The 57,671-nt window shown below is 43.1% G+C and carries 52 protein-coding genes, 2 tRNA genes and 2 rRNA genes (1 of these 56 running past the window's edge); 39 read left to right on the plus strand and 17 right to left on the minus strand.

Annotated elements, in window-relative coordinates; translation table 11 throughout:
- The first annotated feature begins 5 nt into the window (after positions 1 to 5).
- From rrf (DUK53_RS13505) to DUK53_RS13525, 5 genes are all read left to right on the plus strand, one after another.
- Positions 6 to 121: ribosomal RNA gene (rrf, locus tag DUK53_RS13505) — 5S ribosomal RNA — on the plus strand.
- Positions 122 to 131: 10 nt separating this feature from the next.
- A tRNA-Asn gene (locus DUK53_RS13510) sits at positions 132 to 204 on the plus strand.
- A 56-nt stretch (positions 205 to 260) separates the two neighbouring features.
- A tRNA-Thr gene (locus DUK53_RS13515) sits at positions 261 to 333 on the plus strand.
- 21 nt (positions 334 to 354) lie between these two features.
- Positions 355 to 470, plus strand: a 5S ribosomal RNA gene (gene rrf, locus DUK53_RS13520).
- A gap of 84 nt (positions 471 to 554) precedes the next feature.
- The gene (locus DUK53_RS13525; RefSeq protein WP_052164770.1) at positions 555 to 1,634 is read left to right on the plus strand and encodes a winged helix DNA-binding domain-containing protein; all 1,080 of its coding nucleotides are present in this window, start codon (positions 555 to 557) and stop codon (positions 1,632 to 1,634) included.
- Positions 1,635 to 1,674: 40 nt separating this feature from the next.
- Here DUK53_RS13525 and DUK53_RS13530 read toward each other — a convergent pair whose 3' ends face one another.
- Positions 1,675 to 2,568 carry an acetamidase/formamidase family protein gene (locus DUK53_RS13530; RefSeq protein ID WP_036129748.1) on the minus strand — a complete coding sequence of 298 codons (894 nt, stop codon included), beginning with the start codon at positions 2,566 to 2,568 and terminating at the stop codon, positions 1,675 to 1,677.
- Between the two features lie 372 nt (positions 2,569 to 2,940).
- Here DUK53_RS13530 and DUK53_RS13535 point away from each other — a divergent pair, with 372 nt between their 5' ends.
- The 8 genes from DUK53_RS13535 (at position 2,941) to DUK53_RS13570 (ending at position 9,125) form a co-directional block, all read left to right on the plus strand.
- The gene (locus DUK53_RS13535) at positions 2,941 to 3,780 is read left to right on the plus strand and encodes an energy-coupling factor ABC transporter ATP-binding protein (protein WP_036095000.1); all 840 of its coding nucleotides are present in this window, start codon (positions 2,941 to 2,943) and stop codon (positions 3,778 to 3,780) included.
- Entirely contained in the window at positions 3,756 to 4,628 is an 873-nt protein-coding gene (locus DUK53_RS13540) for an energy-coupling factor ABC transporter ATP-binding protein (RefSeq protein WP_036129751.1), read from the plus strand. Before DUK53_RS13535 ends, DUK53_RS13540 begins: the two co-directional genes overlap by 25 nt.
- Entirely contained in the window at positions 4,625 to 5,422 is a 798-nt protein-coding gene (locus DUK53_RS13545) for an energy-coupling factor transporter transmembrane component T family protein (RefSeq protein WP_036129755.1), read from the plus strand. The genes DUK53_RS13540 and DUK53_RS13545 overlap by 4 nt, the downstream gene beginning before the upstream one ends.
- A 15-nt stretch (positions 5,423 to 5,437) precedes the next feature.
- The gene (gene truA, locus DUK53_RS13550; protein ID WP_036129757.1) at positions 5,438 to 6,178 is read left to right on the plus strand and encodes a tRNA pseudouridine(38-40) synthase TruA; all 741 of its coding nucleotides are present in this window, start codon (positions 5,438 to 5,440) and stop codon (positions 6,176 to 6,178) included.
- Positions 6,179 to 6,545: 367 nt separating this feature from the next.
- Complete coding sequence (gene rplM, locus DUK53_RS13555) at positions 6,546 to 6,983, plus strand: 50S ribosomal protein L13 (protein WP_036059868.1); 438 nt, start codon at positions 6,546 to 6,548, stop codon at positions 6,981 to 6,983.
- Positions 6,984 to 7,004: 21 nt separating this feature from the next.
- Entirely contained in the window at positions 7,005 to 7,397 is a 393-nt protein-coding gene (gene rpsI / locus DUK53_RS13560; RefSeq protein ID WP_036065752.1) for a 30S ribosomal protein S9, read from the plus strand.
- Positions 7,398 to 7,475: 78 nt separating this feature from the next.
- Positions 7,476 to 8,045 carry a DUF6630 family protein gene (locus DUK53_RS13565; RefSeq protein ID WP_052164771.1) on the plus strand — a complete coding sequence of 190 codons (570 nt, stop codon included), beginning with the start codon at positions 7,476 to 7,478 and terminating at the stop codon, positions 8,043 to 8,045.
- A gap of 114 nt (positions 8,046 to 8,159) precedes the next feature.
- On the plus strand, positions 8,160 to 9,125 hold the full coding sequence (locus DUK53_RS13570) for a tRNA dihydrouridine synthase (RefSeq protein WP_036129759.1): 966 nt from the start codon (positions 8,160 to 8,162) through the stop codon (positions 9,123 to 9,125).
- An 83-nt stretch (positions 9,126 to 9,208) separates the two neighbouring features.
- On the opposite strand, the gene DUK53_RS13575 is transcribed toward DUK53_RS13570, so the two are convergent.
- Entirely contained in the window at positions 9,209 to 10,225 is a 1,017-nt protein-coding gene (locus tag DUK53_RS13575) for a tagatose-bisphosphate aldolase (RefSeq protein ID WP_036095009.1), read from the minus strand.
- A 282-nt stretch (positions 10,226 to 10,507) separates the two neighbouring features.
- Here DUK53_RS13575 and DUK53_RS13580 point away from each other — a divergent pair, with 282 nt between their 5' ends.
- Complete coding sequence (locus DUK53_RS13580) at positions 10,508 to 11,680, plus strand: serine hydrolase domain-containing protein (RefSeq protein WP_124892815.1); 1,173 nt, start codon at positions 10,508 to 10,510, stop codon at positions 11,678 to 11,680.
- 42 nt (positions 11,681 to 11,722) lie between these two features.
- Here DUK53_RS13580 and DUK53_RS13585 read toward each other — a convergent pair whose 3' ends face one another.
- On the minus strand, positions 11,723 to 12,640 hold the full coding sequence (locus DUK53_RS13585) for an ABC transporter substrate-binding protein (RefSeq protein ID WP_036129760.1): 918 nt from the start codon (positions 12,638 to 12,640) through the stop codon (positions 11,723 to 11,725).
- Between the two features lie 145 nt (positions 12,641 to 12,785).
- Positions 12,786 to 13,427 (minus strand): cyclic di-AMP binding protein CbpA, encoded by a 642-nt coding sequence (gene cbpA, locus DUK53_RS13590; RefSeq protein ID WP_036095013.1) that lies wholly within the window; start codon positions 13,425 to 13,427, stop codon positions 12,786 to 12,788.
- Positions 13,428 to 13,601: 174 nt separating this feature from the next.
- On the opposite strand from cbpA, the gene DUK53_RS13595 reads away from it, so the two are divergent.
- The 6 genes from DUK53_RS13595 to DUK53_RS13620 all read left to right on the plus strand — a co-directional run bounded on the left by DUK53_RS13595 (position 13,602) and on the right by DUK53_RS13620 (position 18,383).
- Positions 13,602 to 13,910, plus strand: coding sequence for an antibiotic biosynthesis monooxygenase family protein (locus DUK53_RS13595; RefSeq protein WP_036129762.1), 309 nt, complete (start codon positions 13,602 to 13,604; stop codon positions 13,908 to 13,910).
- 154 nt (positions 13,911 to 14,064) lie between these two features.
- Entirely contained in the window at positions 14,065 to 15,246 is a 1,182-nt protein-coding gene (locus tag DUK53_RS13600) for an iron-containing alcohol dehydrogenase (protein ID WP_036095018.1), read from the plus strand.
- Positions 15,247 to 15,343: 97 nt separating this feature from the next.
- A complete protein-coding gene (locus DUK53_RS13605) occupies positions 15,344 to 16,828 on the plus strand; it encodes a peptide MFS transporter (RefSeq protein WP_036095019.1) in 1,485 nt (494 codons plus the stop codon).
- Between the two features lie 109 nt (positions 16,829 to 16,937).
- A complete protein-coding gene (locus tag DUK53_RS13610; RefSeq protein WP_036129765.1) occupies positions 16,938 to 17,624 on the plus strand; it encodes a histidine phosphatase family protein in 687 nt (228 codons plus the stop codon).
- Positions 17,625 to 17,643: 19 nt separating this feature from the next.
- Complete coding sequence (locus DUK53_RS13615) at positions 17,644 to 17,949, plus strand: hypothetical protein (protein WP_036095022.1); 306 nt, start codon at positions 17,644 to 17,646, stop codon at positions 17,947 to 17,949.
- Positions 17,950 to 17,978: 29 nt separating this feature from the next.
- A complete protein-coding gene (locus tag DUK53_RS13620) occupies positions 17,979 to 18,383 on the plus strand; it encodes a VOC family protein (RefSeq protein ID WP_036095024.1) in 405 nt (134 codons plus the stop codon).
- A 49-nt stretch (positions 18,384 to 18,432) separates the two neighbouring features.
- Here DUK53_RS13620 and DUK53_RS13625 read toward each other — a convergent pair whose 3' ends face one another.
- Together DUK53_RS13625 and DUK53_RS13630 are read right to left on the minus strand one after the other, a co-directional pair.
- Positions 18,433 to 19,470 (minus strand): oxidoreductase, encoded by a 1,038-nt coding sequence (locus DUK53_RS13625; RefSeq protein ID WP_036129767.1) that lies wholly within the window; start codon positions 19,468 to 19,470, stop codon positions 18,433 to 18,435.
- Positions 19,471 to 19,529: 59 nt separating this feature from the next.
- The gene (locus tag DUK53_RS13630; protein ID WP_036095028.1) at positions 19,530 to 20,579 is read right to left on the minus strand and encodes a lactonase family protein; all 1,050 of its coding nucleotides are present in this window, start codon (positions 20,577 to 20,579) and stop codon (positions 19,530 to 19,532) included.
- A gap of 346 nt (positions 20,580 to 20,925) precedes the next feature.
- On the opposite strand from DUK53_RS13630, the gene DUK53_RS13635 reads away from it, so the two are divergent.
- From DUK53_RS13635 to DUK53_RS13710, 16 genes are all read left to right on the plus strand, one after another.
- A complete protein-coding gene (locus DUK53_RS13635; RefSeq protein ID WP_077917968.1) occupies positions 20,926 to 21,552 on the plus strand; it encodes an SH3 domain-containing protein in 627 nt (208 codons plus the stop codon).
- Positions 21,553 to 21,806: 254 nt separating this feature from the next.
- Positions 21,807 to 23,279 (plus strand): AcpB/EbpR/MafR family transcriptional regulator, encoded by a 1,473-nt coding sequence (locus DUK53_RS13640; RefSeq protein ID WP_036095032.1) that lies wholly within the window; start codon positions 21,807 to 21,809, stop codon positions 23,277 to 23,279.
- Positions 23,280 to 23,705: 426 nt separating this feature from the next.
- Positions 23,706 to 24,362 carry a Crp/Fnr family transcriptional regulator gene (locus tag DUK53_RS13645; protein WP_036095035.1) on the plus strand — a complete coding sequence of 219 codons (657 nt, stop codon included), beginning with the start codon at positions 23,706 to 23,708 and terminating at the stop codon, positions 24,360 to 24,362.
- Positions 24,363 to 24,477: 115 nt separating this feature from the next.
- Positions 24,478 to 30,045: a toxin Cry1Ac domain D-VI-related protein gene (locus tag DUK53_RS13650; protein WP_036129769.1), complete on the plus strand. Its 5,568-nt coding sequence runs from the start codon at positions 24,478 to 24,480 to the stop codon at positions 30,043 to 30,045.
- A 247-nt stretch (positions 30,046 to 30,292) separates the two neighbouring features.
- Entirely contained in the window at positions 30,293 to 30,790 is a 498-nt protein-coding gene (locus DUK53_RS13655; protein WP_036129771.1) for a DUF4352 domain-containing protein, read from the plus strand.
- A 2-nt stretch (positions 30,791 to 30,792) separates the two neighbouring features.
- Positions 30,793 to 31,461 carry a YveK family protein gene (locus tag DUK53_RS13660; RefSeq protein WP_036095043.1) on the plus strand — a complete coding sequence of 223 codons (669 nt, stop codon included), beginning with the start codon at positions 30,793 to 30,795 and terminating at the stop codon, positions 31,459 to 31,461.
- Positions 31,462 to 31,474: 13 nt separating this feature from the next.
- On the plus strand, positions 31,475 to 32,161 hold the full coding sequence (locus DUK53_RS13665) for a CpsD/CapB family tyrosine-protein kinase (RefSeq protein ID WP_036095046.1): 687 nt from the start codon (positions 31,475 to 31,477) through the stop codon (positions 32,159 to 32,161).
- Between the two features lie 21 nt (positions 32,162 to 32,182).
- Positions 32,183 to 33,625 (plus strand): polysaccharide biosynthesis protein, encoded by a 1,443-nt coding sequence (locus DUK53_RS13670; protein WP_052164772.1) that lies wholly within the window; start codon positions 32,183 to 32,185, stop codon positions 33,623 to 33,625.
- Between the two features lie 12 nt (positions 33,626 to 33,637).
- The gene (locus DUK53_RS13675; RefSeq protein ID WP_052164773.1) at positions 33,638 to 34,825 is read left to right on the plus strand and encodes a glycosyltransferase; all 1,188 of its coding nucleotides are present in this window, start codon (positions 33,638 to 33,640) and stop codon (positions 34,823 to 34,825) included.
- A 2-nt stretch (positions 34,826 to 34,827) separates the two neighbouring features.
- The gene (locus tag DUK53_RS13680; RefSeq protein WP_036095048.1) at positions 34,828 to 36,099 is read left to right on the plus strand and encodes a nucleotide sugar dehydrogenase; all 1,272 of its coding nucleotides are present in this window, start codon (positions 34,828 to 34,830) and stop codon (positions 36,097 to 36,099) included.
- Between the two features lies 1 nt (position 36,100).
- A complete protein-coding gene (locus DUK53_RS13685; protein WP_052164774.1) occupies positions 36,101 to 37,264 on the plus strand; it encodes a glycosyltransferase family 4 protein in 1,164 nt (387 codons plus the stop codon).
- Entirely contained in the window at positions 37,242 to 37,850 is a 609-nt protein-coding gene (locus DUK53_RS13690) for a sugar transferase (protein ID WP_036095049.1), read from the plus strand. Before DUK53_RS13685 ends, DUK53_RS13690 begins: the two co-directional genes overlap by 23 nt.
- A complete protein-coding gene (locus DUK53_RS13695) occupies positions 37,843 to 38,985 on the plus strand; it encodes a DegT/DnrJ/EryC1/StrS family aminotransferase (protein WP_036095050.1) in 1,143 nt (380 codons plus the stop codon). The genes DUK53_RS13690 and DUK53_RS13695 overlap by 8 nt, the downstream gene beginning before the upstream one ends.
- Positions 38,986 to 39,007: 22 nt before the next feature.
- A complete protein-coding gene (locus DUK53_RS13700; RefSeq protein ID WP_036095051.1) occupies positions 39,008 to 40,438 on the plus strand; it encodes a hypothetical protein in 1,431 nt (476 codons plus the stop codon).
- Positions 40,431 to 40,958: an acyltransferase gene (locus tag DUK53_RS13705; protein WP_052164775.1), complete on the plus strand. Its 528-nt coding sequence runs from the start codon at positions 40,431 to 40,433 to the stop codon at positions 40,956 to 40,958. The genes DUK53_RS13700 and DUK53_RS13705 overlap by 8 nt, the downstream gene beginning before the upstream one ends.
- Positions 40,955 to 42,832, plus strand: coding sequence for a NeuD/PglB/VioB family sugar acetyltransferase (locus tag DUK53_RS13710; protein ID WP_052164776.1), 1,878 nt, complete (start codon positions 40,955 to 40,957; stop codon positions 42,830 to 42,832). The genes DUK53_RS13705 and DUK53_RS13710 overlap by 4 nt, the downstream gene beginning before the upstream one ends.
- Before the next feature lie 41 nt (positions 42,833 to 42,873).
- Here DUK53_RS13710 and gdhA read toward each other — a convergent pair whose 3' ends face one another.
- The gene (gene gdhA / locus DUK53_RS13715) at positions 42,874 to 44,247 is read right to left on the minus strand and encodes an NADP-specific glutamate dehydrogenase (RefSeq protein ID WP_036129773.1); all 1,374 of its coding nucleotides are present in this window, start codon (positions 44,245 to 44,247) and stop codon (positions 42,874 to 42,876) included.
- 258 nt (positions 44,248 to 44,505) lie between these two features.
- Here gdhA and DUK53_RS13720 point away from each other — a divergent pair, with 258 nt between their 5' ends.
- Together DUK53_RS13720 and DUK53_RS13725 are read left to right on the plus strand one after the other, a co-directional pair.
- Complete coding sequence (locus DUK53_RS13720; protein ID WP_036129774.1) at positions 44,506 to 45,306, plus strand: 2OG-Fe dioxygenase family protein; 801 nt, start codon at positions 44,506 to 44,508, stop codon at positions 45,304 to 45,306.
- An 85-nt stretch (positions 45,307 to 45,391) separates the two neighbouring features.
- The gene (locus DUK53_RS13725) at positions 45,392 to 48,553 is read left to right on the plus strand and encodes an ATP-binding protein (RefSeq protein WP_036129776.1); all 3,162 of its coding nucleotides are present in this window, start codon (positions 45,392 to 45,394) and stop codon (positions 48,551 to 48,553) included.
- Positions 48,554 to 48,961: 408 nt separating this feature from the next.
- Here DUK53_RS13725 and hisC read toward each other — a convergent pair whose 3' ends face one another.
- The 10 genes from hisC to hisZ are packed head-to-tail and all read right to left on the minus strand — an operon-like array spanning position 48,962 to position 56,441.
- Positions 48,962 to 50,044 carry a histidinol-phosphate transaminase gene (gene hisC, locus DUK53_RS13730; protein ID WP_036129779.1) on the minus strand — a complete coding sequence of 361 codons (1,083 nt, stop codon included), beginning with the start codon at positions 50,042 to 50,044 and terminating at the stop codon, positions 48,962 to 48,964.
- A 12-nt stretch (positions 50,045 to 50,056) separates the two neighbouring features.
- Entirely contained in the window at positions 50,057 to 50,371 is a 315-nt protein-coding gene (gene hisE, locus DUK53_RS13735) for a phosphoribosyl-ATP diphosphatase (RefSeq protein WP_236637310.1), read from the minus strand.
- 2 nt (positions 50,372 to 50,373) lie between these two features.
- Positions 50,374 to 50,694, minus strand: coding sequence for a phosphoribosyl-AMP cyclohydrolase (gene hisI / locus DUK53_RS13740; protein ID WP_036129783.1), 321 nt, complete (start codon positions 50,692 to 50,694; stop codon positions 50,374 to 50,376).
- Entirely contained in the window at positions 50,691 to 51,452 is a 762-nt protein-coding gene (hisF, locus tag DUK53_RS13745; protein ID WP_036095063.1) for an imidazole glycerol phosphate synthase subunit HisF, read from the minus strand. Before hisF ends, hisI begins: the two co-directional genes overlap by 4 nt.
- Positions 51,442 to 52,167, minus strand: coding sequence for a 1-(5-phosphoribosyl)-5-[(5-phosphoribosylamino)methylideneamino]imidazole-4-carboxamide isomerase (gene hisA, locus DUK53_RS13750; RefSeq protein ID WP_036129784.1), 726 nt, complete (start codon positions 52,165 to 52,167; stop codon positions 51,442 to 51,444). Before hisA ends, hisF begins: the two co-directional genes overlap by 11 nt.
- On the minus strand, positions 52,146 to 52,766 hold the full coding sequence (gene hisH / locus DUK53_RS13755) for an imidazole glycerol phosphate synthase subunit HisH (protein ID WP_036095066.1): 621 nt from the start codon (positions 52,764 to 52,766) through the stop codon (positions 52,146 to 52,148). Before hisH ends, hisA begins: the two co-directional genes overlap by 22 nt.
- Entirely contained in the window at positions 52,767 to 53,351 is a 585-nt protein-coding gene (hisB, locus tag DUK53_RS13760) for an imidazoleglycerol-phosphate dehydratase HisB (RefSeq protein WP_036129786.1), read from the minus strand.
- Positions 53,348 to 54,637, minus strand: coding sequence for a histidinol dehydrogenase (gene hisD, locus DUK53_RS13765; protein ID WP_036129789.1), 1,290 nt, complete (start codon positions 54,635 to 54,637; stop codon positions 53,348 to 53,350). The genes hisB and hisD overlap by 4 nt, the downstream gene beginning before the upstream one ends.
- Positions 54,634 to 55,272, minus strand: coding sequence for an ATP phosphoribosyltransferase (gene hisG / locus DUK53_RS13770; RefSeq protein WP_036095073.1), 639 nt, complete (start codon positions 55,270 to 55,272; stop codon positions 54,634 to 54,636). The genes hisD and hisG overlap by 4 nt, the downstream gene beginning before the upstream one ends.
- Complete coding sequence (hisZ, locus tag DUK53_RS13775; RefSeq protein ID WP_036129790.1) at positions 55,269 to 56,441, minus strand: ATP phosphoribosyltransferase regulatory subunit; 1,173 nt, start codon at positions 56,439 to 56,441, stop codon at positions 55,269 to 55,271. The genes hisG and hisZ overlap by 4 nt, the downstream gene beginning before the upstream one ends.
- Positions 56,442 to 56,704: 263 nt before the next feature.
- Here hisZ and DUK53_RS13780 point away from each other — a divergent pair, with 263 nt between their 5' ends.
- Positions 56,705 to 57,671: the beginning of an immunoglobulin-like domain-containing protein gene (locus tag DUK53_RS13780; protein WP_036129792.1), read on the plus strand. The gene runs 1,595 nt beyond the window's last position; 967 of the gene's 2,562 nt are visible here — the first part of the coding sequence; the start codon lies at positions 56,705 to 56,707; its stop codon lies off the right edge, out of view.

Here is a 57,671-nt window from a genome sequence, read left to right on the forward strand (position 1 = left end):
CATTGTCTGGTGGTTACGGCGAAGAGGTCACACCCGTTCCCATCCCGAACACGGAAGTTAAGCTTTTCAGCGCCGATGGTAGTAGGGGGCTTCCCCCTGTGAGAGTAGGTCGTCGCCGGGCAATGTATTATTCCACAGTAGCTCAGTTGGTAGAGCAATCGGCTGTTAACCGATCGGTCGCAAGTTCGAGTCTTGCCTGTGGAGCCTTATTTTTGTTTACTAAGAATTTTGAGGTGTGTTAGAAGTCTGATGATATTAGTGCTTCCATAGCTCAGTAGGTAGAGCACTTCCATGGTAAGGAAGAGGTCACCAGTTCGAATCTGGTTGGAAGCTTTTTATATGATATAAATAATGTCTGGTGGTTATTGCGAGAAGGTCACACCCGTTCCCATCCCGAACACGGAAGTTAAGTTTCTCAGCGTCGATGGTAGTAGGGGGCTTCCCCCTGTGAGAGTAGATCATTGCCAGGCAAATGATGTATGATAGTCTATGAAATCGTAATTGATTTGTAGGCTATTTTTTTATGGTTAAGATAGGACTGGAGGGTGATTGGTTTGGATTTAGATGGGGTGAAGAATATACGGATTGTTAATTCTGGTCTGGGGAATGTTTTTGAAACAGTGGGGGATTGTGTTGCTAATTTGATTGGGATTCAGGCGCAGTATCAGCAGTTTGGTGAGATTAGTTTGTTTCATCGGGTGGATGGATTGACAAGGAATGACTTGGATCGGATGTATAATCGGAATGAAATTATTAAGCTTTGGGGACAGCGGACTACGGTGCATTTATACGTGCCGGAGGATTGGAGAAATTTACACGCGATTTATTCGCCAAGAAGAACGTGGGTTAGGAAGCATTGTGCAGAGTTAGGTGTGGATTTAGATGCGATATTGGAGCGGATTGACGGGCTCGGAAAATCGAAGCGGTTTATAGCAAAAGAGGAACTGGCGATGTTGATGGGGGATCAGGCTAAAAAGTTGATGACGTGGGGCGGTGTCTTGATTGAGGCTTCGTTGCTTGGTCAGATTTATGCTGTGCCAGAAAGACCTAGTACGCGATTTTATGCACATCGGAAGTGGATAGATGGGATGTCGCTAGATTCGTGGCGGGATAGTGTGGATGAGCATGCGATGGACCGATTTTTATTTCGTTATTTAGCGTGTTATGGACCGGCTACTTTGGCTGATTTTAAGCATTGGAGTGGGTTGCCGAATTATGCATTTTTGGAGGCTTTTCGGAGGATTGAGGATGGATTGGAGCGTTTTGATATTGATGGAAAGGCTTATTATTATCCAGAGGGGGAGTTGGATGTAGGTAAGCGGGAAGTGATTTCACAGGTGAAATTGCTTGGAAAATTTGATCCGCTCTTTGTGAGTTTTGCTGATAAGGGATGGCTTGCTGATGCGAAATATGAAAAAGAGATTTGGCGAACTGCGGGGCATATTGAGGCTGTTGTGCTGATTGACGGGGAAATTAGGGGGACGTGGAGGTATGTGATGAAGGGGGAGACGATTCGCTTTACTTGTTATGCTTTTGGGCGGGTTTCGTTGAGTGATAGGAAGCGGATTAGCGTTGAGGCGGAGCGGTTGGCGGTGTTTCTTGGGAAGCAGTTTCAGGGAATGGTGTATGAATAAAAACACAACCGGATAGTGTGCACCGATTGTGTCTTGTTCTTTATAAAAATGGGTTTTCAGACCAGTATTGGAGTGGTAGTTCCATACGTACGGTCTTGTTTGGATCAACGACTTGGCAGATTCGAAGGTCGCCTGCAAGTGAAAGCAACATGATGGCTTCGGCTTGCGTTGTCTTTGTTGCGTCTGTCAAAAGTTGAACCATGTTCTTTGTTGCGATTAGGCTGGCTTCGTCGAGTGTTGGTGCGGATGCGATGGTGATGATTTTTTCGTCGCTGATTAGACTCGGTGTTGGCCAGTTTTTATTTTTAACGATTTGGAGGCGCATCGTGATTTGGCTAGCGATTTCGGCGCCAGAAACGGATACTTCTCCGTCTGCCATTGCTGCATGTACGTCACCAAGAGCGAGCAGGGCGCCAGAGACGTTAACGGGAAGGAATAGTGTTACGCCTTCTGTGATCTCTTTGCAGTCCATATTGCCACCGTGTGCGTCTGGTGTGCCGCATGAGATGGGTTCGCCAGCTGGTGCTGTTCCGATAACGCCAATCATTTTGTTGATGGGAACGGTGATTTCTTTTGAAAAAATAAGTTTGTTATTTATAATTGGAAACTGACGGATCGTGTTTTCTGTTAGGTCGTCGCCAAGGACTCCTAAATCTGGGCCCGTTAACATCGTTGCGTCGCCAATTAATTGAATTTTCTCTATAGTTACAGCCAATATGTCGCCAGGTTCTGCGTCTTTAATGAAGATGGGACCAGTTGCTGGGTTCACTCTATTCCAATCAAGGCGATGGAATGGCTGATGTTCTGATTTAATTTGGTTTTCAAAGCAGTCGTACGTTTCTATCGTTACTACTGCGCCATTATCAACTGTCATACTCGGTTCTGCGTTTTTATCCATTGCATAAATAACGTGTTGTTTCGTCATGGGGTGCATCAAAAATTCTCCTTTCTTTTGTAGTAGTGGTGCTTCAAGTAACAATGAATAATGAAATTTATTTGATTACTTTGATAAAGTATAGCATCTCTCTAAAACGAAGTACATGGACATATTGTGAACAGTTTGAGTCGGATTGTTTGCTTTTAAGGGCTTTTATTGCTTGGAATGTCAGAAATATTTTTGAGATGGTGATTTACTGCGGTTTTGATAGTTCTATTTTGTGGATTTTATGGTGTTTAAAAAGGGAAAAATGTATTTATTTTGTTTGTATGATTGCGTGGCCGGGAAAATCTTTCTTTGCGTGGGGTGTTTTTTTGTACTATAATAGGCAGGGTATAGATAGGATCGTGTGAGAGTGAGGTGTGCGTGATGTCGGATGATTTTGTAAAATTGGATCACGTTAGTTATAAATATGAGGATGAAGAAATTTTTGCAGTTAAGGATGTTTCTTTTACGGTGAAAAGGGGCGAGTGGTTGGCGCTGGTTGGGCATAATGGGTCTGGTAAGTCGACGATTGCGAAGTTGTTGAATGGACTGTTGTTCCCGACGGAGGGCATGGTCAAAATTGGGCACTTCAAACTGGGTGAAAAGACGATTTGGGATATCAGGAAGCAGGTCGGGATGGTATTTCAGAATCCGGATAATCAGTTTGTTGGTGCGACGGTGCAGGATGATGTGGCGTTTGGCTTAGAGAATCATGGAGTGCCGCATGAATTGATGGTGAAACGCGTGGAGAGTGCGCTGGATGAGGTCGGAATGCAGGGTTACGCATTACATGAGCCTTCGCGTCTTTCGGGCGGTCAGAAGCAACGTGTGGCGATTGCTGGGGTTCTTGCTTTGCAGCCGGACGTGATTATTTTGGATGAGGCGACGTCGATGCTTGATCCGCGTGGCCGTGCTGAGGTGATGGAAACGATTCGGGTGATGCGGGAGCGCGAGGCGATTACGGTGATTTCGATTACGCATGATTTGGATGAGGTCGTGATGGCGGACCGGGTCATTGTGATGAATAAGGGCGAGCGACACTTGGAAGGAACGCCAAAAGAGGTTTTTGCGCAGGCTGATGAAATGCGCCGAATTGGACTTGGTGTACCTTTTATAACGTCGTTGCAGGAAAAATTAGAGCAGTCTGGCGTGGCGCTATCGGATCGGAGCTTGATGGAAGGGGCGTTGATGGATCAATTATGGACATTACATTCGAACAAGTAGGTTTTTGTTATCAGAAAAATTCTCCTTTTGAGACGCGGGCGCTCCAGGATGTTAGCGTGACGATTGATTCGGGGAGTTATACGGCGATTATTGGACATACGGGCTCTGGAAAATCGACGTTGTTGCAGCATTTGAACGCATTGTTGTTGCCGACAGAGGGCACGGTGACGCTCGGGGATCGGGTTATTAAGGCTGGTGAGAAGCAGAAGGGTTTGCGTGATTTGCGCGAGCGTGTGGGGATTGTTTTTCAGTTTCCAGAGGCGCAGTTATTTGAGGAGACGGTGGAAAAGGATATTTGCTTTGGGCCGCTGAATTTTGGTGTGTCGGAAGAGGATGCGAAGGCGCGGGCTCGGAAGGTGATTGTGGAGGTTGGCTTGACGGAGGAAATTTTGACGCGTTCGCCGTTTGAACTTTCTGGTGGTCAGATGCGACGTGTGGCGATTGCTGGGGTTCTGGCGATGGATCCGCAGGTTTTGGTGCTCGATGAACCGACCGCGGGGCTTGATCCGAACGGGCGTAAGGAGATCATGGAGATGTTCGCGACGCTGCATCGGACGAAGGGGCTGACGACGATTCTTGTGACGCATAGCATGGAAGATGCGGCGACTTATGCCCAAAAAGTGATTTTGATGAAAGGCGGGACGGTGGAGCGGGTGGCGACGCCTCGGGAAATTTTTAGTCAGCCGGATGCGTTGACGGATTTAGGACTCTCGGTTCCAGATGTGGTGCACTTTCAACGGCGTTTTGAAGAACGGTTTGCGGTGAAGCTTGGGAAAACGTGTTTGACAATTGATGAATTGGTGGGAGAAATGGTGCCGCATCTAGGGAAGGGCGTGGCGAGCCAATGATGGAGAAGATGATTCTCGGTCGTTTTATCCCCGGCGAATCATGGTTACATCGTCTTGATCCTCGTGCCAAAATTACAGCCGTGATGTATTTTATTATCATCGTGTTTCTCGCGAATAATTGGCTTACATATGCGTTATTATTTGTGTTTGTATTGAGTTTGTTATTTGCATCACGCGTGCCGTTTATGTTCTTTATAAAAGGGTTGCAACCGGTGTTTTGGCTGATTATTTTGACGTTGTTGTTGCAGGTGTTTTTTACGCAGGGTGGGACGACATATTTTGAGTGGGGACCGATTCATGTGACGAGTCTCGGGTTGATGAACGGGGCGATGATTTTTGCGCGGTTTGTGTTGATTATCTTTATGACGACGCTTTTGACGCTCACAACGAGCCCGATTGAGTTGACGGATGGGATTGAGAGTATGTTGGCATTGCTGCGATTTGTACGATTTCCTGTGCATGAGTTGGCGTTGATGTTAAGCATTGCGCTGCGGTTTATTCCGACGCTGATGGACGAGACGGAGAAAATTATGAAGGCGCAAAAGGCCCGCGGGGTGGAGTTTTCAAGTGGTCCGATAAAAGACCGGATGAAGGCGATTGTGCCGCTACTCGTGCCGCTTTTTATCAGTGCGTTTAAGCGAGCAGAGGATTTGGCGGTAGCGATGGAAGCGCGCGGTTATCGTGGCGGTAAGGGCAGGACGAAATTTAGACTGCTTGCATGGCGATTTTCGGATACATTTTTGCTAGTGATGATGTTGGTTGTAACGGCATTGTTGGTTTGGCTGCGATCTTAAGAAGAGGTGTGACAAATGAAGCGATTTAAGGCAGTAATTCAATATGATGGGACTAATTTTGTCGGCTATCAGATTCAGCCGAATGGGCGGACGGTGCAGGAGGAAATTGAAAAAGCGCTACTGCGGATGCATAAAGGTGACGTGGTGAAGATTGTTGGTTCTGGGAGAACTGATACCGGGGTTCATGCGAAAGGTCAGGTGATTCATTTCGATTCACCGCTTGCGATTCCACCGGCAAAATATCGAAAAGCGTTGCAGACTTTCACGCCGTATGATATTAGTATTGTTTCTGTGGAGGAAGTGGCGTCGGATTTTCATGCGCGTTTCGGGACGACTGGAAAGGAATATCGCTATTTTGTGCAACGTTCGGAGTTTTTTGACCCGTTTGCGCGGCATTTTACGCTACATTTTCCTTATAAATTAGATGTTTCGCGGATGCGTGAGGCGGCGGATATTCTGACTGGTGAGCATGATTTTACGAGTTTTTGTGCGGCTGGATCGAGTCGTGAGAACAAGGTTCGGACAATTTATGCGATTGAGATTTTGGAAGAGGATGATACGCTGATTTTTTCGTTTAAAGGAAATGGCTTTTTGTATAATATGGTCCGGATTCTGGTTGGGACGTTGCTGGATGTTGGGAATGATCGGCTGACAGTGGCGCAGGTTAAGGCGAATTTAGAAGCGCGCGATCGGACGCAAGGGGCAAAAACGGCACCGCCACAGGGCTTATACTTATGGGAAGTCCACTACAAGTAATATCAGCGCACCGACAAACGCTCATCTACGTCGTTAAAGGCTCCGTTCCAGTGCTCATGTACAAATCGTACACTCCGCGCTGGTACTCGCCTTTGCCTAGTAGCTGAGCATTTGTCGGCGCGCTGATAGGTTTTGCGAAAAAACAGACGGCTTTAAATTAGTTTGAAATTTTTTCTTCAATCGCATTGACTTTTTACGATAAAGACTGTATTATTGACTATGGTATTGTTTGCCCCACAATAAGCCCCGGAAGGTTGTTGTGTTGAACAAAACAATGGAAATTTTAACAAATTAAATCGAAAAGCAGATCGTGGGCTATGGAACAGTTTACAGATCGCATTTTTCTTAAAATCTAGGAGGGAAAATTATGCGTACGACTTATATGGCGAAAACAGGCGAAGTAGAACGTAAATGGTATGTTGTTGATGCTACTGGTATTCCGCTTGGCCGTTTATCTAGTGAAGTAGCTTCAATCTTACGTGGTAAAATTAAACCACAATTTACTCCTCATGTTGATACAGGGGACTTCGTAATTATTATTAATGCAGGTAAAATTGCTCTAACAGGTAAGAAAGCAACTGACAAAATTTACTACCGTCACTCTCAATATCCAGGCGGTTTGAAATCACGTACAGCGGGTGACCTACGTACGAACAATCCTGAGAGATTACTTGAACTTTCTATCAAAGGAATGCTTCCAAAGAACTCTCTAGGACGTCAAATTTTCAAGAAATTACACGTTTATGGTGGCGCTGAGCACGAACATGCAGCACAAAAACCAGAAGTGTATCAATTACGCGGATAATTAGAAGAGGAGGGAAATATAGTGGCTCAAGTACAATATTATGGAACAGGTCGTCGTAAAAGCTCAGTAGCTCGTGTACGTTTAGTACCAGGCGATGGCAAAGTAGTTATCAACGGTAGAGATTGGGAAGATTACATTCCATTCGCGGCTCTTCGCGAAGTTATTAAACAACCATTAGTTGCAACTGAAACTCTAGGAAACTATGATGTTTTAGTAAATGTAAACGGTGGTGGTTATACTGGTCAAGCTGGCGCAATCCGTCACGGTATTTCACGTGCATTGCTACAAGTTGCACCAGATTACCGTTCTCCATTGAAACGTGCAGGTCTGTTAACTCGTGACCCACGTATGAAAGAACGTAAAAAACCAGGTCTTAAAGGCGCACGTCGTGCACCTCAGTTCTCAAAACGTTAAGACGGATTTTTCAAGGCTCTCATCTTTTGGATGGGGGCTTTTTTCTAGTATATTTTAAATTTGGATGGGAGCATAATAATGGGTCTTTTTGATTTCTTTAAGAAGAAAACATTGGCTGCTGTGGATGAAGTTGACTATAGCGAGCTGATAGAAATTTCAAGGATTTTAAGTAATGACAATAAAGGATTAGTTGATGATGTTACTTTAATGGCGAATGATTATGAAAAATTTCAGCAAGCGCATGAAAAATGGTGTTCGGAAATGTGGGAAGACTCATTAAATAGACATAGTGCGCTATTGTTAATTGCTGCTTACTGGTTTGTTGGTTATGAAACATCTCATCAATTTGGGGCTTATATTGATTGGAAAGAGGAGACTGAAGATATCTTGTGGCAACTTAAAGGCGCGATTGATAGCTTGGGCTATTCGCTAAATCTCAATAAAATTGTTTTTACGGGAGAAGAATTTACTGATGAGGCGTTGGATAAGATAAATGCGTATTTGGGGGTGGAAGGCTATACATTAGTAACGCTGGATACGGATAGTGATTGTTATCATCTTTTTATCGTACCTAATGAGAAACTGGATAGGTTGATTTATTTGGGGCAGTCAATTGGTTATACATTTTTCTATAATTATAAGGATTAAGTTTTGTGGGAAATGAAAATTGGTGATTGATGCTATTGATTTTTTCTAGTATTATTAGTAGAATAACCATGTTTTTACGAAAGTAACAGAGTTTAGTGAAATGGAGATTGAATCATGACGACTAATTTTTGGGCAGAGTTGCCGAAGCCTTTTTTTGTTTTAGCGCCGATGGAGGATGTGACGGATGTTGTTTTTCGCCATGTTGTGAAAGAGGCTGGTGCGCCGGATGTCTTTTTTACGGAGTTCACGAATTCGGATAGTTATTGTCATCCGGATGGTATCGAGAGTGTGCGGGGGCGGTTGGTTTTTAGGGAGGATGAGCAGCCAATCGTGGCGCATATTTGGGGGGATAAGCCTGAATTTTTCCGTGAGATGAGTATTGGTATGGCGGAGATGGGATTTAAGGGGATTGATATTAATATGGGCTGCCCGGTTCCGAATGTGGCGAGACGCGGAAAAGGTAGTGGCTTGATTTTGCGGCCGGAAGTGGCGGCGGAATTGATTGATGCGGCGAAGGCTGGGGGAATACCGGTTAGTGTGAAAACACGGATTGGTTATGCGGAATTGGAAGAGCTGGAAGGCTGGATTACGCATTTACTGAAGCAGGATATCGCGAATTTATCTGTTCATTTGCGGACGCGGGAAGAGATGAGTAAGGCTGACGCTCATTGGGAGCTGATTCCCCAGATTATGGCGATTCGTGATCGTGTCGCGCCTAACACGCTGATTACGATAAATGGTGATATTCCAGATCGTGAAAAGGGCTTGGAACTGGCTGAAAAATATGGTGTGGATGGTATCATGATCGGTCGAGGAATTTTTAAAAATCCGTTTGCGTTTGAAAAAGAGAAGAAAGAGCATACGGCGGAGGAATTGTTGGCTTTACTGGAGTTGCAGTTGGATTTGCAGGACGAGTTTGCTGAACTGGTTCCGCGCTCGATTGTCGGATTGCATCGCTTCTTTAAAATTTATGTAAAAGGATTTCCGGGTGCGAATGATCTGCGAATTAGGTTAATGGAGACGAAATCGACGGAAGAGGTACGACGAGTTTTAGCTGATTTTCAGGATAGAAAGATCTAAGATGGGGCACCTTCGAATTTTGGAGGTGTTTTTTCGTAAGCAAAAACACGATCTCATGACAAGACCGTGTTTTAACGGGTTAACTATTGTTTTTCAACTACGTGTACATCTTCAAAGGAACCGTATTTCGCCCACCATGGGGATGCTCCGGCGTTTAGCAAGCCGTCAAGGGAGGTGATGTTTTCTTTTCCTTGTGTACGCAACCATTCGCGTAATGCATCGTCGCCTTGTTTTCCGTAGACCTCGATACCGTCTTTCCATGTTGCGCGACCGCAAAGCACGCCGCTATATTGTACTTTATGCTCATTCGCAAAGGCAATCGTTTTGTGGAAAAGTTCTGCCGTCACGCCAGCGCTCAAATAAATGAACGGTAGTGGGCTTAGATCGGAACATTCTTCAAAATGGCGTCCTGCTTCTTCTTTCGTATAAACGGTTTCGCCGTCCGTGAAGCCTTCTACATATTTGAAGTTCACTGGGACCTCGAGTTTCAATACGTCCACGCCATAACGCGGTTTGGAGAATTCTTTGATCGATGCTTTGACTTTCGCAGGTTTCAGTTTCGCGTATTCGGCGCTGGCTGAATCTGTTACTTTGGCATCGTACGTAATCGGTTCTAGGAAGAATGGGATATCGACTTCGCGACATTCGGCGCCAATTCTTTCTAGGAACGCGTATTTGATTTCGTTGATTTCAGCAGGTTCATCTGGATCGTAATAGACTAAAATTTTCACTGCATCGCCGCCGCTTTCTTTGATACGGAGCGCGGATAAGTCAGCAATTAAATCGGGAAGTTTCCCGGGAGTTGTGGCATCGTAGCCAGTTTTTTCGTAAGAGGTTAGTAGGCCGCAGTTCTCGTTACGCGCTTTAATGGCAGGGGTACCGTATTGAAGATCAAGCAGAATGGCAGACGCGTAAGGTGTCAATTCTTCGGAGACCATTTGTTTGAAATCCTCTACATCTTTGTCGCTTTCGGAACCTTTTGCCTCTTGGATCATTTTCTTGAGGGAGCCACGTTGGTCAATCGCCAGTGCGGCAATAATTCCTTTATCATTAGAAAGTCTTTGTAAGCCATCGAATTTACCTTTTGTAATTTGTACCATAACTCTAATCTCCTTCTTTCTTTTTCTAGTTAGAACGCATACTTCATTACAATACCCTGAGAAAATGGGGCGCAAACCTAGATTTGACTTTTGAAAACATGTCCTTGCATAACCTATTTTAACACCAAAATTGTTATACACAAAATAATTCGGGAATCTGGTTGCAATTTTGGCGTGAATGGGCTAGTATTTTGGGTAGGAGTTGTGCAAATCGGGGAATTGTATTGTGTCAAAATTCGTGGGGACGAAGCGAGCAATTTTACTAGGAAATGAGGACAAAGCATGGCAAATCAGCAAATGAGCCGCTCCTCGAAACGGCGCAACAAAAAGAAACGTGATTTTTATATTGGTATTGGGCTGATTTTCGTGTTGTTGGTCGTGGTTTTTGTGGCTGTGAAATGGATAACGCCGGCGGAATTGGAAAATGCGGGTGAGAAGAAGAGCGCGGAGAAGGCGCCTGTGAAGCCGAAACAGGAGGCACCGAAGAAGCCAGTGGAGAAGGAAACGGCGACGGTTGCGGATAATAAGGCGATTGATGAGTATTTGGAGAGCATCGGTTTTAGTGGGACGGCGCTTGTGTATCGCGAGGGCAAGATTGTGCTGAATAAGGGGTATAAAGCGGCGAATCGGGATACGGATGTTACTAATACGCCGGATACGGTTTATTATATTGGATCGTCTCAGAAAGCGGTCATTGCAACGGCGATACTGCAATTGGAAGAGCATGGCAAGCTGAACGTCAATGATTCGGTCGCAACGTATTTGCCGGATTTTCCGAATGGGAATCGCATAACGCTCCGGAATTTGCTGAACCACACGTCGGGCATTGTTGGACACACCGAGGAAAGCGTGAAAATTACACCGGAGGACTTGATCAAGGATATTGAGGCGCAGGGCATTAAGCGTCAGCCTGGAAAATGGGATTATAATGATTCGAACTATAGCGTGCTAGCTTATATTGTGGAGCAGTTGAGCGGGGAAAAATTGATGACCTACGTGCAAAAGAACATTTTCGAGCCAGCGGGTATGAAACATTCGGGGATGTATACGACGTTTGATAAAGAGAAGAAACCGTCAGTTGGATACAGTATTCAGAAGGACGGGACTTACAAAACGCCTTATTTACCGGATTTATCGCAGCTTTATGGGTGTGGTGACATGTATATGACCGCGACGGATATGTATTTATTTGACCAGGCGTTGTCGGAACGGAAATTGATTAACGATGCGAGTTTTGAGAAGATGTTCACAGCGGGAAGTGCTTCGGGATATGGAATGGGATTCTATGCCGATCCTGGGAGCTATAATAGTCACGGGATTTTGAGTGGTTGGAACGTGTCGAATAGCTTTAGCCATAGCGGGAAAACGGTCGTGGTACTGCTTTCGAACATTCAAAATAATATCAAATCATTCGGTAAGGTAAATAATCGGATTTATCAGTTGTTGAATAATTAAAGGATCAGGTGCGTTTTGGGGGCGCATCTGATCCTTTTGTTTTTATTTATTTGTTACTTTGTCGATCGCGTCTTGCATTTGGTATTCTCTGGATGGGGCTGTGTAGTTACTCCATTCATCGCTGTTCACAGGATAGGCGTGTTTTGCTTTAACTGCTGGGATGTCTTTCCAAATTCCTGTTAGAAGCGTGTTGAGCTCATCCGTTGATTTGCCTTCTGGTGTGAGGATGAATAGTTGATCGGCATCACTAACGTAGTCTGGAATGGCTTCTGCGGAAATGGCTTTCGTTTCTTTGTTCTTTTTAGCGGCTTCTGTTGGTGTGAAACCTGCTCCTGTGTAGATACCGTCGAACACAATTGGGTCATGGATATAGATTTCTTTACCCCAGAATTGGATAACAGCCGCTTTTTGATTTTCAATGCCAGCGTCTTTTAGTGTTGCTTTTGCTTCTTTGGATTCTTTTGCGTATTTTTCTTGGTAGGTTTTTTCGGCGTCTTTGGCATTGACTAAATTAGCGATATCAGTAAGTTGCTCGTCTGGTGTCACGCCGAATTTCGTTGCATAAACGGGCGCGATTTTTTCCAGGTTCGTCAACATGTCTTTTTGGTAATCGGAAATGATGATTAAATCGGGTTTTAGTGAAGCGATTTTCTCCACGTTTGGCTTGTCGCCACCGATATTTTCAACGCCTTTTAGGAAGTCTGGGTAGATTCCCATGTAGTATTCTGTTGTGGCAAGCGGTTTAATGTCTAGTGCGTAAAGTTCCCCCGCGTTTTGAATGGCCACGATTTTCTTCGGTGTTGCTGGTAGTACTACGTTACGATCTAGCGCATCGGTTAGTGTACGCGCCTTGTCTTCTGTCTTCGCCTCATCACTCGAGCCTGAACCGCCACATGCTGCAAGTACCAGCCCTAACGTTAAAACAACAAGTAGAAGTGCTGTTAATCTTCTCTTTTTCATCCTTAAACCTCCTGTAATTGAAAACTATTCTCAATAAGATAATTATAGATGTAGTCTGGAGATTATTCAAGGGGTTTGGGAAAATAATTTTTTTGCGCACACAAAAAGCCGAATCTGATGACCCGACTTCTTGTATGTATTGTTCTTATTTCTTGAGTTTCAAATGTTCGACTTCGATGACGCGTAGGCCTTTTCGTTCGAGGTTGGCGACAATCGTGTCTTTTTCTGCTTCTGTGATGCCTGCTGGTAACGTTACGAGAACGCGGCGGATGTAGTCTTCTACTTGAGAATCCATCGTGATCAGGCTGGCAATCGTTGTGTGTTTGTCAATGATTTTTGTGATTTTTGTTAGTGAGCCGGGAACTTCGCCGGTTGCGATGGTGAGAACGTAGCTTCCTGAATCGATGTTCCAGGCGTCTTGCAAAACACCGAGCAGTTTACCGTGTGTTAAAATACCGTAAAAATCGCCTTGTTCATTTAGGACCGCGATGTATGGCAGTTCTTTGATTGTGAAGAAAACTTCGAAAAAAGAAGAATTAATGCCAATATGTTTCGTTTGGTTTTTGATCAGACTTGTTACTGGATCTGATAAGTCTCCTCCGTTTGCGGCATGACGATAAATATGCATTTTGTAAATGTTCCCGATGAATTTCTCGCCTTTATTATCTAGAACGGGAACACAGCGATAGCCGGCTTCTTCCAAAATGTCCAGCGTTTCTTTCAGTGTTGCGGTTTCGGTAATGGTCGTTAAGTTGATTTTAGGGATGCAAAGATTTTTAATCAACATATTTCGGTCACTCCAATCTTTTTAGTATGGGATGCGTCTCTTTTATTCTACCCCAGTTTGTTGCATTTGTATAGAAATGACTGCATGAATTAGTTGACAATGCGATGGGGTGTCCTTTAGAATAGAGAAAACATTATTGATAATGATTATCAGTGAGAAAGAGTAGGTGGCGTTATGCATATTGAAACGGTGAGTATTGAGTTTGAGACGGGTAATAAGGAAAAAATGTTGCAATCTGTGGCGCATCATCGCGAAGAAATGGCCGAATTTGAAGGCTTTTTAGGATATGAGGTTTGGTTGAAGGAAGGCGCGCGGAAGTCGACGGTGATGAATGTGTCGCGCTGGGCGTCGAAGGAGCAGTTTACGGTGTGGATGAAGCAGCATCGTGATTTTCACCGTGAGATGAAGCGGACTGGTGGGGGCGGTGGCTCGGAATTGGTTGTGACGCGGCAGACGGGGTCGTATGATATGATTGAAGTTTAAGCAGGAATCTTTCGGGGTTTCTGTTTTTTTGTTTGAATTGTCGCAAAAAGGTGTATTTATAGTGTAGTGGTCCATTCGTTACAGATGGTGGGAATTGTGATAATATGGATACGTGACAAAATCTAAGGCAAAAAGAAAGCGGGGACTTTATACAATGAATAAAGGAATTGCAAATTTTGATTATTATAACCCAACGCACATCGTGTTTGGCAAGGACCGGATCGGCGAACTGGCGACACTGATTCCGACGGACAAGAAGGTGTTAGTGCTTTATGGTGGCGGAAGTGTGGAGCGTTTTGGTACGCTTGCGAAGGTTCGCGAGGCGCTTACTGGACACACGTTTGGTGAGTTTGGTGGGATTGAAGCGAATCCTACATACGCGACGCTTTTACGGGCGATTGAACTTGTGAAGAAGGATGGCTATAATTATTTGCTAGCTGTCGGCGGTGGTTCTGTTATTGATGGAACAAAATTCGTTGCGGCGGGCGCGCTTTTTGATAGTGAGCCGATTAATATTTTTGGTAGTGGGATTGGTGAGGGACTTCCGATTAAGGAGGCATTGCCGTTTGGTACGGTGTTGACGCTTCCTGCGACGGGTTCTGAGATGAACAGTGGCGGTGTCGTGAGCATTGTGGAGAAAAAAGCGAAACTTGGTTTTGGTAGCGCTGTGACGTTTCCGCAGTTTTCGATTCTTGATCCGCAGTTGACGTATACGTTGCCAAAGCGCCAATTGGCGAATGGTGTGATTGATTCGTTTGTGCACATTATGGAGCAGTATATGACGTATCCGGTCGGCGGAATGGTGCAGGATCGGTTTGCGGAAGGCTTGCTTGAGACGCTGATTGAGATTGGGCCGGACGTGGTGGATGAGTCGAATCATGACTATAATCTGCGTGCTAACTTTATGTGGGCGGCGACTTATGCGCTGAACGGGACGCTGAATAAAGGGGTTCCGGGTGACTGGTCGAGCCATGGTTTGGGTCATGAGATTACAGCGTTGTACCATATTGACCATGCGCGGACGCTGGCGATTGTGTTGCCTTCGCTGCTTGAGATTCGTAAAGAGCAGAAGGGCGCGAAGTTGTTGCAATATGCGGAACGTGTTTGGCATATTACGGACGGGACGGATGATGAAAAAATTCAAGCGGCCATCGATAAAACGCGTGCTTTCTTTGAATCACTAGGTGCTCCGACGCACTTCAGTGATTATGAGCTTGGCGAGGAAGTCGTGGATGCGCTCGTTTCGCAGCTTGAAAAACATGGTTTGACGGCTGTTTCTGAACGTGGGGATCAAACGCTTGATGTTAGTCGTGAAATTTATAAAAATGCCTTGTAATATCGGCTAATTTTTCTTGTACTCTTGGGACGCTGGGCGGTTTTTAGGCTCGGCGTCTGACTGAGAGTATATTTTAATAGGGAAGAGGGGAGTCAGGATGAGGACTATTCAAGATAGCAGTGGTAAGACGTTTTTTGGACATCCTAGAGGGCTCGCGACGCTGTTCTTTACGGAATTCTGGGAGCGTTTTTCTTATTATGGGATGCGCGCTATTCTTATTTTCTATATGTATACGGCGGTTGTCGATGGCGGACTTGGCTTTTCACAGGCTACAGCGACGGCGATTATGTCGATTTATGGTTCGCTTGTCTACATGTCTGGCGTTATCGGTGGCTGGACGGCGGATCGGATTTTAGGGCCGCGGCGCACGATTTTTTACGGTGGTGTCCTGATTATGGTTGGGCACATCGCTCTGTCGTTTCCAGGGGGCGCGACGGCGTTATTTGTGTCGATGTTCTTTATCATTATTGGAACGGGATTTTTGAAGCCGAATGTATCGAATGTTGTTGGTGACCTTTATCCAAAAGGGGATCAAAAACGCGATGCTGGGTTTAGTATTTTTTACATGGGGATTAACTTGGGGGCTTTTATCGCGCCATTTATAGTGACGAACGTGTCGAATTCGGCTAATAGTTACCACGCTGGGTTTGGTGTCGCGGCTGTTGGGATGGCTGTGGGCCTCGTTGTATACGTGATTACTGGAAAAATGTATTTGCGCGATGCTGGGAAAAAAGTTCCGAATCCGTTAAAAAGTGCCGAGAAGAAAAAAATGTCTGGCTTGGCGTTGGGATTAGTAGTTGCGATTGCGGCGATTGGTACGATTGTGGCTTGGCTGCAAGGCGGATTTACATTGCAAACGGTGATTATGACGGTCACGATTATGGGCGTGATTATCCCGCTTATTTATTTTATTGTTATGATGACGAGTAAGAAAACGACGAAGGACGAGCGTTCGCGACTTACAGCTTACATACCTCTGTTCCTTATTTCGGTCATGTTTTGGATGATTGAAGAACAAGGATCAACAACACTAGCCCTATTTGCGGCAAACCGAACGGATCTTAGCGTCGGCAGTTTTGAATTATCGCCGGGTGTATTCCAATCACTGAATCCGATGTTCATCATTATTTTATCACCGATTTTCGCATGGATTTGGACGAAGCTTGGAAAACGGCAACCAGGAACACCGCGAAAATTTGCGCTAGGTCTGTTTTTTGCAGGTCTATCGTTCGTGATTATGATGTTGCCGGGATTGCTTGCAGGAAACACGACCACCGCGGTGAGTCCGATGTGGCTGGTGCTGAGCTTCTTTATCTGTATCGTGGGCGAGATGTGCTTGTCACCGGTCGGCTTATCGGCCACGACAAAGCTAGCGCCAGCGGCATTTGCCTCCCAAACGATGAGTGTTTGGTTCTTGTCAGACTCGATGGCACAGGCGTTTAACGCGCAAACAACGCAATTCTTCAACGCAAAAACGGAGATCTTGTACTTCGGGATTTTCGGATTTGGTGCGGTAGCGTTCGCGATTTTACTATTCCTCGGCGCACCACTGCTCAAAAAATACATGCGTGGCGTGGATTGATTCATGAGATTGGGCGTTTTTCTTATTGCGAGAAGAGCGCCTTCTTTCATTGCAAAACGCCGCTGGGCTTGATACACTAAGGGTATCTTTTTAAGAAACGGTGGTGCTTGTGAAAATGGCTGGGAAAGTGACTTTATATGTGACGCGGCACGGAAAAACGATGCTGAATACGACGGAGCGGGTGCAAGGTTGGGCGGATTCGCCACTGACAGCAGAGGGCGTTCTTGTGGCGGAGCAGTTGGGACGAGGACTCGCGGATACGAAGTTTGAAGCGCTTTATACAAGTGATCGTGGACGGACGCTTGAAACGGCGGATATCGTGATGCGACATGGGGCTTTTGAATTGCCTGTGAATCAGTTGAAAGGATTGCGCGAGTTCGGTTTTGGTAAATTTGAAGGCGAATACAATCTGTTTATGTGGGAAACGGTGAGTAAAATGCACGGATTTGATTCTGTGGAGGCGTTTTTTGAAGTACATAAGCACGATGCGCCGCGGGTTATGATCGATGCGGTAGCGGATATGGATGAGACTGGCATGGCGGAGAATTGGGATATTTTCACCGAGCGGTTGTTGCAGTCGCTGGATTTGATTTGTAGTGAGCAAACGGATGGCAATGTGCTCGTTATTTGTCACGGGATGGTCATTAATATCTTGCTTTCGCTACTTGATCCAACGCGTGTCGACGGTCCGATTGAAAATGCGAGTGTGACTAAAATCAGCTATGAAAACGGCAAATACACGGTGGAATCGGCGAATGATATGCAATACGTAGCGCGTGGTGTCGTTAAAAATTAAGATAAAGGGATGAAGAACAATGAATGACATGGAAGAAGTACCGATCAAAAAACGAACAACTTTCTTAGGCTTTATGGCATTTTTACTAGGAATTCTATGTATTGTTATGATTTTTATGAAGCCAGTGGAGATTGGATTTGTCACGGCGAGTAATTGGTTTATTGTGATTTTTGGAGTGGCGGTTTTAACGCTGATTTTATCAATTTCAGGAATTGCTAGAGAACGCGAACGCAATTTTTTCCCAATTATCGGATTTATTATTTCGATGGCGTATATCGTGTTCTGGATTATTTTCTTCTTATTGATACTAATCGGCGTGATGTAATAAATAAGTGAGATGGAGGAATGAGAATTATGTATAAAACGAATAGTTTAGTTTCTACTTTTTTAACGTTTAGTGGTGAGGCAGAGGCGGCGATGGATTTCTACGTTGAATTGTTTGGCAAAGATGCGAAGGCGTTAGGGAAGACGTATATTGGCGAGAACGATCGTGGCGAAACCGGCAAACTGCTCAACGGTACCTTTGAGATTCGCGGTCAATCATTTATGGTCATGGATATGGAAGCCGAATACGCGACACCATTTTCATGGGCAACAACGATTTTGGTGCAATGCGAAGAGGAATCAGAATTTGATCGCTTATTCGCAGCATTTTCCGACGGGGGCTCTGTTATGATGGGTCCTATCGAGTTACCACCATTCAAAAAAGTAACATGGGTAACCGATAAATTCGGCGTTACATGGCAATTAGTCTGGTAAATTAAAACGGTCCACCGTCTCTCGAAAATAGGAGCGGTGGACCTTATTTTTATAACGTTATCACGCGTGGATTTTTGCCAGTGAAGCCTTGTTCTAGAATAGTCATGTTGGTTAGCGTTTCTTCATCGCTGACTAGTTTTGGTGTGCCGTTTAGGATGGCGTCGTGGAGCTGATCGTAAAGCCGGCCGTAGTCGCCAAGCGGTGTTGGTACGGTTTCTTCTACTGTTTCGCCGTTTGCATCGACATAAACGAGCGTGCCATAACTGCTTTCTGGGTCAACGCCAAAATCGGTCTCGCCGGGCATCACGCCAGCCTTCAGATACGTTTCTTGTTGATCGATACCGTATTTGACAAAACTACCTTTTGTACCGTGTAGAATGAATTTTGGATAGGGAATGTTCACTAAATGGCTCGTTTTGACGATGACTTTCAACGTTGGATAGAAGAATTGCACCTCGAATGTGTCATCAGGATTGTTCGGATTGCGGACGGAGCGAATGTCGTAGCTGACTTCTTCCGGACGGCCGAATAGATCGATAATCTGGTCCATCATGTGAACGCCAAGTCCGTAAAAAGCGCCGTCATAATATTCGCCGGGCGCGTCGGGAGCTTCTGGACGGTAGTAATCCATATGCGATTCGAGTTCGACAAGGTCGCCTAATTTGCCACTAGCTAACACTTCTTTAACGGCTAGGAAATCACTATCGAAACGACGGTTTTGGTACGCCATCGCGATTAAGCCTTTTGATTTAGCGAGCGCGAATAGTTCTTCCGCTTCCTCCGAAGTCGTGCAGAACGGTTTTTCGACCAGCACATTTTTGCCGTTTTCCAATGCTTTTTTAGCTAAATCATAGTGCGTACTTGCGGGCGTACAGATGCTGACCAACTGGATTTCGCCGTCTTGCAAAAGCACATCCAGATTATCCGTAAACTCGATTTGATGTTGCGCATAATCAGCCTCGAGTTCAGGCTTGCGGCGGTGATTGTAAATCGTCTTAATGCGGATATTGTCGCGGATGAGCGTATAAGGCATATGATACCGCGTCGTGCTCTTCCCAAATCCGATATAACCAATAGTTAAAGTCATAAATCTTCCTCCTAAGAAAGAGGCTCCGAACGTTTGCGCGCTGGGGCCTCTTGTTTTATTTACTCATTAATAAATTTCACGCAAACTGGTTCTGGAACGTGGATGTCTTTTTGAAGTAACGTCAGCACGCCGGTTTCTTTATTCACGCCAAATACTGTGACGTTGTTCGTGTTTTCGTTGGATACTAGCAAAATTTCACCGCTTGGATCAAGGTCGAAGTCACGAGGACCAACGCCTTCCACAGGAGTAGTTGCCGCTAAGCTCAATTTACCTTCCGCATCAATCGCAAAAGTCACAACCGCATCTTGCCCGCGATTAGAAACATAGAGGAAGCGACCGTCGTTGGAAATGTGAATCGCGCTACCTTTATTTTCACCACTAAAATCAGCTGGTAAAGAAGGGATGCTTTGAATTTCCGTCAACGCGCCAGTGGCTTCATCATAAGCCGCGACAACAACGTCAGCCGCCATTTCGGTCATAATGTATGCAATTTTGTCATTAGGATGGAAAACAAGGTTACGAGGACCACTTCCGCCTTTAACTTTCAAATCGCTCACTTTTTCAAGGTTACCATCGTTCAGCGCATACGTCGTCACATAGTCCGTTCCAAGATCACACGTGATGACAAATTTCTCATCCGGCGTGAATCCTGCAAAATGGGCATGTGCCTTTTCTTGACGCTCTTTGTTCGGGCCAGTACCAACGTGTTGAACCGACGAACTTGGAGCTTTTAGTGCACCGTTTTTCTCTGTTGGGTAAGCCACAATTGTTCCTAAATGATAGTTCGCTGAAACGACAAAAGCGCCGTCTTTCGATGCATCGACATAACAAGGAGGATTTCCAGCTTGGACTTCTTGGTTCAAATAGTCTAGAGAGCCATCTTCTTTAACCGCAAAAGCAGCAACTCCGCCATTTTCACCGTCTTTCGCCACGGAATAAAGGTATTTTTGATCATCTGTTAATTTCAGGTAAGTCGGATTATCCATTTCGCCAGCAAGCTTATTCTGCGTAATTTCACCCGTTTTTTTATCAATATGAAGGCGATAAATTCCTTCACTTTCTACTTTGGTGTATGTACCAATGTAGGCGATTGCTTCTTTGTTAGCCATAAATCATTTCCTCCTTTAAGCGTTATCTTCTTTATTATTATAGCACAGCTGGAGAAAAGTATAGGCTTATAAAACTATGTTACGTAATTATTACAATTGTTTCTGGGTTTGTGCTTATTTTAGCGATTAAAAACACATTTTTAGCGAAATAAGTGCTTTGAATATAAAGAAACAGGATATTTCCTGTGTTCATCTGATATATTTATAAAATAATTGTAATATAAACGTAATAAAAGTATTGACTTAGAAATAATTATGGTGTAATATAAAGATATCGAAAGGGCGCCCCTTAGAAAACTTATAAAACTGCAATTATCCCATAAAAACTAATTTTGAAGGAGAGATTATGATGAACAACGTAATGAGCAAAAAAACAACTAAATTGGTGGCAGCAACAGGATTGGCGTTAACACTAGCATTTACAACAGTAGCAGCAGGAGCTTTTACGGTAGATGCAGCACAAACAACACACTATACAGCGAAACCACAAATGGTAACAGCGAAATCAGCAGTGAACGTCCGCGCAGGTGAAAGCACAACTTCAAAAGTACTCGGCACACTGAAAAAAGGTGAAAAAGTTTACTTCGTGAAAGACAATTATGGATGGAGTAAAGTTACTTATAAAGGAAAAACAGGCTACGTAGGCACTCGCTTCCTAAACATCCCAGGCAAACAAGTTAGCACAGTGAAGAAAGCGGAACCAGCAAAAGCTGTAACACCAACAAAACCTTCAACAAAAGCAGCAACGACAGCACCGAAAAAAGCACCAGAAGTTAAAAAAGCCGCAACAAAAACAGTCACTGCTAAATCAGCCGTATACGTTCGCGCTGACGCAAGTAAAACAGCTAAGATCCTCGGAACACTGAAAAAAGGTGAAAAAGTAACATTTGTAGCAGACAATCATGGTTGGAGCAAAGTCATTTACAATGGCAAAACAGGCTATGTAGGCACACAATTTTTGAACCTAAAATAAGTTTTCTGCAACAAGAGTGAAAGTTGTGAAGTAAGTAGGATTGCATCACAAAAATGAGTAACTCATCACATAGATTTTTGCACAAACTCCCCCCACGAAGTACGAAATAGGACGCGAACTGGTTTTTACAGATCAGTTAGCGTCCTATTTTGTTGCGCCAAAAAAGAGCTGTGAATTGCTTTTTTGTATCGGCTGGGTATAATGAGATGCAAGAACACGTAAATTTTTTTACTTATTTTATGGGGGTGTTTTGTATGAATCATTTCTTTTTACAACTAATTGCAGAAAAAAAGGTTAGGCGACAAATCAAGGTGTTGCAGAAAATTTACGACGCTAAATTCCCTCTCACAGTAGATGAGATTGCAGAGGATTTGGATATTTCCAAAAGAACGCTATCGAGAGACATCAAGGATATCGAGCACTCGTTTCCAGAACAAGAAATATTAGAACTAAATACGGTGTATGGCTATTCCATTAATCACACGCATTACGTCGATGATCTGATAGTTAAAATCTCTGAGGAATCGCCGTTGCTTCTTATTGTGAACGGTGTTTTTCAGGGAGAGTCCAAAAGTATCGATGAGTGGGCAGATGAATTGTTTCTATCGACATCGACGCTGCACAGATATTTAACATACTTGAGAAATATATTAAAGGAATTTAAGCTTGAATTATCATTAACGCCGATAGCATTTCTTGGTGAGGAAGTAAATATTCGACATTTCTTTTTCAACTTCTTCTATAGTATGAATGATATCTCAACGATAAGCCACCCAACAGAAGCTGAGTATGAGTTGCATAAGAAAGCATTAGCTGGATATGACGACATCACAAAAATCAGTAATACTTTGCAGCATAGAAGGGCACTATACTGGATTATGGTAGTAAATACACGAATTAAACAAGGGCATTTCGTCAAAATAAACCCAGAGCTAAAAAAACTGCAAACGCAAATGGATACCTACCAGGTTATAGCCAAATTAGCAGAAATTTTAATTCCGATGTTACCTGCTGCGGGTGTACCAGAAGATGAGATTGTTTATATGGATTTGTTGACAATGGACACCTATGTATATTCAGGAGACAAGGTGTTAAGCGGTTTTCATACAAAGACAGAAATGGATGCGGTCGATGCTTTTCTAATGAAATCTTTTCAAGAGTTAGGACTAGGCTCGCCTGAAAAATCAGAATTAACCGTTTTCATTGCCTATCTACGCAATCAAATATTACTATCTAAACTAACACCACTATTTCAAAAAAATGTTTTTGAAGTGAATCGTTTTATAAAAAGTAGGCATGCGGCTTTGTTTTATAAATGGACAGAGCTATTGGCAAATGACCCGATTAAACAAATCGCTAAAATAGAGTATATAGAAGATGTCGCAGTGAATCTGGCGATGTTTACTCATTATTTTGCATATAATCAACAACTCAAGGAACGTAAACGACATATTTTATTTACATTCGATGGTCCAAACGCTTACCTGAATTATTTAACAACATTAGTAGAAAAGTTCAATATTAAAAATGTTGAAATCACGCTTATTACGAATCATCACGCTACTAATGAGATTGTGGAAGAACTTAATGTGGATGTTGTTGTCTGCAATTATAAGGATGATAATGAAATTCTGAATTGTGAAATGTATAAGACTGAACGGGTACCGACAGAATATGATTGGGAGCAAATTAGGAGTATCGTTTTTTATATGGATGAAATCCTGTAGATAATAAAATAGTAGAGAGAAACTCTAGTGCCAGCAATTGCGGATACTAGAGTTTTTTATTTGAAAATGGAATGGCGGATGTTGAAGCCAAATTTGATTTCTAATCGAAAACTAAAAATGGTTTAATAGAATTAACAACAAGAACTAACGAGTGTAATAAAATCAACAATAAAACTTAGTTATAGTGTAAATTCATAGGCAAAGACATTCAGAAGTCATAAAAAAAAGTCGAAATTGTGACGCTGACTTAACCGTGTTTTAGCAAGGAATACGATTAGCACAGAAGGAATAAATGATCATTAGTAATGTAGTATCAAGTTGAAAATATATGGGAAAGTGATTTTTGACCATATTTTCATGTAAAAAAAAAGAACGGAAGGTAGTAATATTAGTTCTAGTAATCCCGAAACGGAATGGAGGGATGTAGTGGATTACCTTACAATAAACAAGCTGCTCATTCGTGATAAGACCGTTCTACAGAGTATTATAAATTCTAGCGATTTTGAAGAAAATACTCTACAAAAGGCCGTTATTAGAAAGGGCGAGCGGATTGTACAAAATACGGATAATAATATTTATATAATCAAAGAAGGCTATTTAGCTAAAATGATTGCTCACGAAAAAGATGCAGATAAAATGGTCTGTCAGGCTTTCTTAAGCACATCAGATATCGTCTGGGGAAATCAGTTTTCTGGTGAGGTGGGTGTTATCTACGAACCACTTAGTTCAGCGATAGTGACTAAAATAGACGCAAACACATTCTTTAATATATTAGCAACACATCCATTCTTTACGGACGTCCTAATAGAATCATTGAATCGCAATGAGGAACTTGCCAAATTATATGCACAGCAATTTCAATATGAATTGCGAGAGCGAGTTATCAAGCTGTTCGAACAAATGGGGGTACAGATTAGTATTAATAGATACGCTTTACCCAGAGGACTCGATAGTTATTATATCGCAGCATATTGCGGAACAAGCAGAACAAGCGCAAGCAGAATAATAAGAGAACTAAAAAAAATGGATATATTAAAAAAAAATAATAATGGTATTCTGACTTTTAGTAAAGCTAAAATATAATAATTCTGGGTTTATTAGTATATCCCACCTCACCTAAAAAACTTAAATTCAGAGTTAGAAAGGATAAGAGGCTAGCAAAATCAGGTGAACAAAATACAAATCTAAGGAGATAAACATGCAACAATCAACCAAAAAAAATTACAAAAGTAAGATTATTAAAATCACAGCTGCTACAGCAATTACCTTATCTAGTTTAGCATCTCTACCATATAACCTAATGACAACTGAGGCTATGATGGCAAGTGCAGCAGAGTTAACGAAATCAGTAGATGTAGCAACGTTTGCCCAATTTAAAACAGCTTTAGAGGATGCAACAGTTACAGATATTCAGCTGAAAAATAGTCTCACATTGACAGCATCTATTACAACAACAAAAGGGGCTATCAAAAATATCCATGGTAACGGTAATTTGATAGACTTAAAAGGCTATAAAGTACTTTTAGCAGATGGTGCTTCAGGTTTAGTAGAAAATGCGACAATTACAAGTGCATCAGGGAATAACTATAGCTTATTTTATTCTGAAAATACAAGCACGAAATTAGTATACCGTGATATTAATCAATCAGGTGGGTACTTGCCACGTATGGCAGGAGAGCTTAGGCTAGAGGGAAATATCACACATTCGACTACTGGTGGAAATAATAGTTTCGAAGGTCGTAACCTAACCATTGCTAGCGGGGCAAACGTCCAATTCACCAACCCAACTTCAGGAGCATATTCTTCTATCGACATGAATGCGACGTACGGACCATCTACGCTTCTCATTGAAAAAGGGGGCTATCTAAATATAGATACAGCTGCTACGACTTGGTCTGGAATATGGTTATACCAAGGTAGTAACATGATTGTTGACGGTACTTTAGATTTGAAAACTAAGTTGCATGGGATAAATGTTCAAAAAGGTGCTGAATCAGCAACAATCACGGTATCTGGAGAAATGAATATCGACTCTCAAGATAAGGCAATTCTTGGTGACATATCCAAACTGGAATTTTTAGAAGGAAGTAAGAGTAAGATTAGTTCAGCCTCTACAACTTGGCCGCTAACTATTGGTACGATGATTTTGCGAGATAATTCAGATGTTGAGATAGAAGCAACTTCAACGGCGGGAAGTCACAGTGCTGTTACGCTTAGTCAAAAACAAAATACACAAGGGTTTACTGCAGAACCAAAAGCTAATTTCTCTATCACTACAAACAATGGGAAAACAGCGATTGATGGATATAGTACAAGCCAAGCAGTTAAAATCCAAAGCGCAACAGGGATTACAACATGGACGGCATCAGATTTAAAATTGAATGCCCCAGGTACACCTTATAATGGTCCATTTACAGCTTCGTATCAAGTGTTAAGCCAAGTGAAAAGTAACCTTACATCTAACAATGCAGATTTCCAAAATAATTTTGATACGAAAACAGCTAGTAAAATTGCATCAGGAAGCTACTCTGTATTAACGAAAGATGTTGAAACATTAGACCAAGCGAAAAAAGCAGTAAATGATCTATTTAAGGGAAGTAACCCAATTAACGATATTACAGATACACTAACGCAAGCTGAAATTGATAATGCGAAAACACTTGTTAATAAAGTAACAGACCAAACGCAAAAAGACGCATTAAACAAGGACATTGTAAAAGCACAACAACAACTAGATCAAAAAAATGCAGCGATACAAGCAGAAAAAGATAAACAAGATGCAGCAACAAAAGCAGTGAAAGAACTATTCACAAATGACGATCCAGCAACAGATACTATTAAAGACGCGACAAATCAAACAGCGATTGATAATGCCCAAAAAGCAATTGATCTTTTAGCGGCAGGTCCGATCAAAACGGAAATGCAAAAAGATCTAAATAGAGCGCAAGAATTATTAAATCAAAAAAATGCAGAAGAAGCAGAAAAAGCTAAGCAAGATGCGGCGAATAAAGCAGTAAAAGAACTTTTCACAAATGATGATCCAGCAACAGATGCTATTAAAACAACAACAGATCAGACAGCAATCAACAACGCGCAAAATGCGATTGATTCGGTAACAGATGAGCCAACAAAAGCAGCGATGCAAAAAGACTTAGACCGAGCACAAGAACTTTTAGATCAAAAAAATGCAGCACAAACGGAAAAAGAAAAGCAAGATGCAGCAACGAAAGTAGTCAAAGAATTATTCACAAATGACGATCCAGCGACAGATGCTATTAAAGATATAACGAAGCAAACAACGATTGACAATGCACAAAAAGCAATCAACCTTTTAGCAGAGGGTCCGTTGAAAGTCTCCTTACAAAAAGATTTGGATCGTGCGCAAGAATTACTAGATGCACGTCAAGCAGCTGCTGATGCAGAGTTAAAACAACAAGGTGCAGCAAAATATGCGGTTAACCAACTATTCCAAAATAACTCACCAGCAACAGATATCATCAAAGATACGACAACACAAGCAAGAATTGATGATGCGCAAGAACAAATTGATTTAGTGACAAATACAGATGTAAAAAAAGCATTACAAAAAGACCTAGATCGTGCACAAGAATTATTGAATGCGAAACAAGCAGCAGAGAAGGCAGTGAATGAATTATTCACGAACAACAGCCCGGCTGGGGATACCATCAAAGATACGACGAATCAAGCAGCGATCGATAAAGCCCAAGAATTGATTCAAGGCCTGCCTGATGGAGATTCAAAAACAGCGCTACAAAAAGATTTAGACCGCGCTCAAGAATTACTAGATCAAAAAACAGCGACACAAGCAGAACAAGCTAAAAAAGATGCAGCAGATAAGGCTGTAAAAGAACTATTTATCAATGATACGCCTGCAAGTGATGCTATCAAAGATACAACAAAACAACAAGCAATCGATAATGCACAAAAAGCGATTGATCTATTAGTAGATGGACCAGCTAAAACAGCTATGCAAAAAGATTTGGATCGTGCACAAGAATTATTAGATGCACGTCAAGCAGCAGCAGATGCCGAGTTAAAACAACAAGGTGCAGCAACGTATGCGGTGGAACAACTATTCCAAGATAACTCACCAATCACAGATGTCATCAAGGATACAACAACACAAGCAAAAATTGACGATGCACAAAAACAAATTGATTTAGTGAAGACAGAAGATGTGAAGAAAGAATTGCAAAAAGACCTAGATCGCGCCCAAGAATTATTGGATATGAAAAAAGCAGTGAATGAACTATTCACAAATGACGATCCAACAAGCGGTAAAATAAAGGATACAGTAGATCAAGCAGCGATTGATAAAGTACAAGATTTAATCAACATTTTACCCGATGGAGACATGAAAACAGCCTTGCAAAGTGACTTAGATCGTGCGCAAGAACTATTAGATCAAAAAACAGCAACACAAGCCGAAAAAGAAAAACAAGACGCGGCAACTAAAGCTGTAAAAGAATTATTCACAAGTAATGACCCAACAACTAATGCTATCAAAGATCCAACGAATCAAGCAGCGATTGACAAAGCTCAAGATGCGATTAATACTTTAGCTGATGGCACTGTAAAAACAGCATTACAAAAAGATTTAGATAAAGCGCAAGAGTTACTGGACCAACGTAATGCAGCACAAACAGAACAACAAAAACAAGATGCGGCAAATCAAGCGGTGAAAGAACTATTCACTAATAATGATCCTGCAAGTGATACCATCAAAGATACTACAAAACAACAATCGATTGATAATGCACAAAAAACAATTGATATTTTAGCAGAAGGTCCAACCAAAGTAGCATTACAAAAAGAGTTAGACCGTGCCCAAGAATTACTAGATGCACGTCAAGCGGCAGAAGAAGCAGAGTTAAGGCAACAAGGTGCAGCGAAATATGCTGTAAATCAATTATTCCAAAATAATACACCAGCATCAGATGCTATCAAAGATACGACAACACAAGCAAAAATTGATGATGCACAAGCAGAAATTAATGCAGTGAAGGATGCAACAATTAAAGCAGCTCTCCAAAAAGATTTAGACAGAGCACAAGAACTACTGAACGCTAAGCAAGCAGGGGATAAAGCTATCCAAGATGCAGCTGAAAAAGCAGTGAAGGAATTGTTTAGCAATGACAATCCAGCAAGCAATGCCATCAAAGACACGACAAATCAAGCAGCAATTGACAGCGCAAGAGCAGCGGTACAAAAAGTCACAGATCCGGCGAAAAAAGCAGCATTGACAGCCGATTTGGACAAAGCTCAAAACTTATTAGATGCTAAAAAAGCAGCACAAGACGCAGCAGATAAAGCAGTGAACGAATTGTTCAACAATAATAATCCAGCAAACACAATCAAAGATGCGACAAATCAAAAAGCAATTGATGATGCCAAGACAGCAATCGAAAAAGTCACAGATGCAGATAAGAAAGCAGCCCTACAAAAAGATTTAGATAAAGCACAACAACAGCTAAATGATCGCAACACGATTATACTTGCTATCCCACAATTGAACCCAATGACAGAGGCAGACACAGTATTTAGCGGTAAATTAGATGTTTCGCAATACAATCCTGGAACGATTCGTATTTATATCAATAATGCACCGGCCACAGTTGTGGCGGTTGACGCTAACGGTAACTTCTCATATAACATTGGAAACCGTAAAGCTGGTGATGTTATCGGCGTAGATTACAAAGATCGTACTGGTCAATACAATGCCAATACAAAAACATCGATTACGGTAACACCAATAACTAGCAACGTAACTATCAACAAAATGACAGAAAATGATGACACAGTTACTGGTAAAGTAGCACCAAATGCAAAAGTAAGATATGTTGTCAATGGTCAAGCAGTAAATGTTGGTTATGCAGATGCAAACGGTAATTACTCGATGTATATTGGCAAACAAAAAGTAGGAACAGTTGTCGGTGTAGAAGTATTTGACCCAGCAACAAATAAATACAAAGCTGCAGTAACAACAACCGTACTAGCAGTGAATGTTACGATTCAACCAATGACAAACGCAAATGACACGGTAACAGGAACAGCCCCTGCGAATGCAAAACTAAGGTTCTTAATCAACGGTGTAGCAGTAAACGTAGGAACAGCCGATGCGAGTGGTAACTACAGCAAATATGTAGGAACACAACTTGTAGGAACAATGGTAGCGGTAGAAATGCTGAACCCTGAAACAGGAAAATACGAACTTGCGAAAACAATCACTGTAACAGGAGCGCCAAAAAGCACGGAATATACAGTGAACGAATTGACAACAGACGGCGATACTCTTACAGGTAAAGCCCCAGCAGGAGCAAAACTAAGATTCTCTATCAACGGTAACCTAGTTAGCGTTATCACAGCAGACGCATCAGGAAATTACAGCAAATTTATTGGTAAACAAAAAGCCGGCGCAGTCGTTAGCGTAGAGCTTTTAAATGAAAACACAAACCAATATACAGCACCAAAATCAGTAACAGTTACAACTGGAACAGGTAATGCAACATTGGCACCAGTCATCAATACAATCACAGAAGGTCAAGGCGTAGTTACCGGTACAGTTCCAACGAGCATCGTACAAGTCAGAGTATGGGTAAACGACGTTGCACAAACAATTGTATCTGCAACAAACGGTAACTTCACATGGACTAAAGCAAATCTAAAAGCCGGCGATACAGTCAAAGTAGATTATAAAGATGCCACTCAAACTTGGATTTCTGCAGAAAAAGTTGTAACAAAATAATAAAAAACGAGCTGGGACAGGAAAACAGTTTTCCGTCCCAGTATATGAAATCAGTAACATAACAGAATGGCGGATGTTGAAGCCAAATCTGATTTCTAATCCATTCTCAAAAATGGTTTAATAGAGTTAACAGCAAGAACAACAAATCAGTCAATACAGCAAAAGTTTTAACAAATAATAAAAAACGAGCTAGGACGGGAAACACAGTTTTTCCGTCCTAGTATATAAAAATAAGCGAGGTAATAGAATGAAAAAATTAGCAATCGGACTCGTAGCAGTAATTGGCCTCACATCGGCACTTACAGGATGTGGAAATCCATCATCAGAAAAAGACCAAACAGAAACAAAACAAGTAGCACAACAAGAAACAGTAAAAGCAACAGACCAAAAAACATTCAAACTAGGCGATCATGTAGATTTTCTAGGACTGATTGTTACATTTGAAAAAGCCACCTATTTAGAAAATGACAAAGGCGTCAAAAATAGTGTGATGAAAATAGATATGAAAGTAGAAAATAAATCCGCTGCATCACGTGGCTTTACAACAATCGATATGGAGATTAAAGACAGCAAAGGCAAGAAATTAGCGATTTATCCAGGCGAGAACCTAGGTGAGAAAATCAAACCAGGCAAGTCCATCAGCGGTTCAGGCTATTTCACAGTGAACGGCAATGCACCATACACAATCACCTACAAAGACCAAGACTCAGATAAAAAGGCTTCATGGAAAGTGGAGGTTAAATAGCATTGGAGCAAAAAACAATTGAACTAGCCGACTTTTTATACGTGTTAAAAAAATGGTTCTGGCTCATCATTATCCTATGTATCGTTGGTGCAATGAGCGGATTTGTTATTTCAAAAGAGTTTATGACCCCAATCTATGAATCTCAATCACAATTAGTTATTAAGCAAGAACAACCCAAAAATAACACGACTACAACGTCAGAAACACAGAGTAACATCCAGCTCGTCAACACCTACAAAATCATCCTAGTAAGTCCAACTGTGCTAGAGACGGTAATCAAAAATTTAGACTTACCAGAAACAACAGCGCAACTAGCAAAACAAATATTAATCGAGAACTCGAAAGACTCTCAAGTGCTTACTGTCAACGTATTAAATGCAGATCGTGAACTAGCAAAACAAATAAATCAACAACTGATCCAAGCAGCAACGAAAGAATCCGATAAAATCATGTCCGCCAATAATATCCGAGTTTTGACCAAACCAACTGAGAATATGTCGCCGGTTAAGCCGAATAAAACATTGGTGATTGGCGTGGGATTCATTGTCGGGCTCCTCGTAGCTATCTCGATTATTGTTATCAAAGAAACGATGAGACAGCATATCAGAGATGAAAAAGAGCTGCGAGCGATTATTAAAGCCACCCATTTAGGCAATATAAATCAATTTTGATAGGAGAAAATGTATGCTATCACTATCTCGGAAAAAAAATAAACCACCAGTGAATCGACTAGCCCAGTTGGGAGGAAATAAGTCAGTCAATGAACAGTTTCGCATTATTAGAACGAATATCGAGTTCGTCTCCATGGGACAAAATAACGTGTACCTTATCACATCAAGCATTCCCGGAGAAGGTAAGTCCACGATAACATCGAACATCGCGATGACTTTTGGTCAGCAAAATAAGAAGGTATTACTGATTGACGGCGATATGAGACGACCGACACAAGACAAGCTATTTCGCAGGTTAAACAATGTCGGATTGAGTACATTGCTTGCCAACCAACACACATTGGAAGAAGCGATTCAACCGATTGAAGAATACAACATCGACTTTTTACCAAGTGGCCCCGTTCCACCTAATCCCGCTGAATTACTTTCCTCGACTAAACTTGAAAAACTACTGGAAGAATGCAAACAGAAATACGATCTCATTTTCATTGACAGTCCGCCACTGATTGATATTGCCGATGGACCAATTTTAGCGAGTAAGGTAGATGGAACTTTTCTTATCGTACGAGCATACAAGACATATAAAGCGGAGATTCAGAAAAGTGTACAAATACTAGAACAATCTAATAGTAAAGTCATGGGATATATTCTAAACGATGTGAAAAAACAAGGCCAGGGCAAAAACTATTATGTCTATTAAATGATAAGGATGCGTTTATAAATGGAACAGACTAATTTTCAACAAGTAAAAAATACGTTAATACTAGGTGCTGGCGACACGGGTCATATTATTGCTAAGAAAATCATGAAAGAACAAGAGGGAACATTTAAAATACTTGGTTTTCTAGATGATGCAAAAGAGAAACAAGACGTTAGCCTAGCTGGTGTTTCAGTTATCGGAACTTTAGCAGACTTACAACGGTTGATCAAGCTATATGATATAAAGCTAGTTATTGTCGCTATTACGAACATGGATCGAATCGCTTTTACAAGAATAGAGAGCCTTTGTAAACTTGCTGACGTAGAGTTGAGACGAATTCCATGCATTGAAGACTTACTTTTAAAAAATGAGCCGCTCATCAATTTAGCAGATATTCCAACACAATCTTTATTAAATCGTGAACCAATTCAGTTAAATGATGCGGCTATCAAACAGCAATTGCATCAGCAAACGGTATTAATCACAGGTGCTGGAGGTTCCATCGGTTCGGAGATGTGTCGCCAGCTTTTGAAATATGAACCGAAGTCACTGATACTGCTTGGTCATGGTGAGAATAGTATTTATCTGATTGAGCAAGAGTTGCGTGAAAAGGCTGGGAATACAACGCTTATCCCGGTTATCGCGGATATTAAAAATCGCCAACAAATGCATGAAATCGTGGGAGAATACGCTCCGAATGCGATCTATCACGCGGCAGCGCACAAACACGTAACATTGATGGAGACAAATCCACATGAAGCGATTAGCAACAACGTGATTGGAACAAGAAACATTAGTGAAGCGGCGGATCGATTCGGCGTACAATCGTTTGTGATGATTTCATCGGATAAAGCAGTCAACCCAACAGGCGTAATGGGTGCATCCAAACGAATGTGTGAAATGATCATCCAAGAATTCGCACAAAAAAGCGCTACAAAATTCTCGGCGGTCCGTTTTGGAAATGTACTCGGTAGTCGCGGCAGTGTTGTCCCAATGTTCAAAAAACAAATCGCTAAAGGTGGTCCGGTGACGGTAACCGATCCGCAGATGACACGATTCTTCATGACGATTCCCGAAGCGGCGAGCCTCGTTTTACAATCTGGTGTTTTCTCACAAGGCGGCGAAATCTTTGTTTTAGATATGGGTGAGGAAGTCAAAATTCTAGATTTAGCGAAAAATATCATCCGATTATCGGGCTATTCCTTAGATGACATTGAAATTAAATTCACTGGTTTACGCCCAGGCGAGAAACTATATGAAGAATTATTGCTAGAGAATGAACTGGAGCCTCAACAAATATATCCTAAAATCTACGTTGGTAAGACAAAATTTGTGAGTTTTGAAACGTTGCATAGAATTTTAGAAAACAACGACAAGTGGACAAAAGAGGAACTGCGCAAAGAGATGTTGGCGCTAGCGAATAGTAAACAGGTAACGCAAGAAAAAAATAATTTAAAAGTCTAGGTGGTGAGTCGTTTGAACTGGTTGTTTGCACACGATAATCGATTCTTGGAAGCGGAAGATGGGCAAGTATACTCGGAAGTGGCCTTCTCGTATAGCAATTGGGAACGCTATGTGGCGCATGTGGATCAGCTCACTGTCATGGCGCGCATGGAGTCGTTGGGGGATTTGGATACGAAGTTTTTAAATCTTTCAAGTGGAGAAAAAGTCGTGTTTGAAGGCATGCCAAATCCATATGGAATGAGGGCTTTTACGCCATTTCCACGAGGATACAAAGCGATACTCGCGGCGGTTGAAAAAGCGGATGGCGTCATCGCTCGCTTACCTTCAGAAATCGGCTATATGGCAGTCAAAGCAGCTCGGAAAACGAAGACGCCTTACTGTATCGAAGTCGTTGGCGATGCTTATAACGCCATGGCGACGTACGGCGATTGGAAAGGGAAATTGTACGCTCCTTTTGCAGAACGGAAAATGAAGCGAAGCATTAGCAAATCCCAACATACGCTTTACATCACGGACAGACACTTACAAGAACGTTACCCGACGAAGGCTCAAAGCGTCTCTTGTTCCAATGTAGAACTTTCCAAACTAGCAATAGAAACAATCGAGCGACGCCAAGCAAGAAATGCGAAGCCAGCAGAAAAACTGATTATCGGCATGAATGGTTCGTTATCTTCGCCTTACAAAGGTTTTGAAACTGCTTTCCAAGCGCTTGCAAGTATTCAAGCGGGCTTACCGCCGTTCGAGTTTCGCATTTTAGGGCGTGGATCGAAAGAAGATTGGCTTGAAACGATTGAGCAACTAGGTTTAACAGAACACGTCGTTTTTTCAGGAACATTACCACATCAAGCCGTCTACGAATGGCTGGATGATATCGATATTTTCCTGATGCCCAGCAAAACGGAAGGGCAAGGAAGAGCTTTAATCGAAGCCTTATCAAGAGGTTGCAGTTGCTTAGGGTCGAACGTTGGCGGCATTCCAGAACTCATCACCGAAGAACAACTACACGAGCCGAATGACACGGCTGGACTAGCGGATAAATTAGTCGAACTTGCAAACAATCGAGAACAGCGACAGCGATACGCCAAGTTGGCTTTTGAACGAGCAGCAGTTTTTCAGAGAGAACGATTACAAGACATCAGACAACAATTCTTTCAGGATTTTAAAAACACCATACACAACAAACGAAATGAGGAATTATAATAATGGCTAGGAAAATTGCAGTCGTAGGTCTCGGCTATGTTGGCTTACCAGTAGCAGTCGCCTTCGGACAAAAGGAAAGCGTCGTCGGATTCGATATTAATCAAGGGCGCATCCAAGCACTTCAAAATAATATCGATACGACAAAAGAAGTAACCACAGAAAACCTGAAAAAAGCAAAGATTGATTTTACGTCAGATGCAACAAAATTACAGGACTGCGATTTTATTATTGTCGCTGTACCAACACCGATTACCAACGATAAACAACCGAATTTAGCGCCGTTAATCAGCGTCTCCCAGACCATTGGCGAGAACCTAACGGAAGGAACGATTGTCGTGTATGAATCTACGGTATACCCAGGTGTGACCGAAGAAGAATGTGTGCCAGTCCTCGAAAAATACTCCCAATTAAAAGCTGGTCAAGGCTTTTATGTAGGCTATTCCCCAGAGCGAATTAACCCCGGTGATAAGAAAAACACCTTTTCCTCTATTAACAAAATTGTATCTGGCCAAACAGAACCGATAACAGAAATTATTTATGAGACGTATAAGTCCGTGATTCAAGCGGATGTCTATAAAGCAAGCAGCATCAAGGTAGCAGAAGCCGCTAAAGTGATTGAGAATACGCAACGAGATTTAAATATCGCACTCATGAACGAATTTGCGATGATATTTGATCGGTTAGATATTGATACATCCGAAGTGTTAGCCGCAGCGAAAACAAAATGGAATTTCCTGCCCTTTGCACCAGGTCTTGTTGGTGGGCATTGTATCAGCGTTGATCCTTATTATTTAACACACAAAGCGCAGATGCTTGGCTACGATCCACATATGATTTTAGCCGGTCGCCGAATTAATGACGGCATGAGCCACTTTATCGTGTCTGCTCTCATCAAAAAAATGATTGCCGCGGACTTACCGATTAAAAATAGCGTAGTTACGATTCTAGGCGTGACTTTTAAAGAGAATGTTCCTGATATGAGAAACTCCAAAGTGATGGATATTATCGCTGAATTAAAGCAATTTGGCATCGAGGTACAACTTTCAGATACCGTATTGGCAGCGGAAGGAACGAAGCTTGAGGATGAACTCGTACCATTTGCGGAGTTGAAGCCAAGCCACGCGGTGATTATGGCGGTACCACACGCAGATTTCCTGACAACAGGTTGGGAAGGGTTAGCAGATTTAGTCGCGCCAGGCGGGATTTTCATGGATGTGAAAGGTGCGTTAAATAGCGCGGAAAAACCAAGTCATATCGACTACTGGAGACTATAATATGACCAAATTACTCATGGGCGTGACGTCATCGATCAGCCTACAACTTCTCCGAGGACAGCTAGAATACTTTAGCAACCGTGGTTACGACGTGCATCTGATTTGCTCGCCAAGTGGAGAGATAGATCAGATGCTACCGGAGAATATCACCGTGCACAACGTAAGCATGACGCGCGAAATATCACCATTTTCCGATCTACTGTCGTTGCTCCGAATTATCATGATTTATTTAAAAGTGAGGCCAGACATCACCAACGTATCCACGCCAAAAGCCAGCTTACTTTGCATGATAGCGGCATTTCTAACACGTACGCCGACACGCATTTACTCGGTAATTGGACTAAGATTTGAAACGTGTACAGGAAAAAAACGAAAACTACTACACTTCATTGAAAAATTAGTATGTAAACTAAGCACGACATGTCTCGCGGTCAGCCCTAGCTTGAAGGAAGTTTTGGTAGAAGAACGACTAGCACCGCGAGAGAAAATTCACGTGTTGGGTTCGGGGAGCTATAACGGCCTAGACCTAGCGGAATTCGAGTTAGACGCAGCGGAAGTTGAGCGTTTGAAGAAGCAATACGTGCCGGATAATCAGCGCAAGGTCATTGGTTATGTGGGACGGTTGACGAAAGATAAAGGCATCGATGATTTGGTGGCCGCGTTTACGGAACTTTCTGCGGAACACACGAATCTCACGCTACTCTTGGTTGGTGATTTTGAAGCGGGTGATATGGTTTCACTGCTAACGCAAAAGCGAATCGAGGAAAATCCACATATCGTAAAAACCGGTTTTGTCCCTAAAACGGCTTCCTATTATCGCCTGATGGACGTGTTTATTTTACCGACGTATCGTGAGGGCTTCGGAAATGTTATTTTAGAGGCGGCTGCGGCGAATGTGCCTGTTGTTACAACGAATGTGACGGGGGCAAAAGATGCGATTATTCCGAATGAAACGGGGCTACTAATCGAGGCGGGGCATGTAGCGGGTATGAAAAAAGCGCTGATGACCCTACTGGAAGATAACGAGCTGGCCGAGAAGCTTAGCAAAAACGGGCGCATGCGAGTTGGTCGGGAATTTAGATCGGAAATTATTTGGCAAGAGTTAGATAAGGTCTACAGAGAAACGGAGGTCGATAAGCAAGATGTATACGAAATGGAAAAATAGTACGGATCGGTGCCTAGCCATCGTGATGCTATTGTTACTATCGCCATTGTTACTAGTTATCGCCCTACTCGTATGGGTGAAATTAGACAGGAAAATCATCTTTTCGCAAGAACGCGTAGGTTTGCACGAAAAGATTTTCAACATATATAAGTTTAAAACGATGACAGATGAGCGGGACGCAGAAGGTAAATTGCTACCAGATAACGAACGACTTCATGCCTTTGGGAACGCATTACGGAAGCTGAGTTTGGACGAGTTGCCACAATTAATTAATGTAATCAAGGGCGACATGAATTTTATCGGACCACGACCATTGCTAAAAGAATACCTCGCTTTTTACTCAGAGGAAGAGAAGAAACGTCACAACACGAAGCCTGGTCTCAGTGGTTGGGCACAAGTGAACGGGCGCAATAGCATCAGCTGGCAGGAGAAATTTCAATTAGACCTCTATTATGTCGAAAATCAGTCGCTGAAATTAGATATGCTCATCTACAAAAAAACGATTTTGAAAGTGGTTCGTCGAGAAAATGTGAATACGTCAGAGCAAGTGACGATGGAAAGGTTGGACGAGATTAAACATGCTTAAAACAAAGAAGATGATTCCGTTAGCAGTACCTCACATGAGTGGTATGGAAGAGAAATATATTCAGAAGGCTTTTCAGGAAAATTGGATTGCGCCATTGGGCTCGAATGTAGACGGATTTGAAGCAAGTATCGCATCGTATAATCACGTTTCGGATGCAGCGGTTGTTTCTTCTGGAACGGCGGCTATTCATTTAGCGCTTCAACTTTTAAATGTTGGTGCCGGCGATACGGTATTTTGCTCCACATTTACGTTTGTTGCTAGCATCAACCCAGCGTTGTATCTTGGCGCGAAACCAGTATTTATCGATTCGGAGGAAGAGACTTGGTGCATGTCCCCATTTGCTCTCAAAGCCGCATTAGAAGACGCGCGACAAAAGAACCGACTACCAAAAGCAATCATCGTTGTGCATATTTATGGACAGTCCGCGAAAATGGATGAAATCATCGCTTTGGCTAACGAATACGGGGTTCCAATCGTAGAAGATGCCGCGGAAGCACTTGGAGGTACGTATCGAAATGCCCCACTTGGAACGCTTGGCGACCTCGGTATTTTCTCTTTTAATGGGAATAAAATCATTACGACATCGGGTGGCGGTGCTTTAGTGGCTAAGCAACCTGAGAAAATCGCAGAAGCCCGCTTTTTAGCTAGCCAGTCTAAAGAGGACGCACCGTACTATTTACATCACCAAGTTGGTTATAATTATCGCTTGAGCAACGTGCTTGCTGGGATTGGTATCGCGCAAATGGACGTTTTGAATGACCGGGTGGCTAAAAAACAGGAGATATTTGCAGCGTATGAAGCGGGATTAGCGGATGTTCCGGGCTCAGTGATGATGCCGGAATTGGATGTTGCAACAGGAAATCGGTGGCTTTCGACCATGACTTTTGATACGGATGGGAAAACACCGGAAGACGTGATGGAATTATTGAAGGCGCAAGGGATTGATAGTCGTTTATTGTGGAAGCCAATGCATCAACAACCACTTTTCCAAGATGCGCCGTTTTATGCGGATGAAGCAGGAGATGTGGCGACAAAATTGTTCGAAACGGGGTTATGTTTGCCATCTAGCACGCAGATGACGCAAGAAGAACAGGAATACGTGATTGACGCAGTAAAAAAAATTCTCAGCAAATAATTTGAAGGATGTATGAATAAATATGCCAATAAAAATTCCTAAACAATTCTACGTTATAGCAGTAAATGTAATCATGTTAGCCATTGGTGTTTTTGTGACTTTCTATGTGGCAGGTAATACCAATGCGAGTGGCTATAATCGACTCTATTTATTACCATTGACGTTTACGGTCAGCTTCTTGTTCGTCTTTTCGCGAATCTTATTTCAGCGGTTCAAAGTATTTATCATTGTCTTTACTGGTATTGGATTTGCTAGGTTTGTCGTGTTGCCTTATTTTATCGTATTTAATGATTATTATGGAGGCAGATCACCAGAACCACCGCTTGCAGGCTCGATGGAAACTGCGATTTATTTAATGGTGTATGAGCTGATTGTCGTGACGATTGTCATTGGGATACTTGATTACTTTCAAAATAAGAAATACAAGCCGAGAAATACGCAGCAACCTTTTGATGAAACGAAAAGTTATTTTGGTTATGTGGTATTTATCGTCGTGGCTATTGTGGCAGCGCTAGGGATACCGAATGTCATTTCATCGATTAGTTTCTTTATTCCAAAACCAGATTTGGTGGATGTGATGGAAGGCAGTAATGTGATGGTCATGCTTGGCGGTTATATGTTTATTTTAGCGAAGCAACTTGTGTTCATTATGGTTACGTGGTGGGCGCATAAGAGGCACCGGGCAACGAGTCAGTTACTCTATGTGTGGATTGCGATAGGTGCTTTATTTGCTAATATTGGAATATTTATCGGTACGAATCGTTCAGATATTGTGTTAGTTGCGATTGTTAGTTTAGTGACATTTCGATTGTTGTTTCCGAAGTATTTTAAACTCGTTGTGCTACTTGTCGTCGGGATGCTCGTTGGAATTCTCTTGATTATGAGTACGGTGCGAAATATTGCATCGATATCTGGCGGTACGAGCGGGATTACGGATTTCACGGATAATTTGCAAGTGTATTTTGGTGGGCCGTATAATGTGGCGATGGCGCTTGAAACGAAACTGATTTACCCGGAAGCGCAGAATTGGAGTGTACTATTTTTCGATATTTTCAGGCCGATGATTGGGGTCAATATGTTGGTGAAAGATTTGCCGTTTGAGTATTCGAATATTTTCTTTAATCAACGCTATTTTTATTCGGATCATGCGACGCAAATTTTGCCGATGATTGGTCAGGGAAACCTGTTTTTCGGATATCTTTTGTCACCGTTGTTATCTGTGTTAGTGGTGTGTCTCGCTTATTTCATTCAGTCCAAAATTGATCAAACGCGTTCTATCGAGATGTTCTATTTCCTTACCTTAGTTTGTACGAGAATGGGAATGTTGATGGGACAGAATACGATGAATATTATCAATGATCTCAGTTATAACTTGGCTCTGTTTTTAATCGTGTACTATGTGAATCGCAAAATTGTTTACAAGAAACGTCTAGGAGATGTGCATTATGAATAAGAAAAAATTGTTTTTCCGATATGTGTTACCGATGCATTGCATTCAATTGATTACTGCGCTGATGCCAAATACGGATATTACGACGAAAATTCGTGGTCGGTTGATGCGTCCATTTTTCAAGCAATGTGGGTCTAATTTTCGGGTTGGGGCGCGGGTTATTATTAATCGTCCGGATTTGATTAGTATTGGGGATAATGTGTATATTGCGCACCAATGTTATTTGAACGGGACGGGCGGTTTGAAGATTGAGCGGAACGTTTCTGTGGGGCCGATGTGCGTGATTGTGACGTCGAAACATGTGTATGAAAATGGTGCGGTTTCGATGGATTCTAAAGCAAGCCGTGTTGTCATTGGAAAAGGTTCGTGGCTCGCGAGTCATGCGGTGATTAATGCTGGTGTTACGGTGGCGGAAGGGACGACTGTTGGAGCGAACGCGGTGGTAACGAAGGATTTTGAACCACATACGGTGCTTGGTGGCGTGCCAGCTCGTGTGATTCGCACGCAGGAAACATCTTTATGAGTTTCGCCGCGCAAATGTTCAATAATGCCTTCTTCCTGACTTTCGTTAAAAAGGGGTTCGTCGTTCTTAACGGGATTATTAGTTTGATGCTGGTGGCTAGATACTTCGGGCCTGCGATGCGCGGGGAATACATGTTTATCGTCAATGTTGTAATTGTGGGAACGACGATTCTGAACTTAGGTATTTCGCTGATTTACCCGCATTTTAGAAAACAAGATAAGCGCGCGAAAAATCTCTTTGTGAGCTATTCTTTTCTGCAGTTTTTTCTGTATTTGATTATTTCTATGCTTATTCTGGTCTTCACGAAAGATGTGATTGTAGGTCTAAGTGCGTTGCTGATTAGTGTGAATGTGTTGAATTTGCAAGTGACACAGATTAATCTCGTGGAAAATTTGAAGCAGCAGTCGATGATTATTATTATTTCGTCGCTTATCAATACGGCATTGATTACCCTCGCTTTTTTTCTGACGAGTGAGAATTTGTATCTGATTTTGATTATTTTCGGATTGAAAAGTTATGTATCGATGGTGTTTTCTTTAGCATCGTTGTGGGATAAGGATTTTAAGTTTACGATTGTTCCGGTTAAATATAAGAAGATGACCGCGCTGGCCTTTCTCCCGTTATTGACTTCTTTCTTGATCGCGATTAACTATCAAGCAGATATTATTATTTTGAAAATGATGTCTGTGGATTTTTATCATATTGGGTTGTATAGTACGGGTGTGGCGCTTGCGGAGTATTCGTGGATGATTCCGGATATTTTTAAAGAGGTTATGTTCCATCATAATGCGCGAAAAGATGATATCAAACGCATGACATTTTCGATTCGATTAGGTTTCACAGCGGTTGTTTCCGTTGCGATTCTGGTCATTGCTTTTGGAAAACCAATATTGGGATTATTATTTGGAGCTGATTTTGTAGCAGCGTACCCGATTGTCGTATGGATGTTTTTGGCGGTTCCTTTTATGGTGTATACGAAAATTATTGGGACGCTGTTTTCGGCAAATGGCGGTTGGCGATTTTACTTCACGACCTTGCTTATTAGCGTGCTACTGAACATCGGCTTGAACGTGGCGCTCATTCCATCGTTTCATATTTATGGTTCTGCGTTTGCTTCGGTGATTTCGTACGCCTTTTGTGGGATGACGATGCTATTTTGGTTTAAACGGAAATATAAAGTGCCGTTTCGCGATGTATTGTTTGTGAAATGGGAAGATATGCAGAAGTTGATGCCATTTTTAGCTAGGAAAAAAGCATCGTCGGTGGAATCGCTCATTATTATTGGCGACGGTGGACATAGTAAAATGGTGCAGAATATTGTTCGGGAGAGTGGGACATATCGGCTGACCGAAGTGTGGGATGATAAGTATCCTGAACCTGTGGCGCGAGACGGGATTCTCTACACTTCATTGGACGAAAAATTGCAGAGCTTGACGCAAATGGATAGCGATGTTGCTTTTTTTGTAGCGATTGGTGATAATGAGATTCGGAAAAAAATCGCTAGAACATTGGCTTTAGCTGGGAAAAAATTCGCGGTGATTGTTCATCCGACTGCGTTTGTCGAAGCAACGGTGGAAATCGGCGAAGGTAGTCTGGTCATGGCTGGATCGATCGTTCAGGCGAATACCGTACTCGGGAAACATGTGATTGTAAATAGTGGCGCTACCGTGGAACATGACATTTCGGTTGGGAATTTTGTTCATTTTGCTCCAGGAAGTGTTGTGACGGGCGGATGTACCGTTGCGGATAACGTGTTGATTGGCGCCGGGAGTGTCGTCGTGCCGAATATCAGCATTGGAGCGAATGTCGTTGTAGGCGCGGGCAGTACATTGACGCGAAATCTCGAAGAACACAGTAGAAAAAAGACCGAATAGTGCGGGAAAAGTAGCCCGTCATTATTCGGTCTTTTAGCTATTTAGATAATACCTTCCGTCAACATGCTATCGGCAACTTTGAGGAAACCGGCGATGTTGGAACCAACGACTAGGTTACCAGATGCATCGTAAGCAGATGCCGTGGCGCTAGCGTTTTTGTAGATATTTTTCATGATTGATTTCAAGTGAGAATCTACTTCTTCAAAAGTCCAGCTCATCCGGATACTGTTTTGAGCCATTTCTAGGGCTGATACGGCAACTCCGCCAGCATTTGCAGCTTTGGCAGGTCCGAATAAGACGCTATTCTCTTGGAAAACAGCAACTGCATCGAGTGTGGATGGCATGTTCGCGCCTTCTGCTACAGCGATGACGCCATTTTTAACGAGCGTTGCGGCTTGATCTGCGTTGATTTCGTTTTGTGTCGCGCAAGGCAGAGCGATGTCAGCAGGTAATGACCAAATATCTCCATCTGCGACAAAAGTGGCGTTTGGATGATGCGTGGTGTATTCGCTGATACGTTTGCGTTCTTGCTCTTTTAATTGTTTCACGGTTGCGACGTTGATGCCGTTTTCGTCTAGGATGTAGCCGCTTGAATCGCTACATGCAATGACGGTTGCGCCAAGTTCGTGGGCTTTTTCGATGGCGTAAATTGCGACGTTACCTGAACCGGAAACGATGACTTTTTTGCCTTTTAGGGAGTCGCCTTTGTCTTGGAGCATTTCTTGTGTGAAGTATACGACGCCGTAACCTGTTGCTTCGGTACGTGTTAAACTTCCGCCGTAGTTCAGGCCCTTACCTGTTAGCGTGCCGGCATCGAAAGCGTTTAGGCGTTTGTATTGGCCGAATAGGAAGCCGATTTCGCGAGCGCCGACACCGATGTCACCAGCTGGAACGTCGGTATTTGGCCCGATATATTTCTGTAATTCGGACATGAAGCTTTGGCAGAAACGCATCACTTCATTGTCTGATTTGCCTTTAGGATCAAAGTCGGAACCACCTTTACCGCCACCGATTGGCAAGCCAGTTAAGGAGTTTTTGAAAATTTGCTCGAATCCAAGAAATTTGACGATGCTGCCGTTTACCGATGGATGGAAACGAAGTCCGCCTTTATATGGACCGATAGCGCTATTGAATTGTACGCGGAAACCACGGTTAACTTTGACATTGCCGTTATCGTCTACCCAAGGGACGCGGAATGTGATGAGTCGTTCTGGCTCGGTCAATCTTTCTAGAATTCCAGCTGCCTCATATTTTGGCTCTTTCGCTAAAACAGGGACTAAGGATTGTAAAAATTCTTCAACTGCTTGGTGAAATTCGCTCTCGGAAGGGTTGCGTTTTTTTACTGTTTCAAAGATACGTGCCGTGTAATCTTCGGCTGCCTCGACTTCTTTTGATACTGTTGTTGGTTGTACCATATTTGAATCGCTCCTCGTGGTTTTATTTTAAGTGAGAATAAACGTATCATTGAATGGGATATCGATACTTGCGTTTGTTCTTGTTTTTCAGGGTTTTGCTATTCTGAAATTTCACTTATAATGTTAGTTTACATGAAAAACGTGAAGGTTACAAGATAAAAAACGATTTTTCTGATTTTTTTAACAAGGTGCGCAATTTACAAACGCTTTCTTTGAGTGGCGTCGGAATGTTACAATGGGAGGGAGTTTTGAAAAGAAATGAGGGAATGGATAGTGTACAAAGATGAAATGTTAGAAAAAGGCTTTATTCGGTTCGATGTGGGGGCGGATATTGGTCGTTTATATAAGAAGGATGCGGCTTGGGTTGCGGAGCAGTTTGCTGAGATTGAGCGGGCTTTTGAGGATTTGCCGATTGATGCTTATGCGACTGGACTTCATCGTTATCGCCGTTTTTCGCGTGCGGTTATTTTGCCGTGGTCGAATCAGGTGGAATGGTTGCCGGCGATGGTGAATGAGGATGGGGAAGCGGTTGCGGAGTATTTCCAGGGCGCGTTTAATCCGGAGTTTAAGGATGCGTATCGCAGTTTTCCAATGCTGCAGCCGGCGATGCTGGAAAATGAGCTTTTGAAGCGTATTATTCAGTTTGATTTTGCGCAGACGTATTGGGATGCGCGGGATATGGTGATGCCGGTGAATGTGGGCGTGCATTTTGTGAAGTTGAAGGTGGAGCAGGATGGGGACGAGGCGGTTTCATCGCCGAATTGTTTGCATCGGGACGGGGAGCCGTTTACGTTTGCGCATTTGGTGAAGCGCCAGAACGTTGCGGGTGGCCAGAATGTGATTGCGACGGTGGATGATGTGGATCAATTCCCAGAAGATATTGATGCGGGGCATATTTTTGCGGATTTTGCGTTGACGAAAAGCTTGGAGTCTTACGGGGTTGCGGATGTGGCGGTGAGCCATTATGTGAGCGCGGTTCGTAAAGGGAGTAGCGATGCGGCTGGAGAGCGGTCGATGATTTTGATTGATTATCAGCCGACTGTTGTGAAGCCGCTTTGATTAGAAGGATATTAGATATAGGCCATGGAGTATCAAAGCAACTGTACTCCATTTTTAAATAAAATAAAATTTCTAGGAGTAGTTTATGAGATATGTAGATGATGTGGTACGAGAAGTCCTATCAAATATGCCAAACGAATGTAATTTTATTGACTACAAACAGATTCCATATAAAAAGGAAAAATATGCAGATTTTATTAAAGATGTGCTGGCTTTTTTGAATTGTATTGAAAGTCTTGATCGAGATAAGTTCATTATTATAGGAGTGGAAAATGAACGTTTGAGAAAAATTGGATTAAAATTAGGTATGCCAGATGATGCGGCATTTCAAGATTTACTAGATAAAATAAGCCCTAGGCCATGTGTTTCAACTGGAACGATATCTTTTGAGAATTTAGATTTTGGGTATATTTGTATACCCAAAACTAACAATTTAAGACCTTATGCTACTAGCCATTCATATCCTTCAAATAATCCAATTGTAAATGCTGGGACGTATTATATTCGAAAAGGTAGTAAAAATACAATAGCTGATCGGTATGATCTAGAGAAAATTTTTTCTTTACAGAATCAAGAGCTGCCTATATTGCCATCGCTTAAAGAAGAAACGAGTAGGGAATACTCTGCTGATTTAGCCTTATTTGCGCTAATAGGTGGATGGAATCATACTAATCATTTCGATAAAGAGATTATTGAAAAATTTATCCAAGAACCATATGATTCTTGGATAATTAGGATAAAGGATGTTCTTCAAGGTGAAGGGTCCTATATAAATTTTCATAAAAATATTTGGAGTACCAAAGGCAGAGAGACCCTTATAAGAAATATGAAAAATAGTTACTACGATTATATTTTTGATGATTTGCAAGCCGTTATTGTTGAGGTATTGTCGGAAAGAAATCCAAAGTTTGATTTAAGGGCAGATGAACGATGGCTGTCCAAATTTTATGATAAAAATACAAAATATTCAACTCAGTTAAGAACGGGTTTAGCAGAGGCACTACCTATTTTATCATCTATGACGGATATATTTCCAAACAGTAGTAGAGTTATGTTGGAAGATATAATTAGCAATACAGTGCATACCATTCTAGATACAAAGAATTGGGAAGTTTGGGCGGGATTAGAATGGTATTTACCAGCTTTGGCAGAAGCGGCACCTGCAGTATTTATTAAATCTATTGAAGAAAATATACTCGCAGTGAAGCAATTATTTAAAGAAACAGAGAATGATATTGTTTCAAGGACATACTCTGGGGGCTTAACTAGAGCGATAGAACTAGTTGCATGGGATCCTGAAAATTTTGTCCATGTTTGCTGCGTGATTGTAGAAGTAATGAACAGTGAGGATTCCAAAGAACAATCGAATCTAGTGAATATACTGTCGAAAATACTTTTACCATGGCGACCTCAAACGCTTGCTCCCGTATCTAAACGAGAAACTGTTGTAAAAATTTTACTGAATGAGTATGCTGATATTGGATGGAAATTACTAATGAAATTAATTCCAGGTGTAATCACGACTACTTCGAGTACTTATAAACCAAAATGGAGAACTACAGTTTTGGATGAAGTAGACCATAAGATAACTAATTTAGATTATTACTTGCAAAATGAAATTTTTTTAAATCTTAGCATAGAGTATGCTGAATCAGATAGTCAGAGGTTAATAGACTTGATTAATGTATTGGATAATATTTCGGATGACTGGCGTGTCAAATTTTTAAATGTAATATGTGCCGACAGCATTGTTGCAAGAGATGATGAATATAAGTATATAATTTGGGAACGTCTTTCTACAGTTATAAATAGGCATAAAAGATATAATCATACTGATTGGGCTTTTTCAGATATAGATATAAAAAGAATGGAGATAATGAGAGATAAAGTTGAGCCGAAAGCTCTAAATGTTAAAAATAGAATTTTTTTCAAATCTAGTAGATATGATTTATTTTTCTCTGAGGATAGTAAAGAAAATTCAAAACAAATTTTTAGTTTTCAAGTAGAGGCTATAAAAGAGATTCTGCCAACTGGGTTAATAGAGTTATTCAAATTCAATTCTGAAATAGAAGATTCTTACTCTCTGGGATTTTGTTTTGGAAAAGTTGATCAAAGCTCTATAAGTTGTAATGATGTATTTGTTTTTTTAGATATAAAAGATAGTAAAAAAATAGATTTCATTCGGGGCTTTGTTGTAGGGAAATATCAATTATGCGGTTTTGACTGGATTGAAGAAGTTGCCTTTCAAGTTATGGATAAGTTTCAAAAAGCAATTATATTTGCTGCTATGCCATTTTATATTGATACATGGATTTTGGTTGAAAATATAATGGGGGATGAGCAAGAAGAGTACTGGAACCTTGTCGATGCTCTTCCATATCAAGCTGTTGGATTAGATGATGCTATCCAAAAATTAATAGAGTTTGGTTGCCCAATTAAGGCAATAGATTGCATAACATATCAGATTGATGAAGGAATGCGGGTTCCCTCAGATTTAGCGTTTAAAGCTTTGACCGATGCTACCGAAGAGCTTAATGGTCAAAGGAGCGTAGCTTTATACAATACTAGAAAAATAATTAGATATTTGCAAAAGCAAGAGGGGGTAGCAGAGCGAGAGTTAGTTAGAATTGAATGGATGTATCTGGCTATTATGGGCGAGGAGGGGTTAACTCCTGTAACACTCGAAAGAAAATTGGCAACGGAACCTGCTTTCTTCAACGAGATTCTTTGTCTAGCGTATAAAGAAAAGGGAGCAGAAAAGAGAGTACTTACTGGAAAGGAAGAGACTATAGCAATCAATGCGCATCGTTTATTAAATTCGTGGAGGATAATTCCTGGTTCAGAGGCTATAGGTGAGCTTGATAAACAAAAACTCACTATCTGGATAGATGAAATGAAGGAAATGGCTGCTAATTCTGATAGATTGGATATGGGGCTAAATGTTATAGGGGGGACCCTTTATTATGCACCCGCAGATAAGGACGGACTTTGGATTAATAAAAATGTTGCAGAGCTGTTAAATAAAAGAGAAGAAACTATCATGAGGGATGCATATACTACCAAAATATTTAATGAGAGAGGTGCTCATTTTATAGATAGGACTGGAGCAGAAGAGTTCCAATTAGCAAGTCACTATTTTGAAAAGGCAGATCAACTTGAACTAAATAATTTTTTCCGATTAGCAAGTTCAATGAGGGAGTTAGCTAGAGATTATGAAAGACAAGGAAAAATATATATAGAAGAGTAACAATCATCAACAAAAAACACACACGGGGGGAACCGCATGTGCCTGTAGGGAGTTTTAGGAGTGTGTGGTGGCGACGATATAAAAGGGATATCAGGGAAATTTTATGGTATAGGATGTATTCTCCATATGGAGCAAAGCGAGTAATGCTCGTCTATTTTGAATAGGAAATGAGTTTTCTTTTGAAGCGTGTATTAGGTCTTTAAAAGAAAGCTCATTTTTATTTATCGTCGCCGCCACATCATCTTGGGGAAAAGATGACTTGCTCCAATAAAATAAGTATAACGTTAAATGGGGAGCTGTAACATCGCTTTGGCTTACAATTCGAAACGGAAATGTGACAGTTTTGTCAGGTTGGCTTGTTTTGATGAGAATGTGATGAGAGAAGGCTTAGAGACGTGTTAGAGTGCGTTATTTGTTGTCCAAAATGGATGCCAGAGCTTGGATGCATGCTTCGTTTTCGCTGGTGGAACCAATCGTGATTCGTAGCCAATTTGGTTTGAGTCCGGCGCGCACGATGAAGCCTTTTTGGAGTAGTTGGTTGAATAGGTCGGTGGCGTCGCGCTCGGTGTCGAAAAAGATGAAGTTGGCGTCGGATTTGTAGTATGCGAGACCGCGCGTGTCTAGGAAGTCGTACCATTGTTGTAAGCCGCTTGTGTTGGCGTCGACGCATTTTTCGACGAATGCTTGGTCGGCGAGTGCGGCGGTCGCGGCGGATTGGGCAATGGACGAGGTGTTGAATGGGAGCCGCACGATGTTGAAGGGTTCTACTAGCGCGTCTGGGATGATGGCGTATCCGATGCGCAAGCCTGCCAAACCGTAAATTTTGGAAAAGGTGCGCATGATGATGAGGTTTGGAAATGGCTCTAGAAGCGCTAGTGTGTCTGGGTATTCTGCGGTTGTGGCGTACTCGAAATAGGCTTCGTCGCTGATGACTAGGACGTCTTTGGGTACGGATTCGAGCAGGGCTAGGACTTCTTGTTGGGTGGAAATTGTGCCTGTCGGGTTGTTTGGATTGCAGAGCCAGATGATTTTTGTGCGCGTGTTGACGGCGTTTGCCATGGCGGTGAGATCGGATTTTCCGGTTGTTTCATCGACTGGGATGCGCTGCGTTTCGGCGCCTTCGATTGTGGCATGTAGGGAATACTGGGAGAAGGTCGGCGCGGCTTCGATAATGTTGTCGCCGGGCTCTAGGACGGCGCGCGAGATGAGTTGGATAACGTCATCAAGACCGGAACCAAGCAGAATATTATCTGTCGGAACACCGTGAAAAGCCGCGATATTTTCACGCAAAATTCGGCCGGCGCCATCGGGGTAGTAGGATAGGTCAATCGTGCCTTCTTTGAGGATTCGCGTGACGGCTTTTGATGTGCCAAACGGGTTTTCATTGGACGCGAGTTTGGTGATTTTTTTGAGCCCGAGTTCGCGGCGGACTTCTTCTAGCGGTTTGCCTGGTTTGTAGGCGGATAAGGTGTTTAGCGATGATTTTACCATGTGTGAGCCTCCTTAAATTTCGTCGATTGGCTTGCGGTCTTTCGTGACGCTGAGTTTGCCTTCGCGTTTTTCGAGTTCGCGTGCGATGTCGTCTGGCGTTAAGCCTTGCTGCGCTATGAGTACGAGGACGTGATAAGTCAAATCTGCGAGCTCCGATGTGAGTTCCGCGTTGTCGTTATTTTTCGCAGCAATGACTACTTCCGTCGCCTCTTCGCCAACTTTTTTCAAAATTTTATCCAGTCCGCGGTCGAATAAATAATTCGTATAGGAGCCTTCTTTTGGCGTGGTTTTGCGGTCATTGATTTGGTCGAAAAGTTCGTTTAGAATCGTCATTTTTCGGTCACTTCCTTTTCTAGATTGAAGAAGCAGCTGTGCGCGCCGGTGTGGCAGGCGGCTCCGATTTGGTCGACGCGGATCAAGAGTGTATCGCTATCGCAGTCGGAGCGGATTTCTTTGACGTGCTGGAAATGGCCAGACGTTGCGCCTTTATTCCAGAGTTCGTTACGGGAACGGGAGAAAAACCAAGTCGTGTTTGTATCGAGCGTTTTTTGGTAACTTTCGGCGTTCATATAGGCGAGCATGAGGACGTCACCGGTCGCGTCTTCCACGATAATCGCGGGGATGAGGCCTTTGGAAAAATCGAGTGTCATGGCCGAATCGCAACTCCTTTCTCTTGCAAAATTTGTTTGACTTCTGGAATCGTCATTTCGCCGTAATGGAAAATTGATGCGGCGAGTGCGGCGTCAGCGCTCGTTTTGGCGAAGACTTCTGCCATGTGATCGGCGTTTCCACAGCCGCCAGATGCGATGACAGGAACGGGGACGGCGTTACAGATGGCATCGGTGAGCGCGATGTCGTAACCGTCTTTAGTTCCGTCGCCGTCCATGCTTGTTAGCAGGATTTCGCCAGCGCCGAGTGAGACGGCTTTTTTTGCCCATTGGATCGCATCAAGACCGGTATCATCACGCCCGCCGCGACTGTAAACGTGCCAGGAATCATCTTCGGCGTGATACTTCGCGTCAATCGCGACAACGATACATTGATTGCCAAATTTGGCGGCGCCTTCCGCGATTAAATCGGGATTTTTGAGGGCGGCTGAATTCAGTGAAATCTTGTCCGCGCCAGCTTGAAGGAGGGCTTTCATGTTCGCGACAGAATGGATGCCTCCTCCGACGGTAAGCGGGATGAAGACTTGTTCCGCGGTGCGTTCGACGACATCGATCATCGTCCGGCGCTCTTCATGCGTTGCCGTGATATCGAGAAAAACGAGTTCGTCCGCGCCAGCTTCATTGTAGGCCTTGGCGATTTCGACAGGATCACCGACATCGGTTAGCGACACGAAATTGATGCCTTTCACGACGCGTCCATCGGTTACATCCAAGCAAGGAATGATGCGTTTAGTCAGCAAGATTCTCCACCTCCGTAATTTCTGCCATCGAAATATTGCCGTTATACAGGGCTTTACCGCAAATCGCGCCGTATAAACCGAGCTCGGAAAGTTGCTCCAAATCCTGTTTGCTACTCACGCCACCCGACGCGATAATATCCACAGAAACCGCTCGTTGCAAGGCTTGAAGCTGCTCTAAATTCGGACCTTCCAGCGTACCATCTTTGGCAATATCCGTAAAAATGATCGTCTGCACGCCACTTTTTTCAACCTCTTTCGCAAAAGTAAGGTAATCCGTAGCGCTCACATCGAGCCAACCAGACGTTGCAACAAAGCCATTTTTCGCGTCAATGCCGACCGCGATTTTCGCGCCATAAAGCTTCACGGCGTCACGAACTAAATCCGGATTTTCCAGCGCCGCCGAGCCGATAATGACGCGATCGATACCCGCTTCTTCCAGATAAAACGTAATCTGCTTCATCGTCCGAATCCCACCACCGACTTGGACGGGGAGACCAGCCGCTTTTTTCATCGCACGAATCACGTCCAAATTAATCGGTTTTCCTTCCAGCGCGCCGTCCAAATCGACAATATGTAAATACGTTGCGCCTTGTTCACTAAATGTCGCCGCTTGGGCAATCGGGTCAGGATTCACAACGGTTTCCTGCGCGAAATCACCTTGATATAGCCGCACACACCGACCGTTTTTCAAATCTATTGCTGGGAAAAACCGCATGCTATTACCTCCTTAAATCCTTGTAAAATTTCGAGTCCTGCCTGCCCGCTTTTTTCGGGGTGAAACTGGGCGCCGTAAACGTTCTCGTTCGCGATGATGCCTGGAACTTCCATCGAATAATCGCTCGACGCCAATACATATTTCTCCTCACAAACCGCATAATACGAATGCACATAATACACAAAATTACCGTCCTGATCCCGCGTTAACGGCGAGTCCTGCTTCACTTCCAACCGATTCCAGCCCATATGCGGAATTTTCGCCGTGTCTGGCAGCGATTTCGCGTGACCCGGAATCAGTCCAAGCCCTTGCGTATAGCCAAATTCCTCGCTCGAATCCAGCAATAATTGCATTCCGAGACAAACCCCAAGCAGCGGTTTCCCGTGCGCCACCACCTCTTGCAAAACCGCAATCAAATCGCGTTCTTCAAGTGCCGCCATCGCCTGCGGAAAAGCACCAACACCCGGCAAAATAATGCCATCCGCCTCCAAAATCGTCTTTTTCGCAGCCGTTATCGTATTTTCAATCCCAATAAAATCAAGCGCTTTGCTGACACTTTTCGTATTGCCCGCATCATAATCAATAATCGCAATTCGCATTTACAGCACACCTTTCGTCGAGTTAACGCCTACGATATCAGGATTCACTGTAATGGCTTGCCGCAAAGCTCGGCCAAACGCTTTAAACAACGCCTCAATTTTGTGATGCGTATTTTTGCCGTAAAGGACGCGACAGTGCAGGTTCATCGACGCATTAAACGCCACCGCTTGGAAAAATTCCTCCACGAGCTCCGTATCAAAAGCACCAAGCTTCGGATTCTCAAACACCGCATCAAAAACGAGGTACGAACGCCCACTTAGATCCAGCGCCACAAAGCCAAGCGACTCATCCATCGGCACGTATTCCGAACCGTAACGATTAATCCCAGCCTTATCACCAAGCGCTTCCTTCAAACATTGCCCGAGCACAATCCCGACATCCTCCGCCGTGTGATGCGAATCCACATCTAAATCGCCAATCGCCTCGCAAACAAACCCAATGCGGCTATGTCTCGCGAATAACGTCAACATATGATCGAGAAATCCGACCCCAGTATTAACCTCACATTTCTCCGGCTGATCCATATAAAGCTCCATTTTAATCGCTGTTTCTGCCGTTTTCCGTTCTATTTTAGCTGTTCTCATTGTTCATCATCCTCCTCAAAGCGAATTTCGATAGCGCGAGCGTGCGCCGTCAAGCCTTCTTTTTCAGCCAGCAAGACAATCGCGTCTTTTTCCTTTGCCAGCGCGTCTTTCGTATAAGAAATAAACGAGGTCCGTTTGCAAAAATCAGCGACGCCAAGCGGGGAGAAGAAGCGCGCCGTCCCACTCGTTGGCAACACGTGATTCGGCCCCGCAAAATAGTCTCCAAGCGGTTCAGAGGCATAAGCGCCCAAGAAAACCGAGCCAGCATTTTTCACATAACTCAGATAATCCATCGGGTTTTCCAACTGGATTTCGAGATGTTCCGGAGCAATCTCATTCATAATATCAAACGCGGCGTCCACGGATTCAGCAACAATCACCTGTCCAAAATTGGCAATCGAAGCCCGCGCAATCTCTTCACGTGGCAGGGTTTTCAGCTGTTTCTCCACTTCCGCGGCAACCGCTTGACCAAACGCTTCACTCGTCGTAATTAGAATCGCGCGCGCCAGTTTATCATGCTCCGCTTGCGATAACAAATCTGCCGCTACAAACCGAGGATTCGCCGCCCTGTCCGCGACCACGACCACCTCCGAAGGCCCCGCAATCATATCGATATCCACGATGCCAAACACTTCCCGTTTTGCCAGCGCCACAAAAATATTCCCAGGCCCGACAATCTTATCCACTTTTGGAATCGACTCCGTCCCAAACGCAAGAGCAGCAACGGCTTGCGCGCCACCAATTTGATAAACTTCATCCGCACCCGCAATTTTGGCAGCAGCTAGAATATACGGATTCAAGCCATCTTTCCCAGGCGGCGTCACCATGATAATCCGCGGAACACCAGCAATTTTGGCCGGTAAAATGTTCATCAAAACCGAAGACGGATAAGCCGCCGTGCCACCAGGAACGTAAATACCAGCCGTCTCCAATGGGCGAACGAGCTGACCGCGCATCACGCCTGGCTTCTCTGTATCAACGAATCCCGATTGTTTCTGCTTTTGATGATACGACAAAATGTTCGCCTTCGCTTGTTCTAGCGCGCAGGTAAAATCCGCCTCAACATGGTTCAATGCATCATCCAACACACTTTGCGCCACCCTAAAATCCGTCAATCGAACCCCATCAAATTGTTCCGTCAGCCTAACAAGCGCCGCGTCACCATTCGTTTTCACATCTGCAATAATCGCTTTGACAGCCGCCTCGGTCTCGATCTGAGTATCCGCACTCGCCGCACTATGTAATTGCTCCAATATCGCCTCTTTATCCCCAGAAATAAACCTCATTTCGCGTCCTCCTCAAGCGTATTCTCCAATAAATCAATCAACTCAAAAATTTGCGCCTTATTCCGTTTCAGCGATGCCTTATTCACAATCAACCGAGCCGAAATAGCATACATTGTATCAAAAATCACCAAACCATTCTCACGCAGCGTCGAGCCAGTTTCCACAATATCAATAATCGCGTCCGCCAGCCCCAAAATCGGCGCCATCTCAACCGAGCCCTCAATCTTGATGATCTCGACATCCTCGCCACGTTCACGAAAATATTTCGTCGCAACCGTCGGGTATTTCGTCGCGATAATTTTGCGCCTATAATCACTCGGATCATAGCTCGGCGTCGACGCAAGGCAGAACTGACACCGTCCAATTTTTAAATCAAGCATCTCGTAATGCTCCTTATCCTGCTCCATCAAAACATCCTTGCCAACAATCCCGATATCCGCGACGCCATGCTTCACGTACGTCGTCACATCCGGCGCCTTCGCCAAAATAAACGAATACGGCGCATCCTCACGCTTAAAAATCAGCTTCCGACTTTTCTCATGCAGCATCGCACAATCCACGCCAGCCCGCTCCAAAAGCGCCACCGCCGACTTCTCCAATCTCCCTTTCGTCAAGGCAATTTGCAATGATTTCATGTCAAAACCTCCTCATCCGGATCAATCTCACGCACAGTATGACCGCTCACATCAATAATCTTGCTAAACTGCCATTTCCGCGCAAACGCCACGCTCTCCACCAAATCATCGAAAAAACTAAGCGAACTGTTCGGCGTCTTCGCAAGCCAATCCTCCGCCAAATGCGTCGTCTCAAGCGAATAATGAATAAACGTTTTCGAGTCCGTCTTGTCCTCCTTCAACGTCCGCCGTTTCAGCGACACAATCTCATCCAGATTCAGCGCCAGCCCCACCGCCGGCCAATTATCCTCTCCAAACTCAGCGAAAAGCGAATCATAACGCCCGCCGCTCAAGAAATGAACCGCCGACATATCCGCATAACCTCGAAAAATTGCGCCCGTATAATAATGAAGCTCCTGCACCAATCCAATATCCACCGACAAATGCTCCGGCACATTCACGACCCCGATAATCGTCTCCATCTGCGCCAACGCCTCCAAAATAACACCGTTTTCCGTCAACGCCCGAGCCTCCCGAATCGTGTCCACCGAACCAAACAAGCGCGGCAATGCCAAAATAAAATCATCCATCGCGCTCGGGTGGCTTTCCACAAATGACCGAATCCCGAATAAACTCTTATTCTGCAACACTTGGCGGAAGTTCTCCTCATCACTACCCTGCAAATCCAGCGTCTGAATCACCGCCTGATAAATCGCCGCGTGCCCAATCTCAATTTGGAAATCACTAATTCCCAGCTGCTTCAAAACCGCAATCGCGCTCGTAATACACTCAATCTCCGCTTTAATAGAAGCAAAGCCGATAATCTCAATCCCAGCCTGCGTCATTTCATTGCGTTCCCCAGCCAATTCCTCATTCGCCCGAAACACCTTTCCACTATAAGAAAGCTTGAGCGGCGGCGTCACACCCGTCGTACTAATCACCCGACCAATCGGCGACGTCATATCCGGCCGCAACACCGTCAACCGCCCCTTTTTATCAAAAAAGCGATACAAATTCACGTCATTAATCGCCGAAAAAACATCATCAAATTCGATAACCGGCGTCTCGATCCGCTGATAACCACGCGCATGAAACGACCGATTCACCAGATGTTCCATATCATAAGCCGACGCCGCCTCTTTAAAAAGTTTATCTCTGGTTCCAATAGGTAAATTCCGATTCCATTTCATATTTCTAAGCCCCATTCCACGTTAACTTTATTGTATTACCATATTAGCAGGTTAAAGCGTTTTTGTAAATACAAAAGGAAGAATATCTCCAGTATACCAATAAGTTCATAGAATATTCTAGAAATAAGTCGAGCTTGCCATTCAAATATGTCTAAAATGTCATGATTTTTCGTCAAAAAACGGAAATATTGTATTTTTCCTCCGCCAATTACTGCTACGATTGAGTTAGTTCTACAAAATAAAAAAAGCAAGGGGCGAAGAGAATGAATAAAATAATGAAGCAAACAGCATTACTTTTAGTAGCAACAAACGTATTTGCAGCATCGGTTATAGCAGTTGCGCCAGTTGGGGCACATGCAGCAAATCAATCAGTACAAGGATCTATCTATGGAACAGTGAAAGCAGAAATCAACGCACTTTTCATCGGTAAAGACCCAGAAAACGATATTCGAGCGGGACTTGATCGTGTACCTGTCAATGACGCGATAGAAGATGTGACCCTTTTAGAAGATCCGGTACAACAAGCAGAGTTACGCCTCATTTTGGATAAAGCGATTAGCCAACTAGCAGCTAAAATCGAGGCCTCATTGACGGTAGATACCGCTTTAAATGGCGCAACTGAAATCACTGGCAAACTAGAAGCACAGAGCGTTTTTATCGCAGAAGTTTACAACGCAACAGGTAAAAAAATCGCGATGACAACAGGCATGGCAACGGAGGACAATACATACAAAATAGCGCTAAATCGCGTGAACCGCTATGACGAAGACGGCTCGTGGCTCGATATGGGAGCAATCACACTAGAAAAAGGCATGAAAGTTAAAGTCTATGTGAACCTACTGAACGCTAAAGGGCAGCGCTTCGTGGCAGCAGATACAACGCAAGACGTCATTGGCATCCCTTATGATGAAGCAGAAGCGGCTGTTTTAGGTTTGTTTGTCAACAATGATCCTGCCAAAATGATTGCGACGACGGCGAGCAAAGCAACAGTAGCAGAGGCTCAGATGAAAGTTGCCGTTTTACCAGCATCCCCAGCAAAAGATACGTTACAAGGAAATCTAGACAGAGCTAAAACGCTTGTAGGTGCACGTGATGCGTTCCAAGGAATCACATTGAGCGAGGATCATAAAGCAGCTATTTTTGCGTTCGACAATGCAGAGCAAGTGGAGTATATTTACCGCTTTACAGTCAATAATAACGCGATAACAACGACGAGTACAGTAAGCGGTA

Source organism: Listeria sp. SHR_NRA_18 (genome assembly GCF_003856515.1).
Taxonomy (GTDB): Bacteria; Bacillota; Bacilli; order Lactobacillales; family Listeriaceae; genus Listeria_A; species Listeria_A newyorkensis.

Bases quoted from the DNA above. Each gene is read 5' to 3' on its own strand.
- hisI (WP_036129783.1), bottom strand. From the start codon at position 50,694: ATGACACTCGATTTTTCCAAAGGCCTCATCCCCGCGATTATCGTGGAA.
- DUK53_RS13535 (WP_036095000.1), top strand. From the start codon at position 2,941: ATGTCGGATGATTTTGTAAAATTGGATCACGTTAGTTATAAATATGAG.
- DUK53_RS13600 (WP_036095018.1), top strand. From the start codon at position 14,065: ATGAATAAAGGAATTGCAAATTTTGATTATTATAACCCAACGCACATC.
- hisH (WP_036095066.1), bottom strand. From the start codon at position 52,766: ATGCGAATTGCGATTATTGATTATGATGCGGGCAATACGAAAAGTGTC.
- DUK53_RS13720 (WP_036129774.1), top strand. From the start codon at position 44,506: ATGAGGGAATGGATAGTGTACAAAGATGAAATGTTAGAAAAAGGCTTT.
- cbpA (WP_036095013.1), bottom strand. From the start codon at position 13,427: ATGTTGATTAAAAATCTTTGCATCCCTAAAATCAACTTAACGACCATT.
- DUK53_RS13705 (WP_052164775.1), top strand. From the start codon at position 40,431: ATGAATAAGAAAAAATTGTTTTTCCGATATGTGTTACCGATGCATTGC.
- hisD (WP_036129789.1), bottom strand. From the start codon at position 54,637: ATGAGGTTTATTTCTGGGGATAAAGAGGCGATATTGGAGCAATTACAT.
- hisZ (WP_036129790.1), bottom strand. From the start codon at position 56,441: ATGAAATGGAATCGGAATTTACCTATTGGAACCAGAGATAAACTTTTT.
- DUK53_RS13530 (WP_036129748.1), bottom strand. From the start codon at position 2,568: ATGCACCCCATGACGAAACAACACGTTATTTATGCAATGGATAAAAAC.
- DUK53_RS13545 (WP_036129755.1), top strand. From the start codon at position 4,625: ATGATGGAGAAGATGATTCTCGGTCGTTTTATCCCCGGCGAATCATGG.
- truA (WP_036129757.1), top strand. From the start codon at position 5,438: ATGAAGCGATTTAAGGCAGTAATTCAATATGATGGGACTAATTTTGTC.
- DUK53_RS13630 (WP_036095028.1), bottom strand. From the start codon at position 20,579: ATGGCTAACAAAGAAGCAATCGCCTACATTGGTACATACACCAAAGTA.
- DUK53_RS13620 (WP_036095024.1), top strand. From the start codon at position 17,979: ATGTATAAAACGAATAGTTTAGTTTCTACTTTTTTAACGTTTAGTGGT.
- DUK53_RS13595 (WP_036129762.1), top strand. From the start codon at position 13,602: ATGCATATTGAAACGGTGAGTATTGAGTTTGAGACGGGTAATAAGGAA.
- DUK53_RS13650 (WP_036129769.1), top strand. From the start codon at position 24,478: ATGCAACAATCAACCAAAAAAAATTACAAAAGTAAGATTATTAAAATC.
- DUK53_RS13635 (WP_077917968.1), top strand. From the start codon at position 20,926: ATGATGAACAACGTAATGAGCAAAAAAACAACTAAATTGGTGGCAGCA.
- gdhA (WP_036129773.1), bottom strand. From the start codon at position 44,247: ATGGTACAACCAACAACAGTATCAAAAGAAGTCGAGGCAGCCGAAGAT.
- DUK53_RS13570 (WP_036129759.1), top strand. From the start codon at position 8,160: ATGACGACTAATTTTTGGGCAGAGTTGCCGAAGCCTTTTTTTGTTTTA.
- DUK53_RS13725 (WP_036129776.1), top strand. From the start codon at position 45,392: ATGAGATATGTAGATGATGTGGTACGAGAAGTCCTATCAAATATGCCA.
- DUK53_RS13585 (WP_036129760.1), bottom strand. From the start codon at position 12,640: ATGAAAAAGAGAAGATTAACAGCACTTCTACTTGTTGTTTTAACGTTA.
- DUK53_RS13575 (WP_036095009.1), bottom strand. From the start codon at position 10,225: ATGGTACAAATTACAAAAGGTAAATTCGATGGCTTACAAAGACTTTCT.
- DUK53_RS13640 (WP_036095032.1), top strand. From the start codon at position 21,807: ATGAATCATTTCTTTTTACAACTAATTGCAGAAAAAAAGGTTAGGCGA.
- DUK53_RS13670 (WP_052164772.1), top strand. From the start codon at position 32,183: ATGGAACAGACTAATTTTCAACAAGTAAAAAATACGTTAATACTAGGT.
- DUK53_RS13685 (WP_052164774.1), top strand. From the start codon at position 36,101: ATGACCAAATTACTCATGGGCGTGACGTCATCGATCAGCCTACAACTT.
- rplM (WP_036059868.1), top strand. From the start codon at position 6,546: ATGCGTACGACTTATATGGCGAAAACAGGCGAAGTAGAACGTAAATGG.
- DUK53_RS13655 (WP_036129771.1), top strand. From the start codon at position 30,293: ATGAAAAAATTAGCAATCGGACTCGTAGCAGTAATTGGCCTCACATCG.
- DUK53_RS13605 (WP_036095019.1), top strand. From the start codon at position 15,344: ATGAGGACTATTCAAGATAGCAGTGGTAAGACGTTTTTTGGACATCCT.
- DUK53_RS13565 (WP_052164771.1), top strand. From the start codon at position 7,476: ATGGGTCTTTTTGATTTCTTTAAGAAGAAAACATTGGCTGCTGTGGAT.
- DUK53_RS13625 (WP_036129767.1), bottom strand. From the start codon at position 19,470: ATGACTTTAACTATTGGTTATATCGGATTTGGGAAGAGCACGACGCGG.
- DUK53_RS13700 (WP_036095051.1), top strand. From the start codon at position 39,008: ATGCCAATAAAAATTCCTAAACAATTCTACGTTATAGCAGTAAATGTA.
- DUK53_RS13615 (WP_036095022.1), top strand. From the start codon at position 17,644: ATGAATGACATGGAAGAAGTACCGATCAAAAAACGAACAACTTTCTTA.
- hisC (WP_036129779.1), bottom strand. From the start codon at position 50,044: ATGGTAAAATCATCGCTAAACACCTTATCCGCCTACAAACCAGGCAAA.
- DUK53_RS13680 (WP_036095048.1), top strand. From the start codon at position 34,828: ATGGCTAGGAAAATTGCAGTCGTAGGTCTCGGCTATGTTGGCTTACCA.
- hisB (WP_036129786.1), bottom strand. From the start codon at position 53,351: ATGAGAACAGCTAAAATAGAACGGAAAACGGCAGAAACAGCGATTAAA.
- DUK53_RS13695 (WP_036095050.1), top strand. From the start codon at position 37,843: ATGCTTAAAACAAAGAAGATGATTCCGTTAGCAGTACCTCACATGAGT.
- DUK53_RS13690 (WP_036095049.1), top strand. From the start codon at position 37,242: ATGTATACGAAATGGAAAAATAGTACGGATCGGTGCCTAGCCATCGTG.
- hisA (WP_036129784.1), bottom strand. From the start codon at position 52,167: ATGCGGTTTTTCCCAGCAATAGATTTGAAAAACGGTCGGTGTGTGCGG.
- hisG (WP_036095073.1), bottom strand. From the start codon at position 55,272: ATGAAATCATTGCAAATTGCCTTGACGAAAGGGAGATTGGAGAAGTCG.
- DUK53_RS13710 (WP_052164776.1), top strand. From the start codon at position 40,955: ATGAGTTTCGCCGCGCAAATGTTCAATAATGCCTTCTTCCTGACTTTC.
- DUK53_RS13580 (WP_124892815.1), top strand. From the start codon at position 10,508: ATGGCAAATCAGCAAATGAGCCGCTCCTCGAAACGGCGCAACAAAAAG.
- DUK53_RS13540 (WP_036129751.1), top strand. From the start codon at position 3,756: ATGGACATTACATTCGAACAAGTAGGTTTTTGTTATCAGAAAAATTCT.
- DUK53_RS13665 (WP_036095046.1), top strand. From the start codon at position 31,475: ATGCTATCACTATCTCGGAAAAAAAATAAACCACCAGTGAATCGACTA.